A 57,671-nucleotide genomic window follows, 5' to 3' on the forward strand; every position below is an offset into this window, starting at 1 on the left:
CTTACCCAAATGAACAGCACGAACACATTGAGAAAACCCTGCTTGCTGATTACGCTTTTGAGTATGGGATCAATCATTCTGCCATCCTTCTAGGTTATGGAATGTTGTTTAACCATTCATATGAGCCTAATGCATTTTATGAAATTAATTTTGATAACCACACTTTTGACTTCTTTGCTTACACAGATATAAAAGCTGGGGATGAGATTCTAATTAATTATAATGGCGACATCGATAACAAGGATCCACTGTGGTTTGATCAGGACTAGAGGAGTGTCCCTTGATGACAAATAGTAGATTGAATCCTAAGGTTGATGAATTTTTAAATAAAGCTAAAAAGTGGAAAGAAGAATATGAGAAGTTAAGAGGTATCGTTCTTGACTGTGATGAGTTGACCGAAGAATTTAAGTGGATGCACCCTTGTTACACATTTGAGAATAAAAACATCGTTTTAATCCATGGATTTAAAGAATATTGTGCGTTCCTGTTTCACAAAGGTGCTTTGCTGAAGGACCCCCATGGCATTCTAATCCAACAAACGGAGAATGTACAGGCAGCGCGCCAAATTCGGTTTACTAATGTTCAGGAAATCGTTGAAATGGAAACCATTTTAAAAGCCTATATTCATGAAGCCATTGAAGTGGAAAAAAGCGGTTTGGAAGTAAACTTTAAAAAGACTACAGAATACAACATTCCTGAAGAACTGCAAAAAAAATTCGCTGAAATGCCTGCTTTAAAAACGGCTTTTGAAGCATTAACTCCGGGGCGGAAAAGAGCGTACATACTGTATTTCTCTCAACCCAAACAATCCAAAACTCGGGAGTCGAGGATTGAAAAATATATGCAGCAAATTCTGGATGGTAAGGGATTAAATGATTAGTTTATTCGATTCCCCGAGGAGTTTTTCTCAGGTTACAACCTTTTTGAAACATCACGTACCGGTGCCTGCAATGGAACAGACGGTGGTGCCAAAAGAGGAGCTAAGGTCCCTCCGATTGTCGTATAACCGACTGGAGTAGTTTTTGGAATCGTTGCAGACGACCCCGTACCAATTTGCACAATTCCCGCATTGGCGATAATCCCGATTTTCAAAAACCTAATTTCAAATGTTTGTTCGAGATAACGATCCATATCCATCACCCGCAATCATTATATGCTAACAATTTATCTTTAAGTTGCCTTTTGGTTGAATTTTTTTGGTTTGGACCTATTCTAGTAATTAAATAGACTAGTATTCAATAAATTGTCACTTATTTCTGCAATTTCAATATTAGTAATTGTCTGAAAAAAGTTATAATGGACATGTGGTGTTACTAAATTTTGTAAAACCCATTGAATATAGGAAGGTGAAATGAGATGAGTAAGTTACATGATCGAGTTGCGCTAATTACAGGTGGGGCAGGCGGAATTGGTAAGGAAACGGCCAAACGTTTTTTACAAGAAGGTGCAAAGGTTGTTCTAGTTGATTTGCTGCTAGAATCCCTTGAGCAGACTAAAGCGGAACTGAGTCAATTTGGCGATGTACTTATTGTCCAAGCAGACGTTTCAAAGGAAACAGACGTCCAAAATTATGTTGGACAAACGGTTGACCGTTTCGGGAAAATCGACATTTTCTTTAATAATGCAGGAATTGAAGGGAAAGTTCAGCCAATCATAGAAACGTCCCTTGAGGATTTTGAAAAAGTCCAGCGCGTTAACGTGAATGGTGTTTTCTTAGGATTAAAGCACGTTCTTTCTGTTATGACGAAACAGGGTTACGGCAGTATCATTAATACATCTTCTGTAGCGGGACTCGGAGGAACACCAGGTGTTGCACCATATGTCACAAGCAAACATGCGGTAATAGGCTTAACCAAAGTTGCTGCACTTGAGGCGGCGGGAGCGAACGTCCGAGTAAATTCCATTCATCCATCGCCTGTTAATACGAGAATGATGCGTTCTTTAGAATCTGGATTTAGTCCGGAAAACCCGGAAGGTGCAAAAGACCAATTTGCCAAAAGCATACCTCTTCAACGGTACGGAGAAGTAGCTGACATTGCTAATTTAGTTTTATTCTTAGCGTCAGACGATAGTGCATTTATAACTGGTGCACAATACCGTATTGATGGCGGGATGGGGGCACTTTAATCCTATTCAAAACCTCAAACTATCTAGAGTTTGAGGTTTTGTTTTTTTGAAAAAGAGGATTTGTGAATCCAGCCCTTTTATTTGCGATTTTCTGAGTTTTATTTGCGAATTCAACCTTTTATTTACGATTTTCCGAGTTATTTGCCAATTCGCCCCTGTTATTTACGATTATCCGAGTGTTATTTACGAATTCAGCCCTTTTATTTGCGATTCCTTATTGCAACACTCTTTTAGAAAAGAGCCAAAGAAGAACAGTTTAAGTATCAAACAACGTACCACTTAACGCATCGATATACCTGTCCGCTGACTTCTGAACCGCCATTTTGGCATCTTTTTTGACTATCCCATGAAAAGCATTATACAATCGGTCAAATTTCAATTCACTTACGATATTAGCCATCTCACACACTGTAGATGCAGGCAGTGGGATCAGATTAGGATAACTATACATAAAACTAACCCAGTTTTTGTCGGCGACAACTTGGATGATATCACCTGAAAATAAAATTCCCTTTTGCTTATTCCCATCTAGCCATTCTAAAACAGCCCCGCCTTTAAAATGACCGCCTAGACGGTGAATTATGACCCCTTTATGCAATTCAAGGGATTCACCTGACCAGAAAAGGATCTTATCGCTCGGCCTCATGACCCATTCCTTATCATCCTCATGTATATAAATCGGCACATCGAATCGCTCTGCCCATTCAACTTGTGCAGAGTAATAGTGAGGGTGGGAAAGAGCAATTCCCTGGAGTCCACCTAATTCTTTTATCTTTTTTATGGTCAATTCGTCAATATACGTGATACAATCCCATAATACATTGAAGCCTTCACTTTTAACCAAATAAGCGGTTTGGCCAATTCCGAACTTTGGAATTGTGGTTATGCTGAATAGACCTTCTTCCTCAAGAGTAAACCTGTTTTGATAGCCTTCATTAACCATTTTCTCCAACGTGGTCCACGACTGCCCATTTGGATTTACATACTGCCTTTCTTCATTACAAATCGTACATTGCTCCGGTTCTTCCATTGAACTTTCATACTGAACACCGCAAGTCTCGCAAATATAATTTTTCAGAGTTACCACACCCTTTCCAAAAAAAGGATATACACAAAATTATATTTAGAGGGTTTTTCGATTAGACTTACATCTGAATTTTTTTTACAGAATATTCCAATTTTAAAAAGATTAAAAGGATTTTATTAAATGGTAAGAAAATACTATGAAATGAATCTGTAACATAATTAAAATATGCATGTTCTAATTTTCAGAATATAATGTAACTACAATAGGTGCTAAATGAAGTTGGTGGTTTTTAAGGGCAAAATATTGGAAAGGGGACATGATTGATGGATATTTGCATTTCATGTGGTGAGGAATTGTCAGTTATGGAGAGAAATCGTGCGGAATGCTGGGAGTGCAAAGATAAAACATCGGAAGCATATACAGAAGGAGAATGACATGGTAATTGAAATTTGTGTGATATCACTAAAAAGTCAGCTGGCCTTTAAAGGTGCTGGCTTTTACTTTTTACAGCTGTAATAAGAGTAACTATTTTGTAATAATAAAAAACTCTATTTTTCCTCCTAAACTCCTTATTAACTCATACACATGAGATAAGGAGGTTTTCCATTGAATCCGCTAAAACTCTTCCCACTAAAATTTATTTATCGTTCTGTACTAGTAGTTCTATTAATGTTTTTCACTATTTCTTTGGTTGTTGTGTTACATGTAAATATTACTTCCCTTAAAATGAGTAATTCTATTGGAATCTTAAATGGAGAAAAACTCTTTGTTCAATTTTTCAAAGCAGAGAATCATTCCTTTTTCCTAAAAGTGAATACTCCCGTTTTTACCATCCCAAAAATAACAGATGTAGCATTCCAAATAGCAACCACCATCAAACCAACAGATATTAGAACGTACTTAGGAAATGAAATACCTGGATTAAGAATGCATGAAACAGAAATCGTCGTTGCAGGGGAGGGGACGAACCTAAGGAACCTTCCAAAAGAATCGGCTCCTCCAAATAAGGCTTTATTAAAGGAGAGAGAAGCATCTGAAGAGAAATTAAAAGAAAATCAACGAACCGATGATGGGCAGCTTCAAAATCCTGAAAACAAAACCGTATTTATTTATCAATCCCATAGCTGGGAGTCATTCCTCCCCGTTTTAAAAGATGCCAAAACACCTGACGATGCCATAAGCTCGGATGAAAGGGTAAATGTCATTGGGCTAGGCAATCGATTAGCTCAAGATTTAATGAGTAAAGGTATCGGCGTGGAGCAAGACAAAACCAATATGACACAAGAATTGCTGAAAAAGGGATGGGAATCAACAAAAGCATATGTAGAATCCCGAGAGATTGTCGAAGCAGCCGCAGCCAATAACAATCAATTTAAATATTTTATTGACATTCATCGTGATTCACTAGGGAAAGAGACCACTACTAAAACGATTAATGGTAAAAGCTATGCAAGGCTCTATTTTGTAGTAGGAAAAGAAAACAAAAATTATCTAGAAAATCTGGAAGTGGCCAAAGCTCTGAATGGAGAGTTAGAAAAAAAGTATCCAGGAATAAGCAGAGGGGTGTTCTTAAAAACCTATAAGGATGGGAACGGCGTATATAATCAAGACCTATCCAATAAGGCTATGCTGCTCGAAGTTGGTGGTGTAGATAATAATTTGAATGAGCTGCATAACACCATCGATGTATTTGCAGAAATACTTGCAGACTATTATTGGAAAACAAATGGATCAAACGAGGTGAATGCGAATGGTTAAGCAGCTTCCATCCTCTATAAAATGGCTCGTTTTTACCTTCTTTAGCAGTTTAATATCTTTCTTCTTGACCGGCTTATCTGAAATAACCATTAGTTCTTTCATTACAGGGTTTATTTTTTCAGTGGGATATTTATATAGGAATAACTTATAAAAAAGCCAATCATCAAAATGAGGGTCTGTTTTTTATCAGCTTTTTACCTGGGATTTCTCTTTTCGTTCTTGTAAAATTTCTTGGATAATTTCGATATGAACAGAGGCCCAGGATTTTTCATGAAAATGCAAAATCACGCTTATGGTGAGTATGAATGCGTAGGCCAAAACAAAGTATACCCAAAGTACACTTCCTTCTTTGAAGAGAAATTTATGTAATTGCTCTGAGAATAGAAGCAATAGCCACGGACCAGAAGATACAAGGAGCGGAATGATGCCGGAGCCATTTTTCTCTTTTATCATACTTAAATATATTTTTTTTAATGCTGGGCTATCAATCGAAAGGTAAAAGTTCTGAATTTGTTCTACTTGGTGAATTTCTTTTACTGATTGAAATGATTGTTCATTATTCCATGCCTTTTTTAGTTTTAGGTAAATTTTATGGGCATCTCCGCGAAATGAAAACATATTTACACAATTTCCTCCATCATATTTCATACTAGAAAGGCTTTACAAATATAGTTTCATCTATGCATATTGAAGGGGAATTTTGCCACTTAAAGGCAAATGCGCAAACTGTGGGTTACATATTTGGAGATTGCTAGCATCGAACTATTAATAAATAATGGATGTTAATCAGTTGAATATTCATCCAATTGAATTTATAATAAAATCGGATAATAGATATAATGCTTTTATCTTAAGGAAGATTGGCTTGGAAAATAAACATATTCAAAAAGATTTCCCAGTTATATTGGAAAACCTTTCTTGAAAACACTGGAAAAGGACCCAAAACGGTCTTTGTTTTGTTTAACTACATAAGCTTAAAGGTGAAGGTGAGTTAGACAATTTGATTGAGCTAGACACAAGCCAAGATAGGAATCTCCTATTTTGGCTTTTTTTTGTATCAAAAGGGGAAAGGAACTGATATAGAGATATGAACAGTCCTGTTGAGGGAATAAAAAGTGAAAAGCGGTTCTTATTAAATAAATATTTAGACGAATGGGTTAGCAGCAATAAAACACGGTTTTATGGTAATCAAGATGCAATCATGGTCTTAGATTTAGAGGGCAATATTCTTCTAGTAAACCCATCCTATGAGGAACTTTCAGGTTATTCATTCGAAGAGGCTCTCCTAATGAAATTTCAAACACTTTTCCCCATTGAAAGTTTGGATAAGATTTTCCATTACTTTCATAAAACTACATTAGGTCAGGTCCAAAACTTTGACTGCTTCATGATAAGCAAACAGGGTCATACAGTTGATTTAAATATCACGAATATTCCAATAAGCGTAGACGATAAAATAGTTGGATTATATGCAGTTATAAAAAATATCACCGAGTTAAAAAGAGCAAGGGCAGAAGTAAGACAAATTGAAGAATTTCACCGAGTATTAACAGATAATATTCTTGATATCATTGTAAACACAAACCTGTTAGGAACTATTCTATATGTATCCCCCGCTGTCAAGCATCTTCTTGGATTTGAACAAGATGAAATAATTGGACAACAACTATCATCATTATTTTATAAAGAGGATGTGCAAAAAGCTTTTTTAGAACGTGAAAAGTTATTAAATAACCTTAAGGGGTATAATAGAGGGTCCTACCGATTCATCAAAAAAGATGGAAGTCTTATATGGCTGGAGGCGATATGTAAGCCAATTGTTAATTCAGATACACAAAGAATATTAGAGATAGTCAGTGTTTTTCGGGATATCTCGGAAAGAGTAAAAGCAGAAGAGGAACTCTGGGGTCGAGAAAAAGCATTTCGAAATTTGATTGAAAACTCCCCAGATACCGTCTTAATCGCCAAGAACGACAAAATATTATTTATTAATGAAACAGGCGTTGCCTTATTGGGCGCATCAAGCTCTGAAGAGATTATTCATACTTCCATAATGAAATATATTCATTCCAATTATCGTAATAAAGCAAAAAGAAGAATAAAAAAGGTATTTAATGGTGAGACAACCGATTTCACTGAGTATAAAATTAAGCGTTTTGACGGTACTCTATTGGATGTTGAAATAAAAGGAATCCCAACTTTTTTCCAAAGTCAGTCTGCTCAGCACCTTATTGTTCGGGATATTACGGAAAGGAAAAAAACCCTAGAGCTCATTCTTCATTCTGAAAAACTATCAATAGCTGGACAATTAGCTGCAGGGATTGCCCACGAAGTCCGCAACCCACTTACAGCGATAAAAGGTTTCCTGCAATTAATGCAAGTGCCGTTAGACAATTCAACATACGTGGAAATTATAAAAAGTGAGATAAATAGGATTGAAATCATTCTAAGTGAGTTATTGATTCTTGCCAAACCACAGGATGTAAAATTTAATGAAGAAAACCTAAATACATTAATTCAAGAAGTAAAAACCTTAATTGACACCCAAGCTATTATGCAAAATATCCAAATAGAATTTGCTAATCAGATCGGTAATTTAACTATCAGCTGTGATAAGAACAAATTAAAACAAGTCTTCATTAATTTCTTTAAAAATTCTATCGAAGCCATGCCGAATGGTGGAACGATTATAATCGAAATAAAGAAGCACAGTAAGAATAACGCAAAAATAACCATTCAAGACACAGGAACAGGAATCCCCAAACATATTCTGAAGAAAATCGGTCAACCATTTTTTACAACAAAAGAAGGCGGAACTGGATTAGGAGTAATGATTTCTAAGCAAATCATTGAGAATCATAACGGAAGTTTACAGTTTTGGAGCGATAAAAAGGGGACCATCATTGAAGTCATTTTGCCTTTAAATAATAAACAATAGAGCTACATAAATGAGGCTCTAATACTATTATACTATTTTAAAAAATGAAATCGCTTTAGCAGGAGTTTTTGGATAATTGGAGAATTTTAATATTAATAATAAATTTTCAGAAAATTATTTAAATACTATCTGAACAAGGAGTGGTTTTCACATGCATTATGTATACAAAACAGGTATTTATCAGAATTCAGCAAAGAAGCGTTGGGAATACTGGTATGTTGGACCAAATGAGTTACGAATCCTTGTATCATGGTTGAGCTGGAATGCATTTAAAGAATATGAAACATGGGAGAAAAACTGCTTAATTGAGAAAGCAGGATAGATTTACTAGTATATTTACAAATTAGAATGCAAAAAAAGCGGAGAATCAGTTAATTCTCCGCTTTTTTGCATTTTAGTATTATTTTTAAGGCCTCAATGAGCCCATGGAGTTTTTCATAATGGGGTTGATAGTTGTAATTAAGGACACTTATTAGTTCGTTCTCTTCTCCTCTTTCATGACTTTCCATAATGTAATGCAACGACTTAGTTCTTTGGAGGGATACAGCTTAAATGATCTTTAACTCTATCAAGAAAAAATGTTTCGAAAGTTGGATTCTAACTTAACGAAAATCTCATACCTAATATTAAAGGTCATTTACTTAAAAAGAAAAAGGCTACAAATCAGAGGAATGGAGGCGGTTATTTATTATTACCTTTCAACATGTATATAAGAAATTCCCGGATGGATTTGAGGCTTTAAAAGATATCAACTTTCATATTGAAAAGGGAGAATTGGTAACGTTAATTGGTCCAAGTGGCTGCGGAAAGACAACGACCATGAAAATGATCAACCGGTTGACTGAGCCCACAAAGGGCAAGATTCTTATTAATGGGGAAGATATTTCAGAAAAGGACCCTGTACAGCTTAGAAGAAACGTTGGATATGTCATCCAGCAAATTGGTCTTCTTCCACACATGACGATTGAAGATAACATTACCCTGGTTCCTCGTTTAAAAGGGTGGGAAAAAGAGCGATACACGAAAAGGGTGGATGAACTGCTTGACCTGGTAGGACTTGACCCTGAGGCTTTTAAATCACGATTTCCATCAGAATTAAGCGGCGGGCAGCAACAACGTATAGGGGTCATTCGCGCCTTAGCTGCTGAACCCCCGATTATCCTGATGGACGAACCGTTTAGTGCACTCGACCCGATAAGCAGGGAACAGCTGCAAGATGAATTGGTTCGGCTCCAGGAAAGTATTAAGAAAACAATTGTATTTGTGACTCACGATATGGATGAAGCCATTAAAATAGCTGATCGAATTGCGATCATGAAGGATGGGGAAATCCTGCAATTTGATACTCCTGAAAAGATTCTTCGCCATCCAAAAAATGAATTTATAAGAGGATTTATTGGGGAAGATCGGTTGCAGGTTGGAAAATACGCTCATCCAGTTGCCAACGATTTAATGATTAAAAAAGTAATCACTGCCAAACCAAACCGAGGACTTGCCCAGGCTTTAAATACGATGATGACTTATAAAGTAGATAGCTTGCTTGTTACGACGAATGACCGTGATCTGCTTGGTATTGCAACTCTGGATCATGTAGAACGGTATTATACCGATGAAAACAAAACCTTAGCGGATATTTTCAACAAGGATTACGTTACTGTGGAGGTAGATAGTCCTTATCAAGAAGTAGCCGAAATCTTTGCTAAGGGCGTCACTTCTATACCTGTTCTTCAAAACGGAAAACTAGTTGGGCTCATTACTCGCTCCAGCATGATGAGAGGGTTGGCAGGAATGAAAACTGTATCACCTGGAGAAGGAGATGTTGTGAATGAGCAATGAAAACATGTTTCAGTTAATGATTGATACCTTTCGCACACGATGGACTGAAATTTTTGAAGCACTGCAGCAGCACCTATTTTTATCACTTGTTTCCATTCTAATTGCGACGCTGATTTCCATCCCTACCGGAATCTTTATTGCTAGGAGAAGGAAAATAGCAGAGCCCATAATAGGAATTGCTTCCGTGTTTCAAACTGTTCCAAGTCTTGCTTTGTTTGGATTCTTGCTTCCCTTTTTTGGTATTGGAAATGTCACAGCGATCATTGCCCTTACCATTTATGCATTGCTTCCTATATTAAGAAATACTTATACTGGAATTCTTTCAGTGGACCAATCTGCGGTGGAAGCAGGACGTGGAATGGGAATGACTAAAAACCAAATCTTACGAATGATTGAGCTCCCATTAGCTCTCCCGATTATTATGGCGGGGCTACGTACAGCAACTGTTCTTACGATTGGTGTCGCTACGCTGGCTGCTTTTATTGGTGGCGGCGGACTAGGGGATATCATTTATAGGGGATTGTCCACCACCCGGAATGAATTGGTTTTGGCAGGTGCCATACCAGCAGCCATTTTGGCAATTGTTATAGATGTAATTCTTAAAAGGTTTGAAATCGCATCAGACCCTAAAAAAAGAAAAAATATCCCATGGAAAAAAGCACTTTTTATTATCATTCCTGTAGCGATTCTGATTAGCTTCTTTGGCTTAAGGGGAGGAAATTCCAATGATACCATTGTCATTGCAGGGAAAAAGTGGACAGAGCAATACATTCTTCCGTATATCGTTGCTGAATATGTGAAAGAAAAAACCGATTATAAAGTGAAGGTGGAAGAGGGTCTCGGAGAAACACCGATTTTAACGGAAGCGATTAAAAAAGGCGATATTGATATGTATGTTGAATATACTGGAACAGGTCTTTTGACCATCTTGAAAGAAAAGTATAATCCCCAGTTAAGCCCTGATCAAGTTTATGACAAAGTAAAAAAGGGCTACCATGAAAAATACCAGATTGAATGGCTCAAGCCTTTTGGTTTTCAGAACACGTATGCACTTGCCTTAAATCAGGAAAAATTTAATCAGTTAGGGATAAAGACCGACTCTGAGTTGGCACCTCAGTCATCCAAGCTGATCTTTGGAGGCCCTACTGAATTTTATGAACGAGAAGACGGCTATGACCCAATGATTGAAACGTATGGGCTTAACTTCAAAGAACATAGAAGTCTAGACCCAAATCTAATGTATGCTGCTGTAAAAGAAGGGAAAGTAGATGTTATTCCTGCCTATACGACAGATGGACGAATTGTCCGTTATCACCTTGGAATTCTAAAAGATGATAAAAAATTCTTTCCCCCTTATTTTGCAGCTCCAATCGTTCGTGAGGATACATTGAAGAAGTTTCCTAAGCTAAAAGGAATTATTAATGAGCTAGGCGGAAAAATATCTGAAAACGATATGGCAGAGATGAACGCCAAAGTAGATTTAGATAAACAGGATCCTAGAGATGCAGCCAGAGAGTTTCTAAAGGAAAAAGGATTAATTAAATAAGGATTTATGTAATAACATATTATTTGAAGCAAAAACGGAGAATCAACTAATTCTCCGTTTTTTTATGTTAGAAAATACTTTTTACTAAAAAGGGGAATCCTAACAAAAAGTTCGTGGAGTGAGAAGGATGTCGTTTTTTTCAAAATTGAAAGGGTTGCAGCAAACCCAAAAGGAAAATAAAAAGGTTTTTTTAGGGGCGGATTTTGATGTGCGAATGGAATGGTTTAAAGAAACCTTCCAACAAAGTATTGACGTCACCTTTCACGAATTAACAGCCAATCAAACGCGCTGCGGCATTGTGTTTTTGCAGTGTATGGTGGATCAGCAAACATTTGATGAACAAGTGTTAAAATATATTGTTTCACCCCATTTTGCTTCATCACCAAGTGAATTGATTCATAAAATTCTGGATTTACAGGCGATCAGCACAATGTGTACCACCATCCTTTCTGATATGGAGGAAGCAGCAGAATACATCTTAGATGGAAAAATTATTGTTTTTTTCGAGGGCGACAGTCGGATGATCGCTTTTCCTTTAACAAGCTTTGAAAAGCGAACCGGTAGTGAAACCACGAATGAAAATGTCATCAGGGGGCCAAGAGAGGCATTTTTGGAGGATATCCATACGAATGTCACCATGGTTCGCAGAAGAATAAAATCCCCTGCCTTAAAAATGGAACAACTTGTCATCGGAAAGTATACAAAAACAAAGGTCATTATTAGCTATATTGAGGGGCTTTGTCGAGATGATTTAATAGCAGAAGTGAAACAAAGAATAAACAGGATTAAAATCGATGGCGTTTTAGCGAGCAGCTATATTGAGGAGTGTATTGACGATCGGCCCCTATCACCGTTTCCGCAATCACAAAAAACAGAACGGCCGGATGTGGCGGCCGCAGCCTTGCTGGAAGGAAGGGTGGTTATATTTGTGGATGGTGACCCCATTCCGCTTATTGCACCTGTAAATTTTTACATGTTTCTCCAAGCTGCTGAAGATTATTATCAACGGTATTTTCTTACCAGTTTTATCCGCCTGCTCCGCTATGGCTGGTTAATCGTTTCGCTGACCTTTCCATCTTTTTATATAGCGATTACCACCTTTCATCCGGAAATGATTCCTACTAGTTTGTTATTAAGTGTTGCTGCATCACGGGAAAATGTCCCGTTTCCAAGTATTGTGGAAGCCTTATTGATGGAACTGGCTTTTGAAGGTTTACGGGAAGCAGGGATTCGTACTCCAAAAGCGGTGGGGCAGGCAATTGGGATCCTAGGTGCAATTATCATCGGCCAAGCAGCTGTGCAGGCAGGAATCGTTTCTGCCATTATGGTGATCATTGTTTCGATTACCGGGATTGCCTCCTTCGTCATACCGGGTTATGATTTAGGATTTTCCGTCCGCTTGCTTCGATTTCCACTTATGTTTTTAGCAGGCACATTTGGAATATTCGGTTTAATGATTGGTGTTATTTTAATTTATATTCATGTCGTAAGCTTACGTTCGTTTGGAATGCCTTATCTTTCACCAACAGCGCCGCTTAGAACTAGCGATTTAAAAGATATTTTCATCCGCGCTCCATGGTGGAAGATGCAGCGCCGTCCCTCCTTTTCTGGGTCAAATGATCGTAGTCGCTCCAACATTGAGAAATCCATAATAGGGGAGGATGAAGATTAATGAAAAAACTTAAATGGCTCATCGTGTTATGCCCTTGTTTTTTAACTGGCTGCTGGTCCCAATTTGAACTGAATGAACGCGCTTTTGTCTCCGGCATCTACGTTGATAAAGCCGCAAATGGCAAAATGGAGATAAGCCTATCTTTTTCCCTGCCAAATCGCCTTGTCCCTAGTGATCTCGGCGGTGCCGGTACAACAGGAAAACCATATTCGCTTCAAACTGCAACTGGAAAAACGTTTACGGAAGCCTATAAAAAAATACAGGCTACCCTGACCAGAAATATTAGCTGGGGGCATACGCGGATTATTATCATCAGCGAAGAAATGGCAAGGGAAGGTATAAGGGGTATTTTGGAATTTGTTCTCCGTGAACCAAATTTGAATATCAATCAAACTTTATTAATTGCACCAGGAAAAGCAAAAGATATCGAAGAATTGACTCCGATATTTGAACGATTTCCAACCTCCATTCCCATATCATTTGCGCAAAGAAAGGTGACGGTCAATGCAACACCAAAGGAATTCCTTGAAACAACTAGCGGTGATATGATTGTCGGCCTTTTATCAAAGAAAACGATAAAAATGCTTAGTGAAGGCGGGAAAGAGGGGCTTTTTGTCTCTCCTGGGGAGATGGCATTGTTTCATAATTATAAAATGGTAGGGAAAGTAGACACAGAAGTGGGCCGAGGAGCGTTCTGGCTTCGCAACCTGATAAAAGGTGCCGAAGTAACTATAAAAGCTCCGGCCGACCAACAGTTAATCAGTTTATTAGTCACGGACGCCCATACAAAGATCCGCCCTTCTAAAAAAGAACCGTTCACTTTTAATGTGGGTATAAAAGCGGAAGGGAATATTTCTGAATCTCAATCCAATATGACTTTAACAAATGAAAACCAAATAGCGCAACTTGAGCATGAAGCTGAAAAGCAAATCCGAAATAGGATTAAAGCCACTTTAAAGGCTTCTCAAGAGGTAAAAGCGGATGTTTTCCAATTCAGTGAATACTTATCCTGGCACAAACCAAAAATATGGAAAATGGTTAAAAAAGATTGGCCCGAATCTTATCATGAAAAAGTAAAAATGAATGTTCAGGTTGATTTGCATATTAAAAGACTAGGTGCTGAAAACAATTCATTCTGGGAAAAGGAAAAAAGTTTATGATTTTAATTATTATCGGATTTCTCATTATCTTTGGATATGAGTGGACGTATTTAAAAAGTAAAAAACGGAAAAAAAGAACCTATTGGATTGTATTTGGGATCATAGGGGCTTCCTTTATTTATTGCCTTTCTACTGTCTTATTTGAGCATATGCCCAGTCCAAGTGATATGATTCAGTTCCTTTTTGAACCGATTCAACAGAAAATTTTAGGTTAGGTGGACTCCTTTGAAGACAGAACAGATCACTCAAAATCAATTAATGCTTTTTTTCATTCTTTATTATTACTCCACATTGGTTGGATTTGCAGCGAGTCAACTGATTTACCTATCTCAATACGATTCAGTGCTCGTTATTTATATTAGCGGTATAGCAGGAGTTATTCTAGCCTATTTTGTCATAAAACTTGCGACCCGAAGACCAAATGAATTTTTCGTCCACTATGGTAGTGAGATTCTTCCCAAATGGATTCATATTCCAATTATGGTGTTTTTTTTCGTATCCTTCCTGCAAATTAGTGGAATCATTTTAAGAGAATATGAAGATTTCATCGTGCAGACCTATCTCCCAAGGACACCTAATTGGGCGGTTGGCTGCATGTTTGGAATGGTTGTAGCGGTCACAGCACGTTTAGGCTTTGAAAATTTATTCCGGATTGCCCAAGGCCTATTTTATCTTGTGATTCTAGGGAATATTGGAAATGCGATTTTTATTGGTAAGGAATTACAATGGGACCGCTGGATTGCTTTTGTTACGAACCATAGCGGACAAGGAATCTTTATCGGCAGCTTCCAGACAGTTCCAACTTTTGGAGAAGTCGTTATTTTACTCTTTATATTTCCATATTTAACTCAAAAGCATAAAACACTAAAGTCAATCATGTGGGCGACTTTTTTTTCTGCTCTATTTATTGGACAAAATATTATTTGGCTATTATTACTTTTTGGTCCGAATTTATCTAGTCATCTTACCTATCCGATGATAGAGATGATTCGCTACATTCGAATCGCTGATTTCATTCAAAACTTGGATCATTTATTAATTTCGATTTGGGCAACCATGGTTTTTCTAAAAGTGACCGTTTTTTTTACTATTTCTGTTCAAATTCTTGCCCATCTATTTCATTTAAAAGATCACCGCCCTCTGACGTTTTCGTTAGCAGCAGTTATGGTTGCATTATCGATAAACACAGCAAGCGGAACTGCAGAACTAACTAGTTTCCTTTACCAGGCATGGGCTGCTTTTTTATACTTTTTGGAGTTCATACCTTTCCTATATTTATTGGTGGACACAATAAAACAATCCAATAAGAAAAACAAAATAGGAAACAAATTGAAAACTTAAAAGGGTAAGGGAACCGAACCTTATTCGGACGAAGGTCTATAGTTCACTTCTTAAAGAATTTTCTCAGGTAAGTTGAAACGTCCTTAAATATGGGTTGATATAGTTTATAGGTTTTAACTGCCTCATCAACGGTTTCCATGAGCAATATGATATCTACTTGGTTAAGAAGATGTTCGATTTGGTTGTACTGGTTGTGAATATGTGGCGGATTATGGGTACTGTTTGCCCCAAACAACCAAGGGTCTCTTTGGGGGGCATGGGAAGATTCATGGTGGTCTGGTAATTCATCTGGTGGATTCGTATTTTCTTCTTCGCGGGCTCTTCGTTTCTTCCCGAACATTAGATTTGTAAAGGGATCGCCATCATCCTGTGGAGGCTTGTGTTCTTTCTCAAACTCCATAATGCTTTTATCATCCTTTCTACCGTTTTCTTCTACAATAAAATATGATTTGTTTTTAATCGTGGTGTGGACAAATATCTGGGCCTTTCTCTTATGGCTATATTACTAATCGAAAAAAAACATGATAACAATTGTTTGAATCTTCCGAGTTATCTATACTGATATTAGTATTAAATTCAAGGGGGAGACCAGATTGGCAACAAAAGTAGGAGACGTAATTAAGTTTGAACGGACATTCAAACAAGAAGATGTTGAAATGTTTACAAAAGTATCGATGGATGAAGGGAATCATCATATTACTCCAGATGAACAGGGGAGACTTGTAGTTCAAGGCTTGTTAACTGCTACATTACCGACAAAGGTTGGCGGAGATTACAATGTACTCGCTCGTACGATGAATTTTGAGTTTTTAAGACCTGTATTTACGGGGGATACCATTATTTGTGAAGTAACAATTGAGCAGTTTGATAAGCAAGATAATAATAGAACCGCCATTATAGCATCTTTCTTATGTACTAATCAGAATGAGAAACAAGTGTTGAAGGGAAACTTTGCGGGCGTGATATTATAAAATTCTTAGCCTAAACGGCTTTAGCTCTTTGGAATCGAGAGGTAAAGCCGCTTAGTTTATTTTTTAAAATTCCACTGTCTACTTGAGCGGGGCAGTTCACCGTTAGGGTGGCTTTTTTTATTGTTTTCGGGCGGAGTGATGATGTAATTGCGGATAATGTAATAAGCGTAGTACCTGATCGGCTTGATAGTTACCTTCTTTTCGGAATACTAACGAACAAGATGAAGAAAAATAAAATAGTCCGAACTTAAATGGAGGAAACATCATGAAAAAATTACTATCAGTTATCTTAACATTAGGATTATTAACTGGTTGTGGTAAAACAGCAACACAAGAGAAGAGCTCAAAGGAACCAAAGAAAGAAAAAGTAGAAGTAAAAGTTGATAAGATTGACAAGGCTAAAGAAGTAAAACCAGTTGAACCAGTAGAACAAAATAAACAGCCAACCAATAATAATCAAACACAGCAACCAAAGCAAGAGGAAAATAAGAAAGTTGAACAAACACCACAATTAACTCAAAAGCCTGAAAATCAACCTGTAGAACATCCAAAACCACAAGTAATACAAACACCACAAACAGAACAAAAACCGGAAGTAGAAGAGCCAAAACCACAAGTAATAGAACAAAAACCCGAACAACCAGCTCCAATTGAAAAGCCAGTTGAACCACAGCCAGTAGTTCCCCAAAAGACCCAACAACAACTATTTAAAGAATATGTAGATAGTGGACACTGGACATTAACAACGAACACAGACTATCTCAATAGTCATAAACTATACGTATACGGAGTAGAAAGCGCAGAAGAAAACTTCGTAGGGAACTACGTAAAGAGGTATATAGAACAAAACATTGCAGGAAAACCAGTAACAGTTACAACCTATCAAGTAGGAAACGGAATAAAAACCTATAAATTCTCTTGGTGATGCATGGGGACGGTTCTCATGCTCAATAAATTGGATACATAAGCACTAAAGCGCATGGAGGAACGACCTTGCTGTGTTGCTCAAATTACCATGATATGTTAGAGGTAGAATCTGTTGGAATTAAACTATTCCCCAATGGAAATCATAAGCGAAAATGCGGGAAAAGGAGATTAGTTATGACCACCGATAAAGATTTAAATCCAATGAATGTAATGAAGCCAATCAATTTTAGTTCATATTCAATTGATGAGACCCAGCCTTTAACGACGTTTGAAATGGGTAAACTTTGGGCTACCTATACGGGAAACAGTATGTCGATTCAAATCTTAAGTTATTTTCTTCAGCATTGCGAGGACGAAGAAATTAAGACGCTATTAGAAAATGGTTTGGCCTTATCAAAGGATTTCATACAAAGGATCGAAGGATTTTTTAATAAAGATAATTTCCCTATACCGAGTGGATTTACAAAAGATGATGTAAATCTTGGTGCCCCACGTTTATACGCCGATGAATTTTACGTTCACTATTTAAAATATGCTGCAAAGGCAGGTATGAGCCTTTATGCAGTAGCAGTTCCATTGGTTTTGAGGGAGGATATTAGAGAGTTCTTTATTTATTGTAATCAATGTGCAACTGTCTTGTTAGGGCAAATTAATAATGTTTTAATGGGAAAAAAACTTATTGCAAACCCTCCTATCATTCCGACACCAGATGGAATTGATAAAATTGATAAACAAAGTTACTTAAACGGTTATTTTGGAGAAGTCCGACCATTACAGGCATTAGAAATCATTCATCTTTGGGATAACATTGAGACTAACACAACAAGTATGGCGTTATTATTGGGATTTCATCAGATTGTTAAAGATGAAAAAATAAAAGCTTTATTCAAACGAGGTTTAACCATGACTGATAAAGCGGTAAAGCAGTATAAGGAAAAACTTCACATTGAACACATACAATCACCGGCGTTCTTAGACCATTTGGTTACACCCTCTACATATCCTCCTTTTTCCGATAAAATAATGCTGTTTCATAAAGTGGATATGTTCGCAATGAAGATAAGGTCATTTGGAAACTCACTGGCAGTAACAGCAAGAAGAGATATAGATATGTTGTATGCAAGAACTCTAATAAACATAGGCTTATTTGTTGACGATGGCATGAATATCTTAATTGATAAAGGTTGGTTGGAGTCACCGCCAAAAGCGTATGACAGGCTTAAGATACAATAGGAACAGCGTGAACAACATTCAATTTAAAGCTAATTGAAAAATACGGTGGTATTTTCCATTTTAGAAGGAGAGATTTCAGTATCCCTTGCTTTACTCGAGGTGGTAACTTGGTTGGTAATGTTGTCTTCGCCGTCATTCCAAAATGGTATGCCCTCACGGAATAATCTTCCTATATTTTGTAAGTTCCATCATGACCGTTACTTGAAAGAGAGCTTGATGGATTATTATAAAGAAAGGAGAGAAATGGATGGATTCAATATGGCTAGAATACGGTTGGGCATTGTTAATTCTAATCGGATTAGAAGGATTGTTATCTGCAGACAATGCGCTAGTGCTAGCAGTTATAGCTAAACATTTACCGGACGATCAGAAAAAAAAAGCTATAAATTACGGAATCATTTTAGCATTTGCTTTTCGGTTTGCTGCACTATTTGCGATTTCATTTATTGCAAACGTTTGGCAGATACAGGCAATAGGTGCAATTTATCTTCTGTACTTAGGATTAAAGCACATCATTCAAGCACGATTCGGCAAAGAAAATGAGAATATCCACAAGGATGATGAAAAGGAATCCGCAGGCAAAGGTTTTGGGCCAACCGTAGGGAAGATTGCAATAGCTGACCTCGCTTTTGCAATAGATTCGATTCTAGCTGCGGTTGCTCTTGCTCTGGGTCTTCCAGATTCACCTTTAGACAAATTCGGAGGTATGGACGGAGGACAGTTCTTAGTTGTTCTTATTGGTGGTGTTGCTGGCCTCATCTTGATTAAATTTGCAGCAACTTGGTTTGTGAAACTTCTTGAGAAACGTCCAGCCTTGGAAACCACAGCATATGTAATTGTTGCCTGGGTTGGTGTCAAACTGGCTGTAATCACCCTGGCACATGAAGATATTGGTATCTTAAATCATGAATTTCCACACAGTACAGCTTGGACGCTGATTTTTTATGGAGTATTAGTCGCTATTGCTCTAATTGGTTGGTTTACTCCTGGAAATAGATCATTACAGGCGAATGCTAAAGGAAGTAAATGAAAGAAGGCTATAGTTAAGAGAAAGGGATTGCTGGCAATCCCTTTCTTTATTGTGCGTTGTAGTTCTTTGTTTCATTGTAAAGTGCTACTATTGCTAATGGTGTGTCAATTATGGCCACAGGGATTAATTGGTTACACTTCATCAGAACTGTTCCTCCAGCTTATTATCTTTATTAATTTCTTCCATAATCTGCTGAATGTAATAGGAGGGAACGGCTGCACCAATGATTTCTTTGGTGGTGATTTCTGGGTTTTGCAATGTGGCAAAGATAACTCCGATGACTTGCCCATCTTGATTAATCACCGGACTGCCGCTATTTCCCTTGTAAATCGGCGCCTCAATCATCATAACCGGAATATCCAATCCGTTCACGAGGACCGGACTTATGAAGGTTCCTTCATTGGCAATCTGCGTATAAGCTAAAGGATTGCCGATAAAAATAATTTTCTCACCCGCCCAAGTCTCCCACTCTTTTTCCACAGCAATCGACAGGACGGGCAGTTTTTTTGCCTTCTCAATGTCAACAATGGCAAGGTCCCATTCCGGCCGTTTGGCAATGACCTTACCTGCAAAGGAATCCCCGTTGCTAAAATGCACATTCACTCGATTCGATTTTTCAACAACATGTTCATTAGTGATAATTAACCCATCTGGAGCGATATTAAAGCCAGTTCCTTTCGCACCGTCCCATTCCAGAGTGACGACGGCTTTTTTGTATTCTTTCACTTCCGGTTTCTTCGAAAGCTGATTAGACACCTTGACAAAATGAATGGCAGGCAGATTAAAGACATCAAACCACATCCCTAATCCGCTGATTAACATGGCAAACACAAGCAATGAACTGACGATTTTAGCAGCCATTTTTTTTCGCTTTTTCCTCTTTGCTTTATCCTTTTCCCATTCTTTTGCTTCTTCTTCTGTAAAAAGAGCTTCCCAATCCGGCTGTTCTTCATGAAAATCCTGATTTTCCTTGTCCATGTGGATCCTCCATAAGTGGTTTGGTATATTCCTATTATAGCGGTTTGCGTATGGAAAATGGCGTTAAGAATGGTTTCACGATACAATAGATTGGAATGTAAAGAACGAGGAGAATGAACATGAATGGTAAAGTAATCGAAGAATTGAAAGTGGAATTAAACCATGTAAAGGAACAAAATCAGGAGTTATTCCAAACAATAGTTGAACCTGGGTTACATAGCAAGGTTCAGGAATTTTTAGATAGCTTTGAGGATTATTTTCGTGAAAGGGGCTTTGTGATTCGAAAAAAGAACGATAAGGTTAGAGTTTCTTTCGATGATCTTCATCTAAAAGCTTTTTCAGACGGCGGTCGGGATATTTTTATCATGAGAGGAAAAGAGCAAATTGCCTCTGTAACCGTGACGTTAATTGGCGAAGGAAAGCCAGGTAGTATTGGCCAAATGCCAGATTCGTTGGACCAGCTGGAAAAGGAATTGGAAAAAGAAAAATCATTATCCTATGCTTTGAAAAATCCCGTGTTTTATTACACCGGAAGAGAGTTTGGCATTAAATACGAAACTCCATTATCCGTTCTTAATAGCATTTTTGGGATATAATCAGCTGAAAACTTAGAATTATAGACCGAGTTAGAGATTAATGTAAAAGGACAACAGTCGTAATGAAACGGTTGTCCTTTCATTTGGGAATACTAAACTGAATTCTGTTTCTTCACTTGCAAGCAGTGAGAATTTAATAAATGGGGAGCAGTTTTAACTGTATAAACAGATATTGTTAAAAATATTATTTTTCCAGGTTTTCCTTTACAATGGCCGGTTACTTATTAATGAGAAATCACTCTTTTAAAAAGAACCCTAAATTTCTCTCTATCTTCCGATGTAAATGGTTTTGGTCCCTTTGTACGTTTTCCGCTTTTTCGAGCCATTGCACTTAAATAACGTGCTTGAAGTAATTGGTCAATATTTTCATTTGTATAGCTATACCCAGTATGGTGAAGGACCGTACACTCTTTTGCTAAACCTAATGAAGCAAGACCATAATCTTGCGTAATAATTATATCTCCTTTTTCTGCTAACTTCATAATCCGATAATCCGCAGCATCTGCTCCAGAATCAACATAAATTGTTTCCACTCCTGCTGGTTTTTCCGCATTAGAAAAATGTGAAAAGCTAGTAACAAGGATCACAGGAATATCAGCTTTCGTACCTTCAGAGATAATAATATCTTTTACAGGACAAGCATCTGCATCAACATAAATTTTCATATTATCCTCCAGAGTTTTGTTCCACTTGTATCATAATTTTGGTCACATAATGTTCCTTATGATTCATTACAACTGTATCATAAATATACTCTTCAAAAACATAATCTCCTAAGGCTAAATTTAAACGCTCCATTTCTGAAAAAAGCCGCTTATAGGTTTTATGTATTGTTTTCTCATCCCCAATATGATATCCAATAAGAAAATCACCTTTCACAGCCTGAAAATAGGGATATCCAACCTTTGGATGGGGCTGCTCAATATATAAATAGCTATAATTAGAGAATTCTCCCTTCATTACGTGCTCCCGTTTTGTTATACCACCTATTGGATATCCTGAATCAAGTTGAGATATGTTCAATTCATTAATAAAATCTGAAATAACCTCTACAAATTCTTCATCAGATATATTCTCAATGTTTCTACTTAGATAAAGTGTTGCCTCTGGTAATTGTTTAAGCGTAATTTGTTGAAAATCAAGGTGCGACGCTTCTTCCATTAATGCTATTTTTGCATCGATCATTTTTTCCTTCATTTCAATCTCCTGACGCTTTTTCACAATCTCTTGTTTTTGTTGATACATTAGCGATAAAAAACTTTCAGGCGATTTATTATTCATGTATTGTTGAATATCATTTAGCGACATACCAAGATCCTTTAATAAATCAATTACAAAAAATAGCTCTATTTGGTGAATGGAGTAATAGCGATAACCTTTTTCATTTTTCCATAGGGGAGACAAAAGTCCAATTTGATCATAATAAAAGAGTGTCTGTTTGTTTACTTTACAAAGCTTCGCAAATTCCCCAGTACTTAAATACTTGCCATTTTTTTTATCCATTTTTTACAACACCGCCCTTGACTATATAGTAACTATATACACTAGGATGGGAAATGTAAACAAATGATAAACAAAATGAAGTGGTTTGCAGTAGGTAGTTTTGTTAAGGAGAATGTAAAAAATGAAAAATAATAAGGTCACCTTAGGATTATTATTAATGAATTTATTCATAGCCTTTTTGGGAATTGGTCTTGTCATACCAGTCTTACCGACATTGATGAATGAATTAGACATTACTGGAACAACAGTTGGTTATTTAACAGCGGCGTTTGCCATTGCTCAATTGATTGTTTCGCCATTTGCAGGGAAAGCGGCAGACATTTGGGGTCGGAAAATGATGATTGTAATTGGCTTATTTATTTTTGGCATTTCGGAATTTTTATTTGGAATCGGCAAAGATATTCAAATGCTAATTATTTCTCGTCTTTTAGGTGGAATTAGTGCTGCGTTTATTATGCCAGCTGTTACAGCTTTTATTGCTGATATTACAAATTTGGATACTCGTCCGAAGGCATTAGGTTATATGTCAGCTGCCATTAGTACAGGATTTATTATTGGGCCAGGAATTGGTGGATTTTTAGCGGAGTTTGGAACACGTATACCATTTTTCTTTGCAGGAGCACTGGGAACTATTGCAGCTATACTTTCTATCCTTTTATTATCTGAACCAAATCGTAATGAAGATAATAATAAACAAGTCACAAATGGTAAGGTTGGGTTCCAACGTATTATTGACCCAAAATATTTCCTTGCGTTTATGTTAATTTTTATTGCCTCATTTGGATTAGCAGCTTTTGAATCGTTCTTTAGTCTATTTGTGGACCACAAATTTCAATTTAAACCATCCGATATTGCAATAGTAATCACGGGTGGTGCAATCCTTGGTGCAGTTTCCCAAGTTATATTATTTGATAGGCTGACACGAATTTGGGGTGAAATTAAACTGATTCAATATAGCCTCATTTTATCAGCGATACTTGTCTTTTTAATGACGGTTGTTCATTCATATTTCTCTATTTTACTTGTTACATTTATAGTTTTTGTTGGATTCGATTTATTCCGTCCGGCAGTTACTTCATACCTTTCAAATATCGCTGGGAACGAACAAGGTTTTGTTGGCGGAATGAACTCTATGTTTACAAGTTTAGCGAACATAAGTGGACCCATTCTTGGGGGGATCTTATTTGATATAGATATCAACTACCCATACTACTTTGCGACTATGATCTTATCCCTGGGAATAGTTCTTACGTTATTTTGGAAGAAGCAAGCGGATGATACTTCAAGAAAAGTGAAGGCTAGTGTAGCCAATTAAAGGGGTGTGGACAAATATTTGAGCTATTCGGCTGTGCCTATATAGAAGTGAGATATATCATGAAAGACAAAGGTCAAAGATTATATTTTTCCTCAATTGAACGTTTTGATGATTGCCATTCTTTTGGAATAAAGTAAAAAAGCAGCTCTGTTAACAGAGTTGCTTTGATTATGGTTTGTATTCAACATATTGTAGGCTATCCACGATTTTTACCGCATTCTTAATGGGACCTTTATAAAAAAAATTATAAACAAATCCATCACCTGTATCCCAAGCAATGTTAGTATATGCATCAAGCCTCGTGCCAATAACGCTGATATACCCTTCATGAATGTCTTTGTTTTTTAGCCAGTTGACTTTTTTCATAGCTTTGAACAAGTCAACTGCCTGCTGATACGGCTCATCTCCGTTATCACCATCAAAATGCATAGACCACGGTCCACGCTTTGCGTAAATGACCGACCTAATCCACGGCTGTATCCATAATTTAGCGCCGTCCTTCTTTTTGTAAAAGACTAAACCACTCAGTCGGTCGCTAGGTATCATAGTTCCAACATTTCCGGATAGTTCGCCGACTCGCTTTGATTCAGGTGGATGATATATTGCGGGATCATTTGCTCGATAAGGTTTATCCGTGGATACAAAATAAATCATGTACCCATTTTCATAAGCATTCACAATAACAGACGTATGTTTTTTTGCCTTTTGTCCCTTCCAATAGGCGGGCAATAAAACTGGAACATTAGTATGTTCTGCGAGCCCACTTACGATTGGTCGTAAAAAGGGTACCACTTTTGACGGTTTCTCCAATGCGGTAAGAAACATAATACAAATAAGAGATAGTAGCGTAAGCTTCTTCAATAAAAACCCTCTTTGTACACATTTTTTATTATTATTCGCATTATGAAAAAGATTTATTTATAGTAATATTTGCAGCTTATTTCATTGCCAGTCGTGTTGGAAGTATTTTCTTAATGATAAGTGATTGATCGCCTATTTTCCCGAGGAACGGGGCAACCCTTTTAACCTTGTAACATTTTTATTTTTCCATAAAGAAGGCTTTCCGCTCAGAGGTAATCCAATTGTCCAAATCGTCTTGGCTGCGTCGGACAAGCCGGTTTACTAGTACATCATGCCACACATAATCCTCTAATAAGTAAATATGGACAGGGTCATCTGTATAAAAAGCAACACTACGCGCTTCAATTGATGGCCCATAAATCATCTCTTTAGAATCTATGGATAAAATAAACCAACGCTCTGTAGAAGAGGTTTCAGTAAAAGTTGTGATGCGATGGGTTTCTAGATTTTTAATAGGATTTTCAACATGTAATGTAATACCATGTAGCTTGACTTGATCAGCCGCGGCCGCAGCAAGTTCCTTTTTCAATACCTCATACATATCGTCCCACATCGAAATAACAATACGACTTTTTGCTTTTTTAATTAATGACTGACAATAGCTTATGATTGTTTTATAGTCCTTTAATGTAACGACTCGATTGTCCATTTTTTCTGCAGAAGTTTCTAAACTTCTTAATGAATCACTTATTTCTGTATAAGTCAATTGCCACTCTGATTGAGCCTTCTGCAAAAAAATTTCAACGGGCAAAGGGGAATAACGAGTGGTATCATTAATTTCTTCCTTTAAGACAATCCCTTTTTCAACAAGATTACTTAACACTTCATAAATTCGTGCTCTTGGAACACCTGACTCTTTACTGACTTGGTAGGCTGTAACAGGGCCTTGTTTTACAAGAGATAAATAAGATTTAGCTTCGTATTCGTTAAAACCTAATTTTTTAAGCCGTTGCACGATGTCGTCCACTTTTTCCGTCCTCCAATTTTCATTCCTATATTTCAAATTTACAATACCTATTTACAATAAGCAATTGATTAGTTACTATTTTAGTAGTGACTATAAGGAAGGTTGAATGAAATGCATCTTGACTTAGACCCAACGTTATTAATGATTTTGATTCTTTTCGGATTTTTAGCTTCATTTATTGATTCGGTTGTAGGGGGCGGTGGACTGATTGCACTACCTGCATTATTATTTACAGGTCTGAATCCGGCAGGGGCAGTAGCGACCAATAAACTAGCATCGACTATAGGTTCTTTAACGAGTACTTTTATGTTTTATCGGTCAGGTAAACTTGATATAAAGTCAGTTTATAAATTATTTCCGCTCACTTTTATCGGTTCGATGCTTGGTGCGTGGACGGTTCATTTAATAAACCCTGAACTGCTCAAGCCATTGATGCTGGTTATGCTCGCAGCAGTTGCTATTTATACGATTTTTAAGAAAGATTGGGGCAGCATTTCAACCCCCAAAAAATTGTCCGTACTGCATTTCATTATTTTTACGATTGCCATTTTTGCAATTGGTTTCTATGATGGATTTCTTGGTCCAGGAACAGGCTCATTTTTAATTTTTTCTTTTTTATTGGTTGGATTTGATTTTTTAAAAGCAGCGGGGAACGCAAAGTTTTTAAACTTTGGCAGTAATATTGCCGCATTGTTCATGTTCATGTTTCTAGGACAAGTAAATTACACTTATGGATTAATCATGGGAGTGGCACAGCTTGCTGGTGCCATTTGCGGCTCAAAATTTGCGATCAAAAGAGGAAGCAGCTATGTTCGTGCGTTGTTTATTGTCGTTACCTGCTTATTGCTGGCGAAAAATATTTATGATTATATTCAGTAACTTCAAAAATACTGTCTTCCTTAAAGGGGGACAGTTTTTTATTTTGCTTTCTATAAGTTTTTGGAAAAGGGATATACTTTTTATCGGAATTAAAAGCATTTCTTAATTTCCAAATACATTTGATGCTTTTTTCAGGACAAAAAAACAAAATATGAACAGATAGTACAAAATTTACCATAAATTTATGTTGTCTTAATATTAAATTAACTGAAGCCTGTTAACATTATTACGAAACTATGATTAGAAATTAGCTCTAAAAACTATGTTAGGAGAGGTAGTCTTGAAAAAATATAGAAAGTATCTCGGGATTTTGACAATAGCCACAATTTTATCTGGCACAGTTAATTTCCCTTTTAGTAGTTTAGCTGCTGAAACGAATGGTGAGATGGAACGTATTACCGAAAAAGTAGATCCTACAAAGCCAGTTGCTGATGAACTCATATTGGCAGTTATCGGTGATTATGGCGGTTGTGGAGTTGGCAATTGTGAAGGTGAACAACAGGTGGCCGATATGGTTCATTCGTGGAATCCAGATTACATATTAACTGTTGGGGATAATACTTATCAACGTGGACTGCCAGAAGAAGTAGAAAAAGCACAAGAAGCATATATAGAAGATATCAAAGCAGGCAAATTTTTCCCTATCATGGGCAACCACGATTATGGAAACGGCTGTACCATGGAAAGTGTTCAACCAAGTATTGATAAATTTGGGGTCCCGGTTTCATATGTAGCTGGATTTGGCATCGGCTTGGTTGATTTCGTAAACCCAGATGCAAACTGTAATAAATCAACCGGCGAGCAAATGCCTCCAATTTATGATGCATATAAGAACACGGTTGACAATAGTCAAGCAGAATGGGTCATTGTAGGGGAGCATCAACCGGTTTATTCATCTGGAAAAGCAGGAAATAATTTTGATCGTTCATGGGTTATGACGCCAGGTGTCGACTTGATATTAGCGGGACATGATCATCATGCAGAACATATTGAAACGAAAGATGGCTATAACATCGTGATTTCAGGAAATGGCGGGAATGGTACCACTCCTATATTTTCCCCGGTAGATGGAAGTTTGTTTCGTGATGATAAGAATTTAGGTGCTGTTCGTCTTACGGTGAGGAAAGAGGAATTAAAAGTAGAATATCTTACACTTTCTGGTAAGGATCAGTACGAATTTACATTGAAAAAGGATAAAGCAACCGGTAAGGCATATATTGCTGATCGTATGGAATGGGTCGATCCTAACCCAAATCCAGGTGTAAAACCGGTTCCGAATAAATACAGTGTGTCAATGGATTTTGATGATACAACTGCTCCAGATGGTTTATCCTATCAGAATTATCAAGATGGACCAGTTAGTGAAGTCACGATAGATGGCAGAAAGGCCCTTCAGCTTGAAAAAAATCCTATGGGCGGCGGCAATCACGCCTACTTATTTGTAGATGACAAATCTATCCTGGGAGGACCTTATCATGCGAAAGTAACCATTGAATATCGTTCACCAAAATCAGGTTCTTTTAGTCTTCAATACGAGTCGGCCGACTCAGGATCAGCTTATCAAAAATCGCAATCTATTAATATTACGAGTGATGAAATAAACCAATGGAAAACTGCGACACTAGAAATACCAGATATAAAATTTACGAATCGCCAAAATAATGGTGCAGATATGCGTCTTTTAGCAGCTAATAACCTGCCGCTGCTTATTGGATCAATGAAGCTTGAAATCGTTCCTGACGAGCCAGCAAAGTTTGTTTCTATGGATTTTGACAGTGAGCCAAATGGATTAACTTGGATTCCGTACGAAAGTGGTCCAGCTCACGAAATTATTATTGATGGCAGAACGGTATTACAAGTCGATAAAAATATGTTTAATCAAGGAAATAACCTTTATCTGTCAGTCGACGATCGATATATTTATGGAGGACCATATAATAGTCGTGCCACAATTGAATATCGTTCACCTGTCGCTGGTACTTTTACACTTCAATATGAATCAGCTGAAACAGGAGCTGCCTATCAACCTGCGCAAAAAGTTACCATTAAGGAAGAAGATATTAATAAATGGCAAACTGTAACCATTGATATGCCACAAGCAAAGTTTACCAATCGTCAAAATGGTAATGCAGACTTTAGAATTGTTGGTGCTAAAAATTTACCGTTTATCATTGGTTCTATGAAAATAGAGATTGTTGACGGAAAAAGTGAATCTAATAAACTTGCAATGGAAGCAGTAGTCAAAGCACAGGAGTTAGCAGGAGCCGTATTGGATAAGCAAGAAAAGATTGATGCCGTTGTCAACGCAGTCAATCATGCGAGAGCTTTAATTGAAGAGCTAGAAGATGGTGAAAATAAATTTGAGTTACAAGTTCGTTTAACTATAGTTTCCGCTAAAGTAAATCAAGCACAAGAAGTCTTAAATCTAAAGCTAGCAAAAGAAGCAGTGGGGCAAGCTGAACAATCACCTTCTGAAGAAAGTATTGAAAAGGCGCAACAAGCAGTTGATCAATTAGCAGACGGTACAGACAAAAATACATTACTTGAACGACTATTAATCGTCAAAACAATCGTACAAGCAGAGCAAGTAATTAATACATTGTTAGATTCTAGGCTCGAAAGTGCAGCAGAAGTTGATAACGATCTTGTTACACTTGAAACTGCAAATAAATTAGTCGAAGAAATCCCTAATAATCAACGGGGTATTTTAACTGAAAATCTTCAAAAAGCAGAAGACAAGATTGTAGATGAAATGAAATCCATTCTTGGTCAAAAGAACAACGGAAAGCCAGAGCGTTTAAAAGAAACATGGTTAAATTTACTTATAACAAATACAATACATCAGCTGGATGGACAAGCAAAAACTGATGTTAACAAAATCCACCAATCCATAATGAAGATTGTAAAGGAACAAGCAACGGGTAGTGAAGTTAGAGAAACGATTGAAAAGCTAATTTCGAAAGATTAGTATTGTGTTTAATGAAAACTATCTTTAATAACTAGTAAAAAAGTGTATGGAGTACTGACTTCATGCACTTTTTTAATTTTATGGTTTTATTAAAGATTAATGTTGACTTTATTGTTAACTCAAATTTTTGCATAAAGAAGCGCTTCAGGAATAGTTTTTAATAGTAGGTATAAAAATGCTTTTTAATGAATTTAATAGCGTTAGAAAAGATTGAAGATATAGAAACTTATAGCATCTTTGACAGGGGAGAAGGTGGATGGTCAAATGTTTTTAATGAAAAGGAATTCTTGGTGTGTCGTTCTGGGCATAATTTGGACACTTATTTTTGCAGGAATGAGCTTTTATTGGGCAATGGGTGGCTTAATGGGGGTTAGATCTTTAGGTGGTTCCATTTACGAGATGTCCTTAAACCCTTCGCCCTCATTTATGGCCATCGTTTGGCTTACTGGTTTCATTAAATTATTCGGTGTCATCTTCCTTTTAATGCTGATTATTCGTTGGAAAAAACAAATCATGAACAGAATGCTTTATTACACGGCAAAAATTGGAGGGGCATTTTTGTTCTTGTACGGGTTTCTAAATTTCATCACAATTCTATTAAATGCATTTCATATTCTGGAATTTAACCTGGGCCCATATGCTACCTTTTGGAGACTAATCTTTTGGGAACCATACTGGATGGTTGGTGGGGTTTTTTATTTTTTTTCCGTCAAAAGAATTTAAATAAATATAATCATCAATACGAAAGGGTGCAAGATTATTGTTGTCGAGTTTAATCATATGAACTATTTCTTTTTATTCATCGAAATTCTCATCTTGTCGTTTTGTTCGTAAGTAATAAATATAAATTAGTGGCACAAGACCACAAAAAAATAATATTCCAGCCATAATTACCCCATTAAATTCCGAGAACAGCAGAAAAACCATATTTCACTTATTCTTGAAGTACATAGCTTCGAAGTGGCAAATGAAACTTCATTGATTTAGTTAACCGTGAAATTCACTTTTGCACGCACTGGAGTGAAAGAAGAATTAAATTTAATCTCGAGAATTTAAAGGAAATTATAAGAGTTTTATTGAAAAAAATGAGGAAATCCGTTTTAAAGGAGGGATATTTGAATGGCAAAATTGATTTATCATATTGCAATTACACTTGATAATTTTATTGCAGATTTGAATGGAGTAGCTGACGATTCTATATTTTTAAACGAGGGTGATCATGTTACAGATTTCATAACCGATATTCAGGAATATGATGCAGTATTAATGGGTGGAAAAACGTATGAGTACGGCTTTCAATTTGGTCTTAAGCCGGGTGAGCCTAGCCCTTATAAGTTGAAGCATTATATTTTCTCAAGCACCATGCAGTTTGAATCAAACGATGAAGTGAAATTAATTAAAAATAACGCGATAAGCTTTATTCAGGATCTCAAAATGAAGGAAGATGGAAAGTTGTGGCTCTGTGGGGGAGGTAAACTGGCGGGTTCATTAATACAGCATAAACTTATTGACCAATTAGTCTTAAAGGTTAACCCTGTAATGATTGGCACGGGGATACCTCTATTTGGCAATGTTCAACCTCGTTTTAATTTGGAATTAGTTAGCATGAAACAATATTCGAACGGAGTCCTAAAACCAACATATAATATTATTTATTCTTAGCAATAAAAGTTAAAAATCAAGTGTTGATTGATCCCTTACTTATTATAATTTACGAGGAGTATGAAGATGGAATTACAGACAGAAAGACTAAAAATTGTTCCTTGCACAGATGAATTATTATCAACGATTTCACCAGAAGATTACAAAATAGGCCCTCATATAAAGATGTTTTTGGAAAAACTTAAAGAGGATTCTACTCAATTTGGTTGGGGTGTTTGGCTAGTTATCAATAAAGAAAACAATACGATTATTGGGGATATTGGATTTAAAGGTAAACCCAATTCAGAAAATACGGTTGAAGTAGGATATGGAATCATACCTTCAGCACAAAACAAAGGTTATGCAACTGAGGCTGTAAATGAAATTATTAATTGGGCGTTTACAAATGATCATGTAGATAAAGTAGTTGCTGAGTGCCTACATGATAATATTCCATCCATTAAAGTGTTAGAAAAGTTGAAAATGAATAAAATTGGAACTGTGAATGATATGTTAAAATGGGAATTAAAAAAGGTGAGATGAAATCATTGAATTACGCTATAATTAAATTTTAAAGGGGGTGCGTACAGATGGAGAATCACGTTAGATTGTCTGGTACTTCTTTCACTCATGCAAAGCCAATTATTGGAAAGGCGATACTTTGCATGGGGCGAAACATTTAATTTTATCGCTGAAAAAGCTTTTCTAATATTTTGGCTTTGCACCTTATTTTATTCAAAATCAAATAAGGGGCGAGCAATATTGAAGTATATGAATGCAAGCAAAGTTCTACCAGAAAAGCTAATTGTCGAAATCCAAAAGTATATTCAAGGGGAAACCCTTTATATTCCTAAACAGGAAACGGAGTACCGGAAATGGGGAACTTCAAGTGGAGGAAGAGGGTTGCTGGACCGCCGAAATACCGACATTAGAAATTCTTTTATTAGTGGCAGCAGCATTCAGCAACTGGCTGACGAGTATTATCTTTCACCTGAAACGATTAAGAAAATTGTCTATTCACATAAAAAGTAGGGGAACAGCACTGGTGAAAATCCTTCATCAGTGCTGTTTTTATGTAAAAAACATTTCTAAGTCATTTTATCCATTTTTGAAGTTTCAAATATTTTTTAAAATAAGTGTAAAGAGCTTTAGCAAAATGAATGGAGATAGAAGAGATGACTGAAAAATTTATTAAAAATGAACAATTAAATTATATAAAAAAACAGATTGCTGTAATTAGGGACAGTACCAAAAAAAACGTACCCCAAAACGTTTTGGCAGCTGTGATTGACTTAGGCAATGCCAAAATTTCCGACCTATTTCCAAATGCCACTTTGGAACAACAAGAAATGTTGGATCTTTCGAGACTGAAAACAGATAAAGAGTATGAGCAATATATCCAGCATCTTTCGGACTATTTGCTGCCTTTTCCAAAAATCACCGAACAGCAATTGAAAAAAATGTTTCCGAAACAAAAAAAATTAAAGATGCCTGATTTATCAAATATAGACCACAGCCAACTGACCTATTTAAGCTGGAACGACCTAAGATCCAATAAGAAATTTATAGTATATGAGCTGGAGGGGAAAAAGGTCGGCATTGAATGCGAATTTGCACCGACTAGTAAAAAAAATCTTTGTTCCTTCTGCAATTGCTTTGGTGAGGTTGCCTATTTTTCTACTGTAACAAAAGCGAAAAAATCAAAGAACCCAGATTATTACAAGTCCATTGGAAATCTTATTTGTGCCGATAGCAGAGAATGCAATAAAAATATAACCGATGTTGAATATTTAACAACTTTTCTAAAAGACTCACAAGGAATATGAATACAGCCCATTTTGCCTCTGCTCCAATAAATTAAAGTTTTGAAAAATTCCCTCTAAAAATTTGAGGGAATTTTTCAGGACTTTAAATGATATTTTTTATACCAATCTACAAATTGGCCTAATCCTAATTCTAATGGTGTAGCAGGATAGAAGCCTACATCATTTTGCAAACTTGTAATATCTGCATAGGTCTCTTTAACATCTCCTGGCTGCATAGGTAATAATTCTACAATTGCTTTTTTGCCAATTAGCTTTTCTAATATCTGAATAAATACCATTAATTTTACAGGATTATTGTTGCCAATGTTATAAATCCTATAGGGTGCATAGCTTGAGCTCGGGTCAGGGTTATTTCTATCCCAATTATTATTGGATTTGGGTGGATGATCTAGTAATTTAATAATCCCTTTCACGATATCATCAATAAAAGTGAAGTCTCTGCTCATATCACCATTATTAAATACTTTTAAAGTTTTCCCATCTATAATATCTTTGGTAAAAGAATAATAGGCCATATCGGGTCTTCCCCAAGGCCCATACACTGTAAAGAAACGAAGGCCTGTGGTTGGAATATTAAATAAATGGCTATACGTATGAGCCATTAACTCATTTGATTTTTTTGTAGCAGCATATAGACTTACGGGGTGATCGACAGAGTCTTTTGTAGAGAATGGAATGTTTGAATTTGCTCCATAAACAGAACTTGAAGATGCATAAATTAAATGTTCTACCTGATAGTGCCTGCAAGCCTCTAAAATATTTGTAAACCCCAATAAGTTTGAATGAACGTAAGAATGAGGATTGGTAAGACTATAACGGACTCCAGCTTGAGCTGCCAAATTGATTACAATATTGATCGTATTACTTTTAAATATTTGTATTAGCGATTCTTGATTTGCCAAATCTATTTTATAAAATTTGAAATTAGCGTTTTTTTTCAGTATATTTAACCGATCATTCTTTAACCGAACATCGTAATATTCATTAAGATTATCTACACCGATAACATGATAATTTTCATCTAACAAACGTTTAGAAAGATGAAACCCAATAAATCCAGCCGCTCCTGTCACTAAAATATTCATTGTTTTCTATTGCTCCTTTCTTACGATCTTTCAAAAAATCAAGGTGCCATTTGTAATGCACCTTGATTTTTTTAGACGTTTAACTACATCGATTGAATTATTTAAATGATTAGTCGGTTTTTTAATGCTTCTTTTGTCGGTTACCTTTTGTGTGATTTATCATATACTCTTAATCCTTTTTACCCTTTGGTTTCACTCATCTTAAATTATATATACCCCTCATATTTTTTGATTTTATCTTTTTTGTCGTTATTCTCTTTGTTTTTATCTTTTTTGTCGTTGTTCTCTTTGTTCTTATCTTTTTTGTCGTTATTCTCTTTGTTTTTATCTTTTTTGTTGTTATTCTCTTTGTTTTTATCTTTTTTGTCGTTGTTCTCTTTGTTCTTATCTTTTTTGTCGTTATTCTCTTTGTTTTTATCTTTTTTGTTGTTATTCTCTTTGTTTTTATCTTTTTTGTTGTTATTCTCTTTGTTTTTATCTTTTTTGTCTTTATCTTTTTGGTTTTTATCTTTTTTGTCTTTATCTTTTTGGTTTTTATCTTTTTTGTCTTTATCTTTTTGGTTTTTATCTTTTTTGTCTTTATCTTTTTGGTTTTTATCCTTTTTGTCTTTTTTCTTTTTGACTTTATCCTTTTTGTCCTTTTCTTTGTACTGCTTTTTCTTCTTCTTTTTCTCTTTTTCATCATTTGAATCATATAAGGATAAATTGCTTGTTTGTTTACTACCAAGTACCTCTCCATATTCGCTATTTAGAGGAATTAAATTTGGGGGATTTTCAACTTCTGGGGCTACATATCCATCTGGCAGCGGTGCAGAAAGAGGCGTTTCCAGCGTAAGCCTCCAAACTTCCATAATTTCATCTGCTACTCGAGAAAAGTTATAATTACTTATAGCGAGTTCTCTTCCTCTTTTTCCCATACTTTGCATTAATGATTTATTTGATAATATTTCAGAAATCTTTTCTGCAAAATTTGCCGGGTCTTCTGGATTTTCGACTACAAAGCCATTTTCCCCTAAATTAATTACCTCTGGGTTTCCTCCTCTTGCCGTTGTCACAATAGGAAGGCCGGCAGCCATGGCTTCGTAATGAACTCGTGCAAGTGGTTCTTGCCAAAGGGACGTACAAACAAATAAATCGGCGGCCGCAAACCAATTTTGAATTTCAGCTGGTGATACGAAGCCTGTTGTCACAACAGGAACGTCTTGTTGTTTCGCTAAAGAGCGAACATAGGCTACATAATCGGTTACTTTGTTCTGACTAAACCAATTGCTTCCTACTATAACTAAAGCTAAGTTTTTGAATTTTTTTGTAAGCAGCGGTAATGCCCGGATTAAACGATCTACTCCTTTGTTTTCGGAAAGTCTCCCGGCAAATAGGATAACGTTCTTATTTTCTAAGCCATGTTCTTTGCGAAGTCGATTTCGAATAGATTCTATTTTGGAATGATTACCAGGTAAAAACCTCTCAGAATCAACGCCTGAATAAATAGTTCGGAGCTTTGATGATGCCTGGGGATAGAGGTTTCGGATGACATTCCCCACATAGTTACTGACTGTAACGATCATTGAGACTTCATTTATTGCTGCATTTGCTTCATTTGGTTCAATTTTTTCAAGATTAAACATATCATTGTGCATGCTAAGGATAATTTTGGATTGAGGTGCCATTTTTCGAATCGGCATAACCAGACGAGGACGATTAAAAATATGAATAATGTCGAAAGAATTGGAGGCTAAAAATTGAACGATTCCTTGCTGATAGAGTGCTAATAATTTTCCTGGTACCCGGACATATTTAATTCCATCTTTGATTTCTTCATTAGGAAGCGATGGGTCCGTTATACCTAAAACAGTAATATTATAAGACCTTGCTAGGTATGGCAGACTTCCAGAAATATAGGTTTGAATGGCCCCTCCCAGGACAGGAGGTACTGGAAGTTTTTCAGTAGCGATCATTAAAATATTCATGATTTCTTATTGCTCCAATCGTTTTGAATTTCTTTTAATGCCGGCCACTTAGATTGGTCAGTATCGACAATGGTTCTAATTAGTTGAGAAGTTGTTTCATTTAAAAATATTTCTGGTTCATATAGTACTTCTTTGACATTTTTATAAAATTCATTAGGAAGTGACATATCAATCATTAAGATGTCATATAGTTCTGGACTAATTGGATGTGCTTCGTGATAAGCTTGAATCATTTCACGCATCCACGTTACATCCCATCTATATAAATCTGCCATGGTACCTGTAATCAATTTCCTTAAGTCACGTATTGGAAGATCATATGCCACTCCGTCCAGGTCAATAATCCACATACCGTTCGGTCCCATTTGCCCATTTGACCAGCCGTAATCCTGATGTACTAACCCCCAACTAGTATTTCCAAGTTTTGTTAGTTCTGGGTATTGTGACTGATTAAGTGCTTCCACACTTCTCTTTCCTTGTTCTTCAAATAGATCCACAACATTTAATAGGTCCTGACTTGCAGGCATTGAACTATATGCTTTGGCTGTTGTTCGGAACCAATCCATTTTCGTTACGATTTTTTTATAGCTTTTTGGCCATTTATACAACCTCGAAGCAATTTCAGCCCCAGCAGGAGGTAAATACCCCTGAGTTAATCGATGAAATTCACCAAGTGCATAGCAAAGTTGTTTTGCGCCTTCTAAATCCTTTGTTACAGGAGTTAGTGGTTCAATCCACTCCGCAACAAACCACAACTTTCCTCCAGCCTGTACGTAATCCTCACCGGATTTAGTGGTGATAATCGCTGGTACCCTTGCATTTTTTTCATCCACCAAATATCTTTGTGCACCAAGACTGAACATACTTCTTGTTGGTCTTCGATGGAGAAGCTTAAAGCTTTTTGGCCCTGAATTGGTCTCCAGCTTCCAGATAGCTCCACCCTTGTCAGGCTTTGTTGTGACCACTTGCATGCTATTGACTTTTAAATTGTATTGTTTCAGTACTTCCAATCCTATATCATTGATATAATCTGGAACATAAAATTCTCCATGAGTTAGTTCGTCCACTTCCCATGGTACAATTACTTGATTCTCCACTGTAGCACCGCTCCTTTTGGAGTAACTTATACTTTTACAGATTATTAACGAAAAGCTATTTGAAAAATAACAAACTTTGTTTTGACCAATTCCAGTTACTTATCATTAATATGCTTTTTGTACAAAAATGTACAAGTTAAAAGCGGATTTGAGTGTACTTCATTCAAAAAATAAATTATTTTATTAGAACGGTAATTCGCCATTTTAACAATGAGTTTGTCCCGCTATATCGGATTAGTAAAGTTGGTCAAATCATGTTGTATGTAATAACCAAGATGAGGTAATGGAGTTTTAAGAATGAATTATCCTTGTACGATCTCATCTAATAATTCCAAAAGAAAATAATTTAGTTTATAATACGGCTATCATATTTTTTTAGGGGTTATTTATGGGACTAATTTCAGGTAAAGTAATTATTATCGCTCTGTTTTTATTGATCATTACAATGATTGAAACATTAGCTTATTCAACAAGAATTTCAGGAGCAAGAGTAAGATTAATCGCCACTGCTTTATCTTTGTTTAGTACACTGGTGATTGTTTCAAGGTTTTCTACAATGATTCAACAACCTCTTACAGCAAAACTTATTGCAGAAGCACCTGATGTAAACAAATTGCACTTTATAGAGGAACAATATAGGATCTTAATAGCTGTAACCTCCATAGGGGTTTTGTTGGGGATACTTTTATTTCCGACGTTCATCAATATCTTTTCAAGAGCCATTGTTCAACTTTCAAATCAACGTGGTTCAATCATTGCGCTGTTTGTTCATCAATTCAATCGAAATGGCTTAAGAAAAGTTTTTATGTGTTTAAGGATGCCGAGATTTGCATATCTGAAGGGAATTACATTAAAAACCATTCCAAAACGGCTCTTTGTGATTAATGTCATCATTTCAGCTGTTTTTACGATTGGTGTTCTATCTTCAATTTATGCTTCAATGTTAGTTCCTAAAGATTATGCTCAGGCAGCATTGATGTCATCTGGAATTATAAATGGTATAGCAACGATTCTTTTGACATTGTTTATTGACCCCAAAGCGTCGGTGTTAGCTGATAGAGTAATGAAAAAGCAAACCGATTACATTTACTTAAAAAGCTATTCTCTGACAATGATAAGCTCTAAATTCTTGGGAACAATTGTTGCTCAACTACTATTTATCCCTGCAGCATATTATGTAGCTTGGTTTGCTAAGTGGATTTAATAGATCGATTATATTCATTAAATTTAAAAATACTGTCTTCCTTATAGGGATACAGTATTTTTATTTTGCCTTCTATATATTGGAATAGGTATTATTTTAATATGATAGTTTAGTGGAGGATTTGAAACAGGATGCAATTTGACCAGGAGGGGTTATATGTATGGCAATTGAAAATAAATTGACTAAAAAATTATATCGACGACTGATATTGCGATATTTATTTTTTGGAAGTAAAAGCAGTTTGTTTATCCTTCTACTATATATCATGTGGTGGAGAATTCTGTACACCATTACAAAAATAGGACAAATGAAAACAAATATTCCGATTTTTTTAGGTATCAGCTTTCTGCTATTATTAATGTTTATCCATATTATTGTTACTTATCGTAAGCTAGTGAAAAGAGAGATAAACGAAGATTTAAAAATTGTTAAGCCTGTTCATCCAAACTTTTGGAAATGGACGGTTATTCTCTTTTCATTGGTTACGATGGTTGGAGGATATTATGTTGGCTCGAATGCTGTCAATTTTAACGGGGCATTAGCCTGGAAAATCCAGGAGTTGAAAACAGAGACACGAGTCAAGCTAGAGAATGATAATTTTTACGCAGCAAAGCTAGATGGAATACTGGATTCTGTAAAAGAGAAGATGGAGCTGGAACCGTATTTAATGACCAATGATTTAAAAATAGACTTTGAAAAGGATGGGACAATCACAGACATTTATATGTATGTTTATGGGTTTGACCAAGACCGGAAACTACAATCAGGATATTTAATTTATTTTGATAAAACAAAGAGCAATAAGGTTAAGATCCATAAACAAGATTGGCATGGGGAAGGAACAACGGTTTATGATCCGAACAACGATTTATCGATTGTTATCAATATGCTAAAATGGATACCCGTTAAAGATGAAGTAAAACGGTGGAATGAAGAGCATTATGCTGTCATGTATAAAGGAATAAGAAACTGGGGGATTATTCGGGAGGGGATTCGCTATATGGATGAAAAAGGTAAGGTTATTCCTTCCATATCTGCTCCAGGAAACTCGGGACCAACCATCTCCTTATACGTTCCAGGCAAGGAGGATATGATTACTCCACAGCGTTATATCTATAATCCATTTTTTCATGAAGAGTAAGTTTATATTTGAATGAAGGATGAATTCCATTGAAAACAACGAAAAGTAGGTTAATAATTTTTAGTTCTATATTAATTGTTCTCTTCATTATCTTTCAACTGTTTAATGGGGATCATGAAAATCCCAATACGAAACCAGTCGAAGTAAAAAAGGAAGATATAAATATTAAACTCCCTTATACAATTCAAGTAGAAGAAAGTGATCAAAAACCAGAAACGATTGCTTACCGAATCTGGTTTGATTTCATGAATCAGTTAGAGAGTGAAGGTGCGATTGCGAGTAAGAGCTTTACTAGATTTACGAAGTTATCGGGAGATGAGAACTATTTTATAGCGGCGGTTGTGTTTCAAGTTCAGTTACCTGAAGGAACACCAAAAATCGATTACGGTTGGGGAAAGATGCAGGATGACCGAGTCGTTCCTAATATCGTTTGGAAACTAAGCATCAAAAAGGAAGAAAATTTAACGTACACATTAACAAATATTGAAAGAATAACCGATACGCAAATTGGGCTGCCACCTGTTCAAATGATGGAAGAATATCGAAAGAAAGCCGGAATCGAGGAACCCTCGAAAAGCATAAAGTATGAGATTAAGGATGATAAGCTTAGGGTCACTTATGATGGTGGTGAAAAATGGAGAGTAGTTCCTGTTGCGGTTGAAAATTTATTAAGCAGTGGACTGGGCGGTACGGACCAACAATTAATGAATGGCAGCTATGTGATTACACCGGAGATAACTGCGTTTGTACTTAACAAGGGGTTGACGGTTCTGGTTAGTCGGGATAAAGGGAAATCCTGGAATGAAGTGTTGGTTTCGGACCAGCTGCCATCTTTGAGGCTGCGATTACTGGGGTTCACATCGGACAAGGATGGCTTTCTTATCGTGACAGGTGATAAAACGATGAGTTGGGAGGCACACTTTGTATTTAAAACAAACGATGGCGGAGAGACCTGGTACAACGCCGGATCTGTTAAGGATGTCTATTCCTTAGTGACAGACGGAGGGTTTATTGACGATCAATTAGGGTTCATCTCCTTTGGTGAATTACGATATGAAGCACAGTCGCCAATTCCAAATCTATATCGGACAATCGATGGTGGAGCAAACTGGGAACGTGTAGAGGTTCCGATACCGGAAGAATATCAGGGATACTTCACAATAGCAGAGATTCCTACCTTTCACGGAACGGAGGGAACTTTGTTAGTGAATCAAGGTCCACAAGGTGATTATTTGGGTGGAAAGGTATTGGCAAAGTTCACCTCACAGGATCAAGGGAAGACATGGTCTTTCGCTGGTTTAGTCGATCCGGATGGGGTACTTCGTGATAGAAAAAATTAAATAGTAAAGGTTTTATGGAGGATTTCTTTGTCATGAGGAATGCTCTTTTTTTTGAAATTATCATTATGCGACAGTAACAACGGCTTATGCGACAGTAACAGCAGATTATACGACAGTAGACCTTTCTCAATAAAATAGTCGATTTCAAAGTTTGGTATCTTTGTCCAGTAAATACAAAATATTCGGAACTTTCAACAACAAGTTTAGCGTTTGATACCAATTGTTGTAGAAATATTACTATGCTATTCTACTTGTAAGCGCTTTCGATATAGGTAAAACAAAACGTCGTTTTGTTATTTTTTTGCCTTTGGAACCTAGTTTCCAAAGGTCTTTAAATAACTATAATTATCTGAATTGTATGAATAGTTTGTTTGATAGTCGATTTGTAAACAAGGGGGTAATACTAGGTGGAAGTCCAACAAAAAGCCAAAAATACGATAGAAACGAAGAAAGTCAGTTACTCGGACGTAAAGAAAGTTGTTTTTGGAGCAGGCATGGGGAATTTAATTGAATGGTTTGATTACGCTTCATACGGATATCTAGCAACTGTCATCGCTGCAGTCTTCTTTGCCCCCGGGAACGATCGAGCCGCATTGCTAGGTACATTCGGGGTGTTTGCCATCTCTTTCATAGCAAGGCCAATAGGGGGAATCGTTTGGGGACATTTTGGTGACAAGCTTGGGCGAAAGCGGATCTTGACTCTTACGATCATCATGATGTCACTTGGGACATTTCTAATTGGGCTAATTCCCAGCTATGCTACGATAGGAATGGCCGCACCCGCGTTACTTCTTCTCTGCCGTCTTGTTCAAGGTTTTTCGGCATCGGGTGAATATGCTGGAGCTTCCTTGTTTATTGCCGAATATGCCCCGAGTTCACGCCGGGGACTACTTGTCAGTGTTGTGCCGGCGAGTACCGCTGCAGGACTGTTAATAGGGGCTTTGACCGCGGCAGGTCTTGAATTCTCTCTAAATCAGGATGCTTTGCACAGCTGGGGATGGCGTATTCCCTTTCTTGTATCAGGACCTCTAGGTTTAATCGCCTTGTATTTGCGGACGAGAGTTGAAGAAACGCCTGCTTTTAAAGAGATGGACCATGAAAAGCCCCAGGATCCTGTTTTCGAGAGCATTCGTCAGAACTGGAGAAAGATCATTGTTGCTTTCGGAGTAATCTGCCTCAATGCCGTTGGTTTTTATACTATTCTTAGCTACATGCCCACCTACCTTACTAATGAGTTGGGCTTTGACAGTGTTAAATCAATTCTGTCGACCATCGCTTCACTTGGAACTTATGTAATTTTTCTACCTATTGTTGGTACACTTGCAGATCGCATAGGAAGGAAGCCAGTGTTGATTGGAGCCAGTTTATTGTTTATTTTGTTTTCCTATCCGGCCTTCATGCTTCTTCCTTTGGGAGGAGTATACGCCGTGTTAGCACAGATCTTCCTTGGGGCTATATTGGCCGGAAATGATGGTGTGCTCGCCACGTTCTTATCAGAGATGTTCCCAACCTCTGTACGCTTTACGTGCTTTGGATTGTCTTTCAACTTGGGTAACGCCATCTTTGGCGGAACTGCACCATTCATTGCTACATTTCTCATTCTTCAAACAAACAACAAATTTGCACCTGCCTTCTACTTAATCGCCGCTTCCTTAATAGCATTTATTGCTTTGTTAAAAACCAAGGAAACGGCGAACAAGTCTCTATAATGATGAGGGAAAGGAGGGCATCCATTTTCGTGGCTGCCCCCCAATAATATGAATCTTTGACCACCATACCATTTCTACTGATTTAGGTTGATACGACGGCTTATACCGTCGTATTTTTTTGTTTGAGTAAAATATGTATCAATGATTATTACGCTAGCAGATAGTCTATATAAGAAGGAAGGTCTAGGTACTTGTTCTCATTAAGAAGAAATTGGAAAATATTATAATAAGTTTAAAGAATTCAATATTTTCTTTTGTAAAAATTGTTAACGCCTTGTTTTGTGAGGGTTAAAATTCAGTTAAACGAAAGGAAATAACTAGAAGAAATGGTAAATTGGTAGTATACCTCTAGTGCTTCCTACAAGAGAAAGGAGGATATATTGATAGATTTAGAAGATTATTTGGAAGTACTATTTTATAGAGGGTAATAAATAAACAAATTTAAAGGAGGAACGCACGTGGAGAGGCTTAGAAAACAGCTATTTGCGATAACGACAATGTTTGTCATGTTGATTAGCATGGTTCTCCCATTTCGGGCACAAGCGGCTGAACCTATTACGGTTGCTCAGGCAATTGCAAATAATACGGGGACAGCCACAGTGACAGGGTATATTGTAGCTTATACAACAGGTGGCGGTGGTGGGAAAGCTACATATGATTTTGATGCACCATTTAAAGATGATTTTAACTTCGCCATTGCAGATAGCCCTACGGAAAGAGACGCAACGAAAATACTGCCCGTTCAAATCCCAAGTAGTTTCCGTTCAAACTTTGGATTATTTACGAATCCCTCGATCGTAGGAAAAAAGGTTTTTGTTACGGGTTCACTTGAAGCTTATTTTTCAGTACCTGGTCTAAAATCTCCATCGGCCATTTCGTTTGATGGCACAACACCACCTCCAGATGAACCCGGAAATGGCGAAACAGGTTTAAAGATTCGCGATATTCAAGGTCAATCTCATACTTCACCATATAAAGATAAAAATGTAGCAGATGTACCTGGAATCGTAACCTACGTAGTAGACGGCAGCAATTTTTACATGCAGGATCCAAACCCAGATAACAACTCTAATACGTCAGAAGGTATTCTCGTTTACAAGCCGTCTCACGGTGTGGCTGTGGGGGATAGCGTAACGGTTTCGGGACTTGTCAAAGAGTGGGTACTAGATGGATATGCAGAGAAGCTGCAAACCGATTTAGCGATGACAGAAATTAATGCCCAATCTGGCAAGGTTACTAAGGTTTCTGGTGGAAATCAGCTTCCGGCTCCGATCGTAATCGGTAGGGACGCAATTCCGCCAACTTCTGTCATCGACAACGATCAATTCGGGACATTTGACCCGGCAGAGGATGGCATCGATTTTTATGAAAGCCTTGAAGGGATGCTTGTTTCCATCGAAAATCCAACTGTAACAGGACCACAGAAATATGGAGAAGTACCTGTCATTACTGGTCAAGTGGATGGAAAAGCATATACAAAAGAAGGAACTCCGCTTTTAACAAAAGTAAATCAAAATCCTGAAAAAATGCTCCTTCAGCTTGATGACCGCGAGTTTGTAACGAAAGCGGGGGACTCCTTTGATGGAACTGTCACAGGAGTGGTCAGCTATACGTTTAGTAACTTTAAGATTCTCACAAAAGCAGCTAATCTACCTAACCTAGTAGAACGACCAAGAACGAATGAAGTCACGACGATACAAAAGGAAGAAGACAAACTAACCATCGCAGGCTACAATATCGAAAACTTTGTAGCAACAGATACTGCCAAACGCGATAAGCTGGCAAAATCGATGGTCGAGAACTTAGGTTCTCCCGATATCATTGGTCTAGTTGAGGTGCTTGACGAAAGCGGGGAAACGAATAACGGTGTTGTCAAAGCGGATGCAAACTACAAGGCATTAAGCGATGCCATCAAAGGCTTTGGCGGACCAACCTATGCTTGGACCGAAATTGCTCCAGTTGACGGGAAAGACGGTGGAGTACCAGGAGGAAATATTCGTGTAGGATATCTATACAATCCTGCTCGTGTGACTCTTAACCAGGCCCCTAAGGGAAATGCCACAACGGCTGTTGCCTATGAAAATGGTTCTCTAACCTTAAACCCTGGCCGCATTGACCCAACAAATGCTGCATTCAACAGCAGCCGTAAGCCGCTTGCAGCTGAGTTTACTTTCCAAGGAGAAGAAGTCATTGTCATTAACAATCACTTTAACTCAAAAGGCGGCGATGAACCTTTATTTGGAAAAAATCAACCGCCACACCTTGAGAGTGAAGCACAGCGTGTACAAATTGCGAGGATTGTTAATAACTTTGTCTCTGACATAAAGGCAAAGAACGAGGATGCAAATGTAGTGGTATTAGGTGACTTGAACGATTTTGAGTTTTCAGCACCACTAGCAGCATTAAAAGGTGATGATTTAACGAACTTAGTTGAAACCCTGCCTGCTTCTGAAAGATACACTTATAACTATCAAGGAAATGCACAAGTGTTGGATCATATTTTAGTATCCAATAATTTAGCTAAATCAGCTAAACTGGATATCGTGAACTTTAACTCACCGTATATGGAAGAACATGGACGCGCTAGTGATCATGATGCATTAGTTGCCCAGTTAGATTTAGCCGTAGAAAAAGGACCATTCACGATGTCACTTCTTCATACAAACGATACACATGCATATGTAGAGCAATTCCCACGACTGATTACGGCTGTGAACGAAGTGCGTTCCCAGAAGGAAAATAGCCTGTTGCTAAATGCAGGGGATGTGTTCTCAGGAACATTGTATTTCAGACAGTATCTAGGTCTAGCAGACTTGTATTTTATGAATCAACTAGGTTTTGATGCCATGACTCTTGGAAATCATGAGTTCGATAAGGATTCGGCCACTCTTGCGAACTTTATCAAGCAGGCAGAATTCCCAATTGTTTCTTCCAACGTTAACATGACAAAGGATCCGGATTTAGGACCACTATTCCATAACTCAATCGGCGGAACGAATGAACATGGAGAAATCTTCCCAGCCATTATTAAAAAGGTGGATGGAGAAGAAGTAGGTATTTTTGGATTAACAACAGAAGATACAACATTCCTAGCGAATCCTGCTGATGACATTGTATTTGAAAATGCAGTCGAAAAAGCCAATGAGACAGTCGAAATGCTTGAAGCACAAGGTGTAAACAAAATTATTGCTTTATCCCACTTAGGCTATCAACCAGATTTGGATTTAGCAAAGAAGGTAGACGGTATTGACGTCATTGTTGGCGGGCATTCCCATACAAAACTAGATGCTCCAGTGGTTGTAGATAAAGCGGAACCGACACTAATTGTCCAAGCTAACGAGTATTTAAAATACCTTGGTGTTGTTGATGTAACATTCGACGAAAATGGAGTGATTTCTGATTACGCCGGTGAACTCAAGGATTTAAGTACGTATGCAGAGGATGCTGCTACTCAAGCGAAGGTGGAGGAGTATAAAGCTCCATTAACAGAACTACAAAAACAGGTGGTAGGAAGTACATCTGTTGCATTAAATGGTGAACGTGCTGATGTTCGCAGCAAGGAAACGAACCTAGGAAACTTAATTGCAGACGGAATGGCCGCTAAAGCCAATGAGTTCATCCCAACGTATATCGCGATGCAAAATGGCGGTGGAATCCGTGCCTCCATTGATCAAGGAGATATCACATTAGGAGAAGTGTTAACGGTACTGCCATTCGGCAACAGCCTAGTCACTCTTGACCTAACAGGAAAAGAAATTCTTGCTGCTTTAGAGCATAGTGTGAGCGCACCTGGTGCAGGTGGATTCATGCAGGTATCAGGGTTAAAGTTCAAGTACGATCCAGCAAAACCAGTTGGTGAACGCGTCTGGTATGTTGAGGCTTTAACACCTGATGGCTATGAAGAACTTCAACTCGATAAAACGTATCGAATAGCGACGAATGCCTTTACGGCGGACGGTGGCGATGGATACGGCATGTTTAAAACCGCCAAGGACGAAGGCCGTATCACAGAGTTATACATCGTAGACTTTGAAGTGTTTACTTCCTATTTAGAAAAGTTCAATCCGGTTTCACCAGTGGTTGACGGCAGAATCGTACAAGCAGTTGCGGACAGCGTAGCTCCAGACGCTCCTTCTGTAAACGAAGTTTCTGACCAATCGACTATAGTAACAGGTAAGGCAGAAGCAGGTTCAACGGTTAAAGTGTTTGTTGATGGAAACATTCTTGGGTCAAGTACTGCTGTAGGGGACGGCAGCTTTGTCATCGAGATTGCGAAACAAGCAGCTGGAACCGAGATATCCGTTACGGCAACAGATTCGGCTGGCAATGTAAGTGAAGCGACAGTCGTGACAGTTAAGGATGTAACTGCACCAGATGCTCCACAGGTTAATCCTGTCATTCATAATGATACGGTTGTCACAGGTACAACAGAAGCCGGTGCAAATGTTAAGGTAATGATGGGTACTGTGGAGATAGGTACAGCTGTAGCAGATGCTAACGGTAAGTTTACCGTATCGGTGCCAAAGCAAAAACACAAGAATTTATTAACGGTGACGGCCACAGATGCTGCTGGCAATGTTAGTATGGAAACTGTTGTTGACGTATTAAAGAAAAACGAAAAGTAAGTGAGAAGGCAGGTTGCTATTTGGGCAGCCTGCCATTTTTTTCATAACATAATATTACAGAAACCGTATTATCAAGTAACGAGAAGGTTAGCTACAAAAATACCCATCCGCATATGTCATAGATAATTTGAAGATTCAGGGCGAATACCCAGGAGTTTATTACCAAAAGGCATATGCTCTAATGAAACACGAAATGAGGAGGATGAAAGTGATTCCGAATAATCATATAAATTATATTGTCCATGTTCCAATTGATGAAAGAATAGGTTTAGGAGGACCAGGCTCAGGGGTAGGTTTTTCACCAGGACTTGGTTTAGGAGGACCAGGCTCGGGGTTAGGATTTGGACCGGGACTTGGTGTTGGGGGACCAGGAATTGGACCTGGTTTTTATCCAGGTATGGGCTTAGGTGGTCCGGGTTCGGGGGTTGGTTTCGCACCAGGTCTTGGTTTAGGAGGACCAGGCTCAGGGTTAGGATTTGGACCAGGACTTGGGTTTGGCGGACCAGGCATTGGATATGGCCATCCTTACCCATATCCATATCCATATCCATATTACCACCATTATTACCCCCATTATTAAAAATTACTGATATAAAAAAATTAAATCCAATATGAAGTCTCAATAAACCAGGCGTTTCTACAATATGTGGAGACGCTTGGTTTTTATTAATATAGTTGAAATGGTTAGGACTGTTAAATAAAACAAGAAGTATTCATTATACAAAGTTAATTTTATAAACAGCAGGTCATATTAAAATTAAAAAGGTACGTTTCAATTTTCAGTTTCTACGTCTGGATCATATTTTGCAAAAAGTTTAAATTAACCTTTAGCTGTTCATTAAATCCAACCATGCTGTCTTTAATCGTTTGTTGCGTATTAGGTCCTGACACGGATCTTGTTTGCCACTTTGCGACATCTACTTTCCATCATCGATTAACAACTAGTCAGTTTATTTTTTGGCTGCGGCTGTTCACGTTTGCAATTTTTGAAATCACTACAATGGCAAACAAAAGCAGACCGGCATCATCTATTCCGTGGAGACACGTACCTATTGATAGGTGAGTATTGGGCTACTTTCAATTTTACGAAACGGCCGGTATAGGGGATAGACAAAACAGTCTCGGATGAAGATAAAAATGTTCCTTAATAAACCATCTATTTTGCCCGAGAGCGCAAGAAAAGTGACGCACCGGTAAAAAAAAGCGGTCTATTCTGCCCTAAAGCGTAAGAAAAGTGTCGTACTGGTAAAAATAGGCCGCCTATTCTGCCCGAGAGCGTGAGAAAAGCGTGGTACTGGTAAAAATAAGGAGGTCTATTTTGCCCGAGAGCACAAGAAAAGTGACGCACCGGTAAAAAAAAGCGGTCTATTCTGCCCATAAGCGCAAGAAAAGTGTCGTACTGGTAAAAATAGGCCGCCTATTCTGCCCGTGAGCGTGAGAAAAGCGTGGTACTGGTAAAAATAAGGAGGTCTATTTTGCCTGTGACCGCATGAAAAGTGATGCACCGTTAAAAAAGGGTCTATTCTGCTCGTAAGCTTAAGGAAAGAGAGCACCTTAAAAATAAGTGCGGAACATGTAAAATTCTCTGTCCCACCGACATGCATATCTAATAAGCAGCAAATTGCGTCATTAGATTAAGTTTATCCCAGCAAATTGCGTCGATTGCAAACTATGTGAGGAAATCCGCTTATTTAGGAAAATACACTTAGTAGAATTTGAGCATCGCGTGTAGTAAAAGGGATAATGGATAATGGAGGGGAAAACTGTGCTGTTTCGAACGGTAAGATAGTAATCTTGAATCTTGGGTGCAGTTTCCGGTCAATTAACGCTTTGAATGAACTGGGGGACTGACCATATTTTTGCTCATTCACCATTAATGACAAAGTTCAAAAAACATTTACATAATGATAAAAATTGTGGCTAGACAGGGGCGAATGATATAATAAAGATGTACAGCTGCATAGTGGGGTGAGCCGTGGCCGCTAACTTTCTTTTTTGGAAGGTGGTGGTATTAACCGACTTCCTTTGAAGGGGGGTGAGGCCACTGATGGTTACTTTTGTCGAAGCAATGACTCTGATGTTTGGGTTTGGAATGTTCATTCTAACGTTCATCTCAGTGTTAATAGCTCTCTTCAAAAAAAAGTAACCTTCCCCCCGCACCTGCCAGTGTAAAAGGGTAAGGTTACTTCTTTGCTCATAATATAGCTTGGCGGTCACTGCACTTCATGCAGTGTGGCTGTATATTAGGGATGCCAGTTGGAGCTGGTATCCCTTTTTTATGCTACTCTGTATATCTTTATTATATGCAATAAATTGGTATTTTACAAATAAAAAAAGAGTATACGAGGGAGTTGCCATTTTGATGTTTAAGATCAGTCCTGTTGAAATATTTTGTACAGAAAAGTTATTTCTCATTATCTTTTTTTGTAATCCTTTTGATTAATTAAGATTAAGTGACACCTGAATATGATTTGCATGGAGGAGAATACTAACTCAAAACTCGAGAAGGGAGATTCTTCATAATGGAACCGCCACTAATGCCAATTAATATAAGTTCACAAAAAACGGACCTAACCGAAAATCTTACTTCAGCAGAAATGGGTAAACTCTGGGCGACCTTTATGGGTAACAGCATGTCAGGATGCATTTTACGCTATTTCCTTCAACATGTTGAGGATCAAGATATTAAGACATTATTAGAGAACGCATTAAAATTAAGCACGGATTTTATGAAAAAAACAGAAGCGATATTCAAGAAGGAAAATTTCCCGATTCCGAAAGGTTTTTCAGTAGAGGAAGATCTCAACGTTGGTGCTCCTCGTTTATTTGAAGATGAATACTATGTTCATTATCTTAAATATGCTGCCAAAGCGGGGTTGAGTATATATCACATTGCCATACCGCTTGTTTATAGAAAGGATGTAGAAGAGTTTTTTATTTATTGTTTGGATTCCACCATTGATTTGATGAAACAAATCAAAGAGATATTAATGGGTAAAGGTCTTATTATCAAACCCCCTATTATTCCAGTACCCGATAAAGTGGAATTTGTTCAAAAAGAATTTTTAAATGGGTTTTTGGGAGATGTACGGCCATTACACGCGTTAGAAGTTACTCACCTTTACGACAATATTGAAAATAATGTAACAAGTAAAGCACTCATTATGGCTTTTAGCCAAGTGGTAAAATCGGAAAGGATTCGAGAGCTGTTTATTCGCGGGAAGAAAATGACTCATAAAAATGTTGAAACCTACATGGAAAAACTCCATAAAGAAGATTTGCCTACGCCATCTTATCTTGACCATTTGGTTACAAAATCAACTTTTGCTCCATTTTCAGATAAATTAATGTTGTTTCATAAGATGGATATGTTCTCCATGAAAATTAGGGCATTTGGAAATTCTGAGGCAGTAAATGGTAGACATGATATAGGGCTTATGTACACAAAGTCATTATTGAGCCTTGCATCATTTGTTGAAGATGCAGCAGAGATCATGGTGGAGAACGGTTGGATGGAGCAGCCCCCCTATGCCATTGAAAGAAATAAGTTAGCAAAAAAAGAGTAACCATCCATATTCCCGAAGTCTAACGATGTGTTCTAAAAAATCTAAAAGAAAAAGGTTAGAAAGATTTGAATCCAAAAAAAAATTGTTATGGAGTATCTCACTCCCTGGATTGGGTCAATTACTGAATGAAAAATACTTTAAAGGAATCATATTTATATCATTAGAATTTCTTATTAATGGTCAATCTCATTTTAATGAATTAATCTTATTTAGTTTTAACGGTGAAATCGAAAGCGCCATTGACAAGACCGATTACCAGTGGCTGATGTATTATCCTTGTGTCTATTTTTTGCAATGTGGGATTCATTTAAAGATGCAGGTGGAGGTAAAGAACCTTATTCGTTCTTACCCTTTTTTCTATGTGCATTTTTCGTTGTGGGCCATATGTATTCAGCAAAAGTAAAGTTATTGGGGGTTTCCTTGGGAACAGTTTGGTTTACAAAGTTATGCGTGATTCCAGGTGTTGTCATAGGTATAGTATTAAAAGCATTATTAAAAAGGCAAAAATTTATAGTAAAAGTGTACCGGATTTAAGGTACACTTTTTTTGCGTTCCCTTTTTTAGTATGGGCGTCTTTTTATCTACTATAGAAAGGAGTTTCATTCTGTTTCACAAGTTCGCCATGTCAAAAAAGTTTTTTCTTTCGACCCTTTCCTTTTTCGATTCATTTCACTAAATAAGTGGTGAAAACGGTTTAAGAATTTGCCTGTGCGGGGAGGAGGGGAAGCTTAATGAAAAAGCAAATAGCCGGCATGACCCTTGTCGCAGGAGCAGCCCTTCTGGCATTGCAGCCGGGATCCCTCCAAAACGAATGGAGCAGCGTTCAACAGAATAGGGAAACAACTCCAGCAATAGCGTCTGAGTTTTATACACAGAAGCGGGTACCGGCGGTTCTAGTAGAAACCATCGATGGAGATACAATCCGTGCAAGAGTAAACGGAAAAGTTGAAGCGGTCCGCTATTTATTGATTGATACACCGGAATCGAAAAAGCCGGGAATGTGCACCCAGCCCTATGCGAAAGAAGCTTTTTCAAGGAATGACGAGCAAATGAAGTCAGGAGTCTTAACTTTGGTATTGGAAGAGGGGAACACAAGGGATTCCTACGGTCGGCTGCTCGCCTATGTGTATGTCGATGGAAAGTCGGTTCAAGAAAGCCTGTTGAAGGAAGGATTCGCGCGGGTGGCTTACGTGATGAATCCTCCCTATAAATATCTAACTTTATTTAGGGACGATGAACGGCTAGCGATACGCAACAAAGCTAACATCTGGAGCAGTCCGGGGTTTGTGACGAACTGGGGATTTAATGGGTGTTTAGATTAATAAAATTTGGTTTTCTGTTGCATGTACAAATTGAGTGTTGATTAACGAAAATGATGGTTAATATCCCCAATATTTTAGAGAGAGTACTCTCTACATTCCAAAACTTTTTCAATTAGGAAGTAAATTATTTACTCAGGGTGTAACGAGTTGAGTTGAAATTCATTTTCTTATTTTGCTAAAGGGGGCGATTGTTCAATAAGAGCAATCGCTTTTCTTATTTAGCTAAAGAGGGCAGGTTAATAGCAAAAAGAAAGCAGCTCTGAACATGCAAAAAATAATTATTTAGCGTTTTATGATTATATTAGAATAACTTTGTAATGAGATTATCATATTGTTGTGATGAGTCTGTTATACCTTTCTAGTATAGTGAACCTATCAAATCACACTAGGAGGAAACAATCATGCTAAAGAAATTCATCGTAGCCTTTACTATCTTAGCTTCTTGTGGCTCTTTGTTCGCCGCCAAGGGTGATAACGCGGAAGCAGCAACTTATAATTATCATACAGCAGCGGTTTCGATTGCGAAATCTAATATCGGGGTTCCTTATCGATGGGGCGGGATGTCGCCAAGCGGATTTGACTGTTCAGGTCTTGTAAAGTATTCTTACGGAAAAGCTGGAAGAACACTTAATCGTACTGCAGCCCAAATGTACTATGGAAACGGATATCGACCATCTAATTTGCAGATCGGTGATTTACTGTTCTATGGACCATCCAAAGCAAGTGCACCTACCCATGTTGCTATCTATATCGGATACGGGAAAATGATCATGGCATCCTCATCAAAAGGGGTCATTATCACCTACACAAGCAACCCATATTGGCATCCTAGATATATTGGAGCAAAGCGAGTATAAAGACCATCGATGACGATGGTCTTTTTCATTTAATAGTATTTTTCTTAACTTAAAAAACTACTCCTAAAATAGGGTTTTTGAAAGTAATTGAAAATTTTGAGGGTTAAGCTCTTATTAAATAAACGGGGGGCAAGAGTGAAAAGAGCTGCGCTTCTGTACTGACCCCAAAAGTTAGAGCTGAATTCTGACTTTTGGGGTGCTTACACGGTTGGGTTTTAAAGGTAATTAATACATACTATACGTAATTTAAGGGGAAGTTATTTTTTAGTATATCTTTTTTGGAGGTTACTTATGGAGGAAAAAGGAAACCAGATCAGGCTGACAGCGGGTGAAATTGCTCAACTTTGGATACAATACTTAAACGATAGCTCAAGCATATGTGTTCTTTCGTTTTTTTTAGAAAAAGCTGAAGATGAAGAAATTAAGCCTCTAATTAAATATGCTTTAGATTTATCTCAATCACATATCCAAAAGATTACAGCTATTTTAACAGAGGAAAAAAATGTAGTTCCATATGGTTTTAGTATAAATGAGGATGTAGATTTATCCGCTCCTAGACTTTATTCTGACAGTTTTGTACTTAATTTTATAACCCAAATGTCTAAGATTGGTCTCACGTCGTATGCTGGTAGTGTAGCAGCATCTGTAAGAGAGGACATTCGGAACTATTATATGGATTGCCTAGACGAAACCATGCAATTATATAAAAATTCAACGGAATTATTATTGTCAAAAGGATTATTTATCAGGTCTCCCAGCTTGCCTAATTTAGAAAAGGTTGAATTTGTGAAAAAGCAATGGTTTATGTTAGATGTGTTTGGAGAGAAAAGACCATTAACTGCTGCTGAAGTAGACAATTTATTTGCCAATCTCCAAAGAAACGCTTTGGGAATTGCGACACTCATTGGATTTAGTCAGGTTGCGCAAAATAAGGATGTAAAACAATTCTTTTTAAAAGGATTAGAAATTGGGAATAAACATATTAAATTATTTAGAAGTAAATTAGAGGAAAGTAAACTCCCTGCACCTATGGGATGGGACTCAGAAATAACTAATAGTACAGCGTATACATTTTCGGACAAACTTATGATGTTCTACACATCTGGTTTGGTTACTTTGAGCGTAGGGTATTACGGTACAGCTGTCAGTCAAAGTCCAAGAGGTGATATTAGTGCCATGTATAACAGGCTATCCCTAGAAGTGCAGTTGTTTGCTGAAGATGGAGCTAATATTATGATAAAAAATGGATGGTTGGAACAGCCTCCAATGGCATCGGATAGAGATGAACTAATTAGGAAAAAGAATCAATAATAAACATATTTAAAGTCCTTCTGTAAAAATAAGCGTAAGGACTTTTTTCATTTCCATTAGGATTTAGGTATCTACTTTCCTGATATATTGTGAAGGGTTTCACTTAAACTAACGGGCAGTTTTGTTCAATAAGACGATGTTAAATAGTAGTTAAAAGGTGATGCGAAAATGCCAATATTCCCAGATTAAATTGACCTTCTATCAATATTTGAATCGGAACCAATATTATTAGATTCTACATTAAAGGATTTGGACAAATCTTAGTACAACAATAAAATACCTTACATATAAGGTGTTATAAGTTGGTTTCCTCATTAAGAAGCCTCTTCTGGTTGTGCGATTTCAAATTCACCTTCTGCATACTCTTGCTCCGCATAATGGCTTCCCCATTGACAGAGCTCCTGCAAGATAGGTTTAAGAGATTCTCCAAGTTCAGTGGATGAATATTCAACCTTCGGTGGTACTTGATTATACATCTTTCTGCTCACAAGTCCACTGTCTTCAAGCTCTCTAAGTGTTTGAATCAGCATTTTCTGAGTTATATTTGGGACAATGCGCTTTAATTCACTCGTTCTCTTTGGTCCATTCATTAAAAAGTATAATACAAGACCTTTCCATTTTCCGCCAATAACTTCCTTTGTCACTTCAAAACCACAACTAAATTTTTTCAAGTCTAAACCTCTCCATTCCACATTTATTACTTTTTAGTTACTATATCACAAAAAAGTGGGTACTTCCATTAATGTGCTTACTGAAGGATACTATATCTTGTAAGTTGTTCTTCAAGTTTTTAAAGGTATTAGACTTAAAATAAAATTAATACTAAAGGAGTGTTAAGTATGGGTAAATTTGAAGGTAAAATAGCGCTTGTAACGGGTGGAACAAGTGGGATTGGTCTTGCTACAGCACAAAAGTTTGTAAACGAAGGTGCATATGTTTATATCACGGGACGCAGACAAAACGAACTTGATAAAGCTGTTAACCAAATTGGTAAGAACGTAACCGGTGTACAAGGGGATATTTCTAAGCTTGAAGACTTAGACAAACTATATGACCTTATAAAGCAGGAAAAAGGTAAGTTGGACATTCTTTTTGCTAATGCAGGAATTGGAAACTTCCTTCCATTAGGTGAAATTACTGAAGAGCAGGTTGATAGAACGTTCGACATTAACGTTAAAGGAACCATCTTTACTGTTCAAAAAGCGTTATCACTTTTCCCGGACAAAGTAGGTTCTATTATTGTAACGGGCTCTACTGCTGGATCAATTGGCAACCCAGCGTTTAGTGTATATGGAGCATCTAAAGCAGCATTAAGAGCACTAGTTCGCAACTGGATTCTTGACCTAAAAGGTACTGAAATCCGTGTAAATGTGGTTAGTCCAGGAGGTATTCTTACACCTGCATACGATGAGCTTTTTGGTGATGCACTTGAAGAGGTACTGGAAAATAGCAGAAATACTGTTCCAGCTGGAAAAATTGGGACACCTGAAGAAGTAGCAAACGCTGTATCTTTCCTTGCTTCAGACGAAAGCAGTTACTTGACGGGTGTTGAATTGTTCGTAGATGGCGGGCTAGCACAGGTATAATTTCACTGCGCAGAGATTACTATAAGGTCGCCGCAAAATATAAAATTTATAGGAGGAGTCAATATGACCAATCAACAAGTTCAACTCAATATTCGTTTTAAGGCTAAACCAGGGAAGAAAGAAGAATTCCGCAAGGAGCTATTTTCTCTAATTGAGGAGATGTCATCCGAAAAGGCATTTATTAGCGCTATTGTTTCGGATAATCTGGATCAACCGGATGAACTGCTCATTTATGAAACATGGAAAGGCACGAGAGATAGCTGGCTTGATGAAGAATTTACTAAACCATACCGCAAGGATTACGAAGTAAGACTGGATGATTTAATTGTGGAAAGAAGCGTTAGCTGGTTGCAACCTAACCGTGAATGGGGAAGTCATATAACGAATGCATATTAATTTTTATAAATGAGAAATAGCATCTACAGCTGTACAAATGGGCGAAGTCACAATAGCTGTCTTCGACGATACATGCGGCAACCTTATTCAGATAATGCAGGAGTAAACTTTATTTATGGTAGAAAAAGTTATGCAATAAAGTGTTTTTATAAACAATTTAACAACAACTTTATGTTGAGACCTACTAGAAGGAGGAAAGCATCATGGCATTTTTCGAAACAAGTGACGGCGTCAAATTGTATTATCAGCAAAAAGGAGAAGGACAACCGATTGTGCTCGTCCATGGCTGGTCATCGGATCATACAGCATTCGATCAACCATTTGAAGAATTGAGCAAAAAGTTCAATGTAGTGTCTTTTGATTTGAGAGGACATGGCGCTTCTGATCGCCCGGAGCATGGTTTGACATTGAAGAGATTCGCTTCCGATTTGGAAGAACTAATGGAGCATCTTAACTTGATGAATGTCACATTAGTTGGACACTCGATGGGGGTTTCTACGACATTCGAGTATGTAAAAAACTTCGGTGTATCCAGATTGAAGGCCGTATCGTTGTTCGACATGACACCAAAATTAGTCAATGAAGAGGATTGGAATTTAGGTCTTTATCACGGTAAATATACGCGGGAAGACTCATTGAATGATTTGACAGTGATCAATGATAGCTTGATGGAATTCGCAAAGCCTTTCTTTAAAGTGACCGTCCCATACTTGACTGGTGAAATGATGGAAGAGCAGCTCAATTTAGTAGTCAACGGCAATACCCCTCATGTATTAGCGGCAATGTGGCATGCGATGGCAGTTGGCGATTATCGTGACGTGTTACCACAAATCACTGTACCAACACAAATTGTGTATGGAGAAAAGAGTACACTTTACTCAAAAGAAACAGCGGAATACATGAAGGAACAGATTCCGAATTCTGAAGTGATTCCGTTTGAAAACTGCACGCACTTATTAGTTGCGGAAGATGTAGTAAAAACAGCAAAAGTAATTGAAGAACTTGCAAGTTCTATGGTGAATTCATAAATAATGAAGGGGCTGTCTAAAAAGTCCCTAAAATGAAGAAGGTGGAGAAAAATAAATCGTTTTTCTCCACCTTCTTTTTTGATTTTTCGTTTTATAAGGTGGTTTCTGCACAATAGGCCCACCACTTTCAGCAAGTTATGGGCTATTGCCAGTATGCCAAATTCCGTTTGGACCTTTTCAAGTCCCCGAAGCAGGAATTGACGGAACGCCAAATTGCCCTTGAGATTTCCAAAAACTGTCTCCACTTCAATCTTTCTGCGGGAATAGACATGTTTAAGGGTTTCATCTTCAAGGGCTTTCTTTGCCGTCTCTTTTAATTCTTCATAAACTGGGTTCC

General features: G+C 37.4%; 52 protein-coding genes and 4 pseudogenes (2 of these 56 running past the window's edge). 41 read left to right on the forward strand and 15 right to left on the reverse strand.

The features are described 5' to 3' along the window. Together KHA99_RS20110 and KHA99_RS20115 are read left to right on the forward strand one after the other, a co-directional pair. A protein-coding gene (locus tag KHA99_RS20110) for an SET domain-containing protein (protein WP_213119267.1) crosses the window boundary here: on the forward strand, positions 1 to 269 show its 3' portion. It extends 109 nt beyond the left edge of the window; the window shows 269 of its 378 coding nt (coding positions 110–378); its start codon lies beyond the left edge, outside the window; the stop codon is at positions 267 to 269. 14 nt (positions 270 to 283) lie between these two features. Further along, complete coding sequence (locus KHA99_RS20115; RefSeq protein ID WP_213119268.1) at positions 284 to 880, forward strand: YdeI/OmpD-associated family protein; 597 nt, start codon at positions 284 to 286, stop codon at positions 878 to 880. Positions 881 to 912: 32 nt separating this feature from the next. Here the strand turns inward: KHA99_RS20115 and KHA99_RS20120 are convergent, their stop codons facing one another. Beyond that, a complete protein-coding gene (locus KHA99_RS20120; RefSeq protein ID WP_213119269.1) occupies positions 913 to 1,131 on the reverse strand; it encodes a hypothetical protein in 219 nt (72 codons plus the stop codon). Positions 1,132 to 1,356: 225 nt separating this feature from the next. Between KHA99_RS20120 and KHA99_RS20125 the strand changes: the two genes are divergently transcribed. Continuing rightward, on the forward strand, positions 1,357 to 2,127 hold the full coding sequence (locus KHA99_RS20125) for an SDR family NAD(P)-dependent oxidoreductase (RefSeq protein WP_213119270.1): 771 nt from the start codon (positions 1,357 to 1,359) through the stop codon (positions 2,125 to 2,127). Between the two features lie 256 nt (positions 2,128 to 2,383). Here the strand turns inward: KHA99_RS20125 and KHA99_RS20130 are convergent, their stop codons facing one another. Beyond that, positions 2,384 to 3,205, reverse strand: coding sequence for an MBL fold metallo-hydrolase (locus tag KHA99_RS20130; protein ID WP_213119771.1), 822 nt, complete (start codon positions 3,203 to 3,205; stop codon positions 2,384 to 2,386). A 555-nt stretch (positions 3,206 to 3,760) separates the two neighbouring features. Between KHA99_RS20130 and spoIIP the strand changes: the two genes are divergently transcribed. After that, positions 3,761 to 4,912, forward strand: coding sequence for a stage II sporulation protein P (gene spoIIP / locus KHA99_RS20135; RefSeq protein WP_213119271.1), 1,152 nt, complete (start codon positions 3,761 to 3,763; stop codon positions 4,910 to 4,912). 186 nt (positions 4,913 to 5,098) lie between these two features. Here the strand turns inward: spoIIP and KHA99_RS20140 are convergent, their stop codons facing one another. Then, on the reverse strand, positions 5,099 to 5,530 hold the full coding sequence (locus KHA99_RS20140; protein ID WP_213119272.1) for a hypothetical protein: 432 nt from the start codon (positions 5,528 to 5,530) through the stop codon (positions 5,099 to 5,101). Between the two features lie 583 nt (positions 5,531 to 6,113). Between KHA99_RS20140 and KHA99_RS20145 the strand changes: the two genes are divergently transcribed. From KHA99_RS20145 to KHA99_RS20180, 8 genes are all read left to right on the forward strand, one after another. After that, positions 6,114 to 7,850, forward strand: a complete 1,737-nt coding sequence (locus KHA99_RS20145) for a PAS domain S-box protein (protein WP_249366844.1) — start codon at positions 6,114 to 6,116, stop codon at positions 7,848 to 7,850. A 151-nt stretch (positions 7,851 to 8,001) separates the two neighbouring features. Beyond that, positions 8,002 to 8,172, forward strand: a complete 171-nt coding sequence (locus KHA99_RS20150) for a hypothetical protein (RefSeq protein ID WP_213119274.1) — start codon at positions 8,002 to 8,004, stop codon at positions 8,170 to 8,172. Positions 8,173 to 8,537: 365 nt separating this feature from the next. After that, positions 8,538 to 9,686: an ABC transporter ATP-binding protein gene (locus KHA99_RS20155; protein ID WP_213119772.1), complete on the forward strand. Its 1,149-nt coding sequence runs from the start codon at positions 8,538 to 8,540 to the stop codon at positions 9,684 to 9,686. Beyond that, the gene (locus KHA99_RS20160) at positions 9,676 to 11,232 is read left to right on the forward strand and encodes a glycine betaine ABC transporter substrate-binding protein (RefSeq protein ID WP_249366787.1); all 1,557 of its coding nucleotides are present in this window, start codon (positions 9,676 to 9,678) and stop codon (positions 11,230 to 11,232) included. The genes KHA99_RS20155 and KHA99_RS20160 overlap by 11 nt, the downstream gene beginning before the upstream one ends. A gap of 127 nt (positions 11,233 to 11,359) precedes the next feature. Further along, the gene (locus tag KHA99_RS20165; protein WP_213119275.1) at positions 11,360 to 12,904 is read left to right on the forward strand and encodes a spore germination protein; all 1,545 of its coding nucleotides are present in this window, start codon (positions 11,360 to 11,362) and stop codon (positions 12,902 to 12,904) included. Beyond that, on the forward strand, positions 12,904 to 14,064 hold the full coding sequence (locus KHA99_RS20170) for a Ger(x)C family spore germination protein (RefSeq protein ID WP_213119276.1): 1,161 nt from the start codon (positions 12,904 to 12,906) through the stop codon (positions 14,062 to 14,064). Before KHA99_RS20165 ends, KHA99_RS20170 begins: the two co-directional genes overlap by 1 nt. Further along, positions 14,061 to 14,279: a hypothetical protein gene (locus KHA99_RS20175; protein WP_213119277.1), complete on the forward strand. Its 219-nt coding sequence runs from the start codon at positions 14,061 to 14,063 to the stop codon at positions 14,277 to 14,279. The genes KHA99_RS20170 and KHA99_RS20175 overlap by 4 nt, the downstream gene beginning before the upstream one ends. A 10-nt stretch (positions 14,280 to 14,289) precedes the next feature. Further along, on the forward strand, positions 14,290 to 15,405 hold the full coding sequence (locus KHA99_RS20180) for a GerAB/ArcD/ProY family transporter (RefSeq protein ID WP_213119278.1): 1,116 nt from the start codon (positions 14,290 to 14,292) through the stop codon (positions 15,403 to 15,405). 43 nt (positions 15,406 to 15,448) lie between these two features. On the opposite strand, the gene KHA99_RS20185 is transcribed toward KHA99_RS20180, so the two are convergent. Beyond that, positions 15,449 to 15,805, reverse strand: a complete 357-nt coding sequence (locus KHA99_RS20185) for a hypothetical protein (protein WP_213119279.1) — start codon at positions 15,803 to 15,805, stop codon at positions 15,449 to 15,451. A 193-nt stretch (positions 15,806 to 15,998) separates the two neighbouring features. Here KHA99_RS20185 and KHA99_RS20190 point away from each other — a divergent pair, with 193 nt between their 5' ends. The 4 genes from KHA99_RS20190 to KHA99_RS20205 all read left to right on the forward strand — a co-directional run bounded on the left by KHA99_RS20190 (position 15,999) and on the right by KHA99_RS20205 (position 19,566). Continuing rightward, positions 15,999 to 16,376: a hotdog family protein gene (locus tag KHA99_RS20190; RefSeq protein ID WP_213119280.1), complete on the forward strand. Its 378-nt coding sequence runs from the start codon at positions 15,999 to 16,001 to the stop codon at positions 16,374 to 16,376. Positions 16,377 to 16,641: 265 nt separating this feature from the next. Next, positions 16,642 to 17,301, forward strand: coding sequence for a hypothetical protein (locus KHA99_RS20195; RefSeq protein WP_213119281.1), 660 nt, complete (start codon positions 16,642 to 16,644; stop codon positions 17,299 to 17,301). 176 nt (positions 17,302 to 17,477) lie between these two features. Continuing rightward, positions 17,478 to 18,536 (forward strand): DUF3231 family protein, encoded by a 1,059-nt coding sequence (locus KHA99_RS20200; RefSeq protein WP_249366788.1) that lies wholly within the window; start codon positions 17,478 to 17,480, stop codon positions 18,534 to 18,536. A 247-nt stretch (positions 18,537 to 18,783) separates the two neighbouring features. Next, on the forward strand, positions 18,784 to 19,566 hold the full coding sequence (locus KHA99_RS20205) for a TerC family protein (protein ID WP_213119282.1): 783 nt from the start codon (positions 18,784 to 18,786) through the stop codon (positions 19,564 to 19,566). 141 nt (positions 19,567 to 19,707) lie between these two features. Here KHA99_RS20205 and KHA99_RS20210 read toward each other — a convergent pair whose 3' ends face one another. Next, complete coding sequence (locus KHA99_RS20210) at positions 19,708 to 20,544, reverse strand: S1C family serine protease (RefSeq protein ID WP_213119283.1); 837 nt, start codon at positions 20,542 to 20,544, stop codon at positions 19,708 to 19,710. Between the two features lie 119 nt (positions 20,545 to 20,663). On the opposite strand from KHA99_RS20210, the gene KHA99_RS20215 reads away from it, so the two are divergent. Further along, the gene (locus KHA99_RS20215) at positions 20,664 to 21,140 is read left to right on the forward strand and encodes a hypothetical protein (RefSeq protein WP_213119284.1); all 477 of its coding nucleotides are present in this window, start codon (positions 20,664 to 20,666) and stop codon (positions 21,138 to 21,140) included. A 224-nt stretch (positions 21,141 to 21,364) separates the two neighbouring features. Here KHA99_RS20215 and KHA99_RS20220 read toward each other — a convergent pair whose 3' ends face one another. Continuing rightward, entirely contained in the window at positions 21,365 to 21,805 is a 441-nt protein-coding gene (locus KHA99_RS20220; protein ID WP_213119285.1) for a YaiI/YqxD family protein, read from the reverse strand. A gap of 1 nt (position 21,806) precedes the next feature. After that, positions 21,807 to 22,643: a MerR family transcriptional regulator gene (locus KHA99_RS20225; RefSeq protein WP_213119286.1), complete on the reverse strand. Its 837-nt coding sequence runs from the start codon at positions 22,641 to 22,643 to the stop codon at positions 21,807 to 21,809. Between the two features lie 121 nt (positions 22,644 to 22,764). Here KHA99_RS20225 and norA point away from each other — a divergent pair, with 121 nt between their 5' ends. Continuing rightward, positions 22,765 to 23,958, forward strand: a complete 1,194-nt coding sequence (gene norA, locus KHA99_RS20230) for a multidrug efflux MFS transporter NorA (protein ID WP_213119287.1) — start codon at positions 22,765 to 22,767, stop codon at positions 23,956 to 23,958. 168 nt (positions 23,959 to 24,126) lie between these two features. On the opposite strand, the gene KHA99_RS20235 is transcribed toward norA, so the two are convergent. Continuing rightward, positions 24,127 to 24,819 (reverse strand): hypothetical protein, encoded by a 693-nt coding sequence (locus KHA99_RS20235; protein ID WP_213119288.1) that lies wholly within the window; start codon positions 24,817 to 24,819, stop codon positions 24,127 to 24,129. A 178-nt stretch (positions 24,820 to 24,997) separates the two neighbouring features. Next, positions 24,998 to 25,786, reverse strand: coding sequence for a TrmB family transcriptional regulator (locus KHA99_RS20240; RefSeq protein ID WP_213119289.1), 789 nt, complete (start codon positions 25,784 to 25,786; stop codon positions 24,998 to 25,000). A 111-nt stretch (positions 25,787 to 25,897) separates the two neighbouring features. Between KHA99_RS20240 and KHA99_RS20245 the strand changes: the two genes are divergently transcribed. The 7 genes from KHA99_RS20245 to KHA99_RS20275 all read left to right on the forward strand — a co-directional run bounded on the left by KHA99_RS20245 (position 25,898) and on the right by KHA99_RS20275 (position 33,100). After that, the gene (locus KHA99_RS20245) at positions 25,898 to 26,665 is read left to right on the forward strand and encodes a TSUP family transporter (RefSeq protein WP_213119291.1); all 768 of its coding nucleotides are present in this window, start codon (positions 25,898 to 25,900) and stop codon (positions 26,663 to 26,665) included. Between the two features lie 280 nt (positions 26,666 to 26,945). Beyond that, positions 26,946 to 29,633 carry a metallophosphoesterase gene (locus KHA99_RS20250; RefSeq protein ID WP_213119292.1) on the forward strand — a complete coding sequence of 896 codons (2,688 nt, stop codon included), beginning with the start codon at positions 26,946 to 26,948 and terminating at the stop codon, positions 29,631 to 29,633. Positions 29,634 to 29,897: 264 nt separating this feature from the next. Next, entirely contained in the window at positions 29,898 to 30,356 is a 459-nt protein-coding gene (locus KHA99_RS20255) for a DUF3995 domain-containing protein (protein ID WP_249366790.1), read from the forward strand. Positions 30,357 to 30,752: 396 nt separating this feature from the next. Then, positions 30,753 to 31,295, forward strand: coding sequence for a dihydrofolate reductase family protein (locus tag KHA99_RS20260; protein WP_213119293.1), 543 nt, complete (start codon positions 30,753 to 30,755; stop codon positions 31,293 to 31,295). Positions 31,296 to 31,361: 66 nt separating this feature from the next. Continuing rightward, a complete protein-coding gene (locus KHA99_RS20265) occupies positions 31,362 to 31,817 on the forward strand; it encodes a GNAT family N-acetyltransferase (RefSeq protein ID WP_213119294.1) in 456 nt (151 codons plus the stop codon). A gap of 219 nt (positions 31,818 to 32,036) precedes the next feature. Beyond that, positions 32,037 to 32,306: a CD3324 family protein gene (locus KHA99_RS20270; protein WP_213119295.1), complete on the forward strand. Its 270-nt coding sequence runs from the start codon at positions 32,037 to 32,039 to the stop codon at positions 32,304 to 32,306. Between the two features lie 143 nt (positions 32,307 to 32,449). Beyond that, on the forward strand, positions 32,450 to 33,100 hold the full coding sequence (locus tag KHA99_RS20275) for a FusB/FusC family EF-G-binding protein (RefSeq protein ID WP_213119296.1): 651 nt from the start codon (positions 32,450 to 32,452) through the stop codon (positions 33,098 to 33,100). Positions 33,101 to 33,174: 74 nt separating this feature from the next. On the opposite strand, the gene KHA99_RS20280 is transcribed toward KHA99_RS20275, so the two are convergent. From KHA99_RS20280 to KHA99_RS20290, 3 genes are all read right to left on the reverse strand, one after another. Then, entirely contained in the window at positions 33,175 to 34,185 is a 1,011-nt protein-coding gene (locus KHA99_RS20280) for an NAD-dependent epimerase (RefSeq protein ID WP_213119297.1), read from the reverse strand. Positions 34,186 to 34,391: 206 nt separating this feature from the next. Continuing rightward, the gene (locus KHA99_RS20285) at positions 34,392 to 36,152 is read right to left on the reverse strand and encodes a glycosyltransferase family 4 protein (RefSeq protein ID WP_213119299.1); all 1,761 of its coding nucleotides are present in this window, start codon (positions 36,150 to 36,152) and stop codon (positions 34,392 to 34,394) included. Then, positions 36,149 to 37,249, reverse strand: coding sequence for a CotS family spore coat protein (locus KHA99_RS20290; RefSeq protein WP_213119300.1), 1,101 nt, complete (start codon positions 37,247 to 37,249; stop codon positions 36,149 to 36,151). The genes KHA99_RS20285 and KHA99_RS20290 overlap by 4 nt, the downstream gene beginning before the upstream one ends. A gap of 388 nt (positions 37,250 to 37,637) precedes the next feature. Here KHA99_RS20290 and KHA99_RS20295 point away from each other — a divergent pair, with 388 nt between their 5' ends. From KHA99_RS20295 to KHA99_RS20320, 6 genes are all read left to right on the forward strand, one after another. After that, positions 37,638 to 38,453: a lipid II flippase Amj family protein gene (locus tag KHA99_RS20295; protein WP_213119301.1), complete on the forward strand. Its 816-nt coding sequence runs from the start codon at positions 37,638 to 37,640 to the stop codon at positions 38,451 to 38,453. 160 nt (positions 38,454 to 38,613) lie between these two features. Beyond that, positions 38,614 to 39,594, forward strand: a complete 981-nt coding sequence (locus KHA99_RS20300) for a hypothetical protein (protein WP_213119302.1) — start codon at positions 38,614 to 38,616, stop codon at positions 39,592 to 39,594. Between the two features lie 29 nt (positions 39,595 to 39,623). Further along, a complete protein-coding gene (locus tag KHA99_RS20305; RefSeq protein ID WP_213119303.1) occupies positions 39,624 to 40,934 on the forward strand; it encodes a WD40/YVTN/BNR-like repeat-containing protein in 1,311 nt (436 codons plus the stop codon). A 407-nt stretch (positions 40,935 to 41,341) separates the two neighbouring features. Beyond that, positions 41,342 to 42,643 carry an MFS transporter gene (locus KHA99_RS20310; RefSeq protein ID WP_213119304.1) on the forward strand — a complete coding sequence of 434 codons (1,302 nt, stop codon included), beginning with the start codon at positions 41,342 to 41,344 and terminating at the stop codon, positions 42,641 to 42,643. Between the two features lie 458 nt (positions 42,644 to 43,101). Beyond that, positions 43,102 to 47,268, forward strand: coding sequence for a 5'-nucleotidase C-terminal domain-containing protein (locus KHA99_RS20315; RefSeq protein WP_307852111.1), 4,167 nt, complete (start codon positions 43,102 to 43,104; stop codon positions 47,266 to 47,268). Between the two features lie 208 nt (positions 47,269 to 47,476). Then, positions 47,477 to 47,848: a hypothetical protein gene (locus KHA99_RS20320; RefSeq protein ID WP_213119305.1), complete on the forward strand. Its 372-nt coding sequence runs from the start codon at positions 47,477 to 47,479 to the stop codon at positions 47,846 to 47,848. A gap of 206 nt (positions 47,849 to 48,054) precedes the next feature. Here KHA99_RS20320 and KHA99_RS31580 read toward each other — a convergent pair. After that, a pseudogene (locus KHA99_RS31580) lies at positions 48,055 to 48,177 on the reverse strand (hypothetical protein); the annotation flags it as partial. 1,159 nt (positions 48,178 to 49,336) lie between these two features. Here KHA99_RS31580 and KHA99_RS31585 point away from each other — a divergent pair. The 6 genes and pseudogenes from KHA99_RS31585 to KHA99_RS20345 all read left to right on the forward strand — a co-directional run bounded on the left by KHA99_RS31585 (position 49,337) and on the right by KHA99_RS20345 (position 54,324). After that, the gene (locus KHA99_RS31585; protein ID WP_372447627.1) at positions 49,337 to 49,414 is read left to right on the forward strand and encodes a putative holin-like toxin; all 78 of its coding nucleotides are present in this window, start codon (positions 49,337 to 49,339) and stop codon (positions 49,412 to 49,414) included. Between the two features lie 376 nt (positions 49,415 to 49,790). Continuing rightward, positions 49,791 to 50,834 carry a DUF3231 family protein gene (locus KHA99_RS20330; RefSeq protein WP_213119307.1) on the forward strand — a complete coding sequence of 348 codons (1,044 nt, stop codon included), beginning with the start codon at positions 49,791 to 49,793 and terminating at the stop codon, positions 50,832 to 50,834. A gap of 25 nt (positions 50,835 to 50,859) precedes the next feature. Then, positions 50,860 to 51,368, forward strand: a pseudogene (locus KHA99_RS30915) (hypothetical protein). A gap of 197 nt (positions 51,369 to 51,565) precedes the next feature. Continuing rightward, positions 51,566 to 52,156, forward strand: coding sequence for a thermonuclease family protein (locus tag KHA99_RS20335; RefSeq protein ID WP_213119308.1), 591 nt, complete (start codon positions 51,566 to 51,568; stop codon positions 52,154 to 52,156). A gap of 401 nt (positions 52,157 to 52,557) precedes the next feature. Continuing rightward, complete coding sequence (locus KHA99_RS20340) at positions 52,558 to 53,013, forward strand: C40 family peptidase (protein WP_213119309.1); 456 nt, start codon at positions 52,558 to 52,560, stop codon at positions 53,011 to 53,013. Between the two features lie 291 nt (positions 53,014 to 53,304). Next, positions 53,305 to 54,324, forward strand: coding sequence for a DUF3231 family protein (locus KHA99_RS20345; RefSeq protein WP_213119310.1), 1,020 nt, complete (start codon positions 53,305 to 53,307; stop codon positions 54,322 to 54,324). A gap of 314 nt (positions 54,325 to 54,638) precedes the next feature. Here KHA99_RS20345 and KHA99_RS20350 read toward each other — a convergent pair whose 3' ends face one another. Then, on the reverse strand, positions 54,639 to 54,995 hold the full coding sequence (locus KHA99_RS20350; protein WP_007085798.1) for a winged helix-turn-helix transcriptional regulator: 357 nt from the start codon (positions 54,993 to 54,995) through the stop codon (positions 54,639 to 54,641). A 168-nt stretch (positions 54,996 to 55,163) separates the two neighbouring features. Here KHA99_RS20350 and KHA99_RS20355 point away from each other — a divergent pair, with 168 nt between their 5' ends. From KHA99_RS20355 to KHA99_RS20370, 4 genes and pseudogenes are all read left to right on the forward strand, one after another. Then, entirely contained in the window at positions 55,164 to 55,910 is a 747-nt protein-coding gene (locus tag KHA99_RS20355; RefSeq protein WP_213119311.1) for an SDR family NAD(P)-dependent oxidoreductase, read from the forward strand. Between the two features lie 63 nt (positions 55,911 to 55,973). Beyond that, positions 55,974 to 56,306: an antibiotic biosynthesis monooxygenase family protein gene (locus tag KHA99_RS20360; RefSeq protein ID WP_066303880.1), complete on the forward strand. Its 333-nt coding sequence runs from the start codon at positions 55,974 to 55,976 to the stop codon at positions 56,304 to 56,306. 34 nt (positions 56,307 to 56,340) lie between these two features. Beyond that, positions 56,341 to 56,412: pseudogene (locus KHA99_RS20365) on the forward strand (VOC family protein); the annotation flags it as partial. Positions 56,413 to 56,509: 97 nt separating this feature from the next. Beyond that, the gene (locus KHA99_RS20370) at positions 56,510 to 57,334 is read left to right on the forward strand and encodes an alpha/beta fold hydrolase (protein WP_158176608.1); all 825 of its coding nucleotides are present in this window, start codon (positions 56,510 to 56,512) and stop codon (positions 57,332 to 57,334) included. Between the two features lie 134 nt (positions 57,335 to 57,468). Here the strand turns inward: KHA99_RS20370 and KHA99_RS30920 are convergent. Continuing rightward, positions 57,469 to 57,671 (reverse strand): annotated as a pseudogene (locus KHA99_RS30920) (IS1182 family transposase) (its annotated part continues 1,189 nt past the right edge of the window); the annotation flags it as partial.

It is taken from the genome of Neobacillus rhizophilus (genome assembly GCF_018343535.1).
Lineage (GTDB): Bacteria > Bacillota > Bacilli > Bacillales > Cytobacillaceae > Neobacillus > Neobacillus rhizophilus.

Excerpts from the sequence above, each read along its gene's own strand:
- KHA99_RS20115 (WP_213119268.1), top strand. The coding sequence starts at position 284 with ATGACAAATAGTAGATTGAATCCTAAGGTTGATGAATTTTTAAATAAA.
- KHA99_RS20120 (WP_213119269.1), bottom strand. The coding sequence starts at position 1,131 with ATGGATCGTTATCTCGAACAAACATTTGAAATTAGGTTTTTGAAAATC.
- KHA99_RS20125 (WP_213119270.1), top strand. The coding sequence starts at position 1,357 with ATGAGTAAGTTACATGATCGAGTTGCGCTAATTACAGGTGGGGCAGGC.
- KHA99_RS20140 (WP_213119272.1), bottom strand. The coding sequence starts at position 5,530 with ATGTTTTCATTTCGCGGAGATGCCCATAAAATTTACCTAAAACTAAAA.
- KHA99_RS20145 (WP_249366844.1), top strand. The coding sequence starts at position 6,114 with ATGGTCTTAGATTTAGAGGGCAATATTCTTCTAGTAAACCCATCCTAT.
- KHA99_RS20150 (WP_213119274.1), top strand. The coding sequence starts at position 8,002 with ATGCATTATGTATACAAAACAGGTATTTATCAGAATTCAGCAAAGAAG.
- KHA99_RS20160 (WP_249366787.1), top strand. The coding sequence starts at position 9,676 with ATGAGCAATGAAAACATGTTTCAGTTAATGATTGATACCTTTCGCACA.
- KHA99_RS20165 (WP_213119275.1), top strand. The coding sequence starts at position 11,360 with ATGTCGTTTTTTTCAAAATTGAAAGGGTTGCAGCAAACCCAAAAGGAA.
- KHA99_RS20170 (WP_213119276.1), top strand. The coding sequence starts at position 12,904 with ATGAAAAAACTTAAATGGCTCATCGTGTTATGCCCTTGTTTTTTAACT.
- KHA99_RS20175 (WP_213119277.1), top strand. The coding sequence starts at position 14,061 with ATGATTTTAATTATTATCGGATTTCTCATTATCTTTGGATATGAGTGG.
- KHA99_RS20185 (WP_213119279.1), bottom strand. The coding sequence starts at position 15,805 with ATGGAGTTTGAGAAAGAACACAAGCCTCCACAGGATGATGGCGATCCC.
- KHA99_RS20195 (WP_213119281.1), top strand. The coding sequence starts at position 16,642 with ATGAAAAAATTACTATCAGTTATCTTAACATTAGGATTATTAACTGGT.
- KHA99_RS20200 (WP_249366788.1), top strand. The coding sequence starts at position 17,478 with ATGACCACCGATAAAGATTTAAATCCAATGAATGTAATGAAGCCAATC.
- KHA99_RS20205 (WP_213119282.1), top strand. The coding sequence starts at position 18,784 with ATGGATTCAATATGGCTAGAATACGGTTGGGCATTGTTAATTCTAATC.
- KHA99_RS20210 (WP_213119283.1), bottom strand. The coding sequence starts at position 20,544 with ATGGACAAGGAAAATCAGGATTTTCATGAAGAACAGCCGGATTGGGAA.
- KHA99_RS20215 (WP_213119284.1), top strand. The coding sequence starts at position 20,664 with ATGAATGGTAAAGTAATCGAAGAATTGAAAGTGGAATTAAACCATGTA.
- KHA99_RS20220 (WP_213119285.1), bottom strand. The coding sequence starts at position 21,805 with ATGAAAATTTATGTTGATGCAGATGCTTGTCCTGTAAAAGATATTATT.
- KHA99_RS20225 (WP_213119286.1), bottom strand. The coding sequence starts at position 22,643 with ATGGATAAAAAAAATGGCAAGTATTTAAGTACTGGGGAATTTGCGAAG.
- norA (WP_213119287.1), top strand. The coding sequence starts at position 22,765 with ATGAAAAATAATAAGGTCACCTTAGGATTATTATTAATGAATTTATTC.
- KHA99_RS20245 (WP_213119291.1), top strand. The coding sequence starts at position 25,898 with ATGCATCTTGACTTAGACCCAACGTTATTAATGATTTTGATTCTTTTC.
- KHA99_RS20255 (WP_249366790.1), top strand. The coding sequence starts at position 29,898 with ATGTTTTTAATGAAAAGGAATTCTTGGTGTGTCGTTCTGGGCATAATT.
- KHA99_RS20260 (WP_213119293.1), top strand. The coding sequence starts at position 30,753 with ATGGCAAAATTGATTTATCATATTGCAATTACACTTGATAATTTTATT.
- KHA99_RS20265 (WP_213119294.1), top strand. The coding sequence starts at position 31,362 with ATGGAATTACAGACAGAAAGACTAAAAATTGTTCCTTGCACAGATGAA.
- KHA99_RS20275 (WP_213119296.1), top strand. The coding sequence starts at position 32,450 with ATGACTGAAAAATTTATTAAAAATGAACAATTAAATTATATAAAAAAA.
- KHA99_RS20280 (WP_213119297.1), bottom strand. The coding sequence starts at position 34,185 with ATGAATATTTTAGTGACAGGAGCGGCTGGATTTATTGGGTTTCATCTT.
- KHA99_RS20285 (WP_213119299.1), bottom strand. The coding sequence starts at position 36,152 with ATGAATATTTTAATGATCGCTACTGAAAAACTTCCAGTACCTCCTGTC.
- KHA99_RS20295 (WP_213119301.1), top strand. The coding sequence starts at position 37,638 with ATGGGACTAATTTCAGGTAAAGTAATTATTATCGCTCTGTTTTTATTG.
- KHA99_RS20300 (WP_213119302.1), top strand. The coding sequence starts at position 38,614 with ATGGCAATTGAAAATAAATTGACTAAAAAATTATATCGACGACTGATA.
- KHA99_RS31585 (WP_372447627.1), top strand. The coding sequence starts at position 49,337 with ATGACTCTGATGTTTGGGTTTGGAATGTTCATTCTAACGTTCATCTCA.
- KHA99_RS20330 (WP_213119307.1), top strand. The coding sequence starts at position 49,791 with ATGGAACCGCCACTAATGCCAATTAATATAAGTTCACAAAAAACGGAC.
- KHA99_RS20335 (WP_213119308.1), top strand. The coding sequence starts at position 51,566 with ATGAAAAAGCAAATAGCCGGCATGACCCTTGTCGCAGGAGCAGCCCTT.
- KHA99_RS20340 (WP_213119309.1), top strand. The coding sequence starts at position 52,558 with ATGCTAAAGAAATTCATCGTAGCCTTTACTATCTTAGCTTCTTGTGGC.
- KHA99_RS20345 (WP_213119310.1), top strand. The coding sequence starts at position 53,305 with ATGGAGGAAAAAGGAAACCAGATCAGGCTGACAGCGGGTGAAATTGCT.
- KHA99_RS20355 (WP_213119311.1), top strand. The coding sequence starts at position 55,164 with ATGGGTAAATTTGAAGGTAAAATAGCGCTTGTAACGGGTGGAACAAGT.
- KHA99_RS20360 (WP_066303880.1), top strand. The coding sequence starts at position 55,974 with ATGACCAATCAACAAGTTCAACTCAATATTCGTTTTAAGGCTAAACCA.
- KHA99_RS20370 (WP_158176608.1), top strand. The coding sequence starts at position 56,510 with ATGGCATTTTTCGAAACAAGTGACGGCGTCAAATTGTATTATCAGCAA.